Genomic DNA, 46519 nt, shown 5'->3' with positions numbered 1-46519 from the left:
GTTGAGTGCAGACATTTATCTTGCATATATTTGGGAGGAAAGAGCAGTTGCCGACGGCAACTGCTCTTTCCCCCTTCAGAATGATTATCATTTTTATGGCTTGTATATCTTATTCTCTGGAAGTCCCTTATTCTACTTTCGCACTAATATTTAGAGCGACATGCTGTATTTTTAGCTTTTTTAAACTACTTTCCTAGTTCATGGAGATGATATAGGACTAGTACTTGATTTATGAAATATACGTAGTGGCGTGTCTAGCCTTAAATATGGCAATAAATCTTTTCTTCTATCTCTGTGTTCTCCCTTCGGGTTCGCAGTCGCCTGCGGAGGGAAACCCTCCCGCAGCGCTGCCTCACTGCGCCTCTGCGGTTTATTAATGCACTATTTTAGCCTTGCCACGCCACTACATATACTATTGGCTCGCCTTGTGGGGTGTACAAAAAGAAAGTTTGGTGTTGCATAAATGCGGGATGATTTTCTTATATTTATCTCTCAAAACCTCTTCTTCTCTACGAGACGCTGCGCGAATGCGTACTTTGCGTACTTTGCGGTTCATTATTTCATCCCTAAATTCAGCAACGCCAAGAAAGTTTTTTCTTCTCCCTTCACACCCCACACCCTAGTTTTGGTCAGATAAGTAGAAAGCACCTCCAGTCGCTCTATAACTTTTACCTTTGACTCAGAGTTTCCCCCATAATTGTTTATTTACGTGTCTGATTGCGAAACTTCGCTGATTATTTGCTAGTCATCCGTTATAGTTTTGCTTGGGTTGAACAGTTATATAGCTGTCACATTTGACCCTTTTTAACCAACTATAATTCAGCACATCACAGACACAAAAATGAAACATCAAGGTTTTCATTTTTCTTCCGTAAAAAATATTTATTTTCTTTCTGGAAGAAACCTTGGACTTAATTTATCCCTAAGAGCCGGACTGACAGCTTTGTTAATTGCTGCTACTGGTTCTACATTATTGATGGGTATAGCAAATGGTGGTGGTGCTTCGCCAAGAGTTATGGCGCAAGCTCCTGCAACTGCTAAGGTGATTTATGTCAACCCAGCAACCGGTCAAGACAATGCTGGTGCTGGCGCAACAGAAGCAGCACCTTACAAAACTATTACCTTTGCGCTCAGTCAAGCTCAAGCAGGGACAATTATTCGGCTTGCTCCTGGAACTTATAACCAAGAGTCTGGAGAAACATTCCCTCTTTTAGCCAAATCAGGAGTCACAATACAAGGTGACGAATCAACTAAAGGTCAAGGCACAATAATTACAGGTGCAGGTTTTTACACTAGTAAGACTTTTGCTAGACAAGAAATTACCATCTTGGGTGATAGCAATAGCACGATCGCAGGTGTTACTGTCACAAACCCCACTCAACGCGGCACAGGTATTTGGGTAGAATCTACTAATCCCACGATCCAAAACAACACTTTTACAAACAATGGTAGAGAGGGTGTGTTTGTAACAGGTACAGGAAATCCCAAAGTTGAAGGAAACATTTTTTTCCAAAATAAAGGTAATGGGATTTCCCTTACAAGAGCAGCACAAGGCGAGGTGCGGAATAACTTATTTCAGAATACAGGTTTTGGTTTGGCGATCGGTGGAACTTCCACAACTTTAGTTGAAGGAAACCAAATCATCCAAAACGAAGATGGCTTGTTTATCTCAGACTCTGCTAAACCTGTACTTCGTAAGAATGTCATTCAAAACAATAAACGGGATGGAGTCGTAGCAATTACTACCTCTGAACCCAATCTTGGGACTAATGAAAATCCTGGCGGCAATCTTATTCGTAGTAATGGTCGTTACGATGTAAATAACGCCACTAAAACTAATACTATTGTGGCTGTTGGTAACGATATTGATCAAAAGCGCATATTTGGTCAAGTAGATTTTGTCGCAGCTACAGTTGAACCACCATCTGGGGGTTCTGTTGCCTTTAAGGATGTACCTAGTAATTTTTGGGCAAAAAGCTATATTGAAGCTTTAGCTTCGCAAAATATTATTGCTGGCTTTCCTGATGGTACATTTAAACCCAATGAACCAGTAACTCGCGCACAATTTGCTACCATTGTCACAAAAGCTCTCAATCCATCAGCTAAACGTAGCGCAATCAACTTTAAGGACGTACCAAGCAATTTTTGGGCTTTCGCAGCCATTAAATCTGCTTATCAGAGCCAATTTGTTTCAGGCTATCCCGATGGAACTTTTAAACCACAGCAGCAAATTCCGAGAGTACAAGCACTAGTTGCTTTGGCTAATGGTTTAGGTTTAACTGCCAACAACCAGAATGCTCTTGGATTTTACAACGACGCTGCTCAAATTCCTAATTATGCGGTAGCCCCAGTTGCTGCTGCTACTTTACGGCAATTAGTAATTAACTATCCCACGGTTAAACAATTAGCACCTAATCGTCAAGCAACTAGAGCCGAAGTTGCTGCTTTCGTTTACCAAGCACTAGTTAACGCTGGACGCGCTCAACCGATTCCCTCACCATATTTGGTAACAGTTCAGTAAATCTCTAGTTAAAAAATTAAAAGCGTCAAGACTAGCACTTTGTTAGCTTGACGCTTTTAATTTGACATTTTTTCTTAAATCCAAGGTCTTTATATTGGCTGACCTCGTTTCAACGATTTTTATTGTCTCAAAAATTTTAAGTTTTTCTGATTTCATAATATTTTCTTTATCTTTTCTGTCGTTATTAAGAATATGATTTCAGAGAAGCAGAATGCCAAGCACTACAAAGAAATATGGTAATAATACTTATTTCCGTATCTGTTGACGACGTTGTTCCCATCGCCATAAAAAAACCATCAGAGTCACAATACCTAATTGCAGTGCCAAATTAGGCAAGGCGTTGTCAAGTTCTCGGCCAGCCAGGACTCGAAAAAAGAAGACAAATGCGCCAATAAAACCAGAAGCACCAACACCTATGTAGATAAATTGCCGCAAGCCGCGATAAGGAGTTGCCATTTCTGATTTTAAACGGGCGTATTGTTCAGGATCAAGGCGGGTTTTAGGATTTGGTTCTACCATCGGTAAATAATGCTATAATCTTTTTTCGTGTATGCCGATGTGGCTCAGTGGTAGAGCAGCTGATTCGTAATCAGCAGGCCACGGGTTCAAATCCCGTCATCGGCTTAGGCTTTATAGAACCCATTCGACATTGTATGAAAACCACAAAATACATCAAGCGATCGCTGTGGGTCTAAATCTAGTATTGCTACCCTCTGCCTACCCTTACTAACTTTATCAGCCAAGTGTACCGATATAGTACTTTTACCAACACCACCAACGGTTGCTAAAGCTGCAATAACTACTTGTGCCATTTTAAATACCTCACCTGAATGGAAACTATTAATTTATACAAGCAGAATTAGAAGTAAATGTTAATTCTGTACAAAATTTCACTGATGTTACAGCACTAATGTCTAAGCAAAATACTCTGCTGTTAGAAAAAATAATTCAACATTTGATAAATAAATTAGTTAAATCGTGTTAAGCTGACAGTAGGAATCAAAAAAGCAAGAACGCAAAAGACTTCAAGAAAAATATTGAGGTAAACTCAATAAAGTCCTTTTGCTCTGGTAAATCCACTTCAATATTGTTAGGACTTTTACTAACGATATAAATTAGCCAGATAAATAGGATTGTCACCTTAGTACAAACTTGAAGTCAGTTATAACTTGCTTTAGGTAATAACTAGTAAGAGTTGGCTATACAAGCTAGTATTACCAGCCAGAAATAATTACTCTAGGAGCCTGGGAAGAAAGACTCTTAGTACAACCTGGCAGCCGAACAGAAATTGAAACGGTTACTGAACATAGTTTAAGCGAAATTAACGCTTTTGATTCGTCAAATATGTTCTGGCAGTTGCTTACTTTGGGAATGAAAACTTCAAGCAGAGTAGATATCGTTCCACAAGATTCATGACTTTAAGCATATTGTCAAAAGTCACCAATAAATGACTCAAATCGTAGTATTAGGAGTAGGTAATGCAGAACTATATCTTTGTAATGGAAGATTTATTTCTCTGCATTAATTACGAGCATATTGAGTGATTTTTCAGGAATAGTTGTCAGAAATACCAAATAGCGATCGCGCAGTATCTTAGGGTATCATCTGGTGCGATCGCTATGAGAAGTTTTGAGTAGTTATGATATATCCAAAAATAGGACAGTTGTAGGAACCATTCGGAGTGGAGTGCAATTTTGGTTGGTTGGGTTCAGGGAAAAACCTGGGGAAATGTAAATTGCCACTGTCACCACTCTCAAGGCTTGAGCAACCGATGGGGATTTAATTACAATAACCTGCAATGTTTATGTCAAGCTTTTCTAAACTTTGGTTGATATTAGCAGATGAAACCTCAATTCACACCCGATAGTAACCAGGCTACAAATACCAACTTCATCTGTTGAAAGTTATCTGAAGGTGTATTTGCTAACACTTGTAATATTCCTGAGATCCAAAACCTCATTTATGCAACCTCTGACCACTATTTATTCTAGAACTTTGCAGTCAAAGTAATTGCAGCATTGGTTATTAGTCAGTAGTCAATCATTAGAAAAAGTGACTCAAGACTAATAATCAACAGCAAATTACCAACATTTGAATATGTTCTGGATTTTCAATATTTTGCTTAGTGTGTTTGCCAATAAATGCTATCTGCAAACATTACCAAGCTTTAGTTCTCAGGTAAACCTTCAGTCCCATCGATAAAGTAATTGTAGGAAAACACCAACCATGAGTATTGACAAAAAAATCAGACAAATCGCTTTCTACGGTAAAGGCGGTATTGGTAAGTCTACCACTTCTCAAAACACCTTGGCAGCTATGGCAGAAATGGGTCAACGCATCCTCATTGTAGGTTGTGACCCCAAAGCTGACTCCACCCGTTTGATGCTCCACTCCAAAGCACAAACCACAGTTCTGCACTTAGCTGCTGAACGTGGTGCAGTGGAAGACTTAGAACTCGAAGAAGTAATGCTTACAGGCTTCCGCGGTGTCAAATGCGTGGAATCTGGTGGTCCAGAACCCGGTGTAGGTTGTGCTGGTCGTGGTATTATCACCGCCATCAACTTCTTAGAAGAAAATGGTGCTTACCAAGACGTTGACTTCGTATCTTATGACGTACTAGGTGACGTTGTGTGTGGTGGTTTCGCAATGCCTATCCGCGAAAACAAAGCACAAGAAATTTACATTGTGACATCAGGCGAAATGATGGCGATGTACGCTGCAAACAACATCGCTCGTGGTATTTTGAAATATGCACACACAGGCGGCGTGCGTTTGGGTGGTTTGATTTGTAACAGCCGGAACGTTGACAGAGAAATCGAACTCATCGAAACTCTGGCAAAACGCTTGAACACCCAAATGATTCACTACGTACCCCGCGACAACATTGTTCAACACGCTGAGTTGCGCCGGATGACAGTTAACGAGTATGCACCCGACAGCGCACAAGGTAACGAATATCGGACATTGGCTACAAAGATCATCAACAACAAAAATCTTCAAATTCCTACACCAATTGAAATGGAAGAATTAGAAGAGTTGTTGATTGAATTTGGTATTCTAGAAAGCGAAGAAAATGCTGCCAAAATGATTGCAACAGCTGACAGCAGCACCAAGTAATTTTGATGCTGTCACAAATCATTGGTAAGCAACCAAAACCTTAATACTTCTCGGATAAAGGTTGGGTAGTTCTAGATTTAGACTCCCACCCCCTTTTTAAGGGGGTAAACGAGAAAACAGCCCAAGCCAGTTGTCTCAAGTCAAGGCATTGGTTCCCAACACAAAATCGTTGATTTTTCATTAGTCCGCCTGTGCGGACTTTTTGTAGTAGTGAATTATATTCGTCCAAAGCTTTTCAGACACCCTTTAAACAATAAATGCTCAAAATATGTCTGAAAATATACTTAATTACAAGTATTACTTCTATAGTCATGCAGTCGCAATTCCATCATTTTTTTAATTAAAATACGTAAAAAAATTATCCAAAATTGCTTTTTAGATCATTTCCAAAGATCGGATATCTTCTGAGGATTTAGCAGCCAATAGATATCTTTAGTTCAATAGTTGTTGAAGTTGATTTAGACTTAAATTGGCTCCTTAATCACAATCAGAGTCAAATCAAGTAAATAATGATCACAGTAGTTGTCGTTATTAACATTCTCATCTCGCTGCTTTTGCTCTACGGAGTTTGGCTACTATGGAAACTTAAGCAACAAATAGCCTTCATCGCAGATAGGTTAACTGCTTATGAAAAATATAGCCATACTCTGCTGTCTCAAGCACCGCAAAATATTGACATTAGTCAAAAAAATATCCATAACCTCCGCCAACGAAATCAATCCCTACAATTAAAAATCCAGCAAGTGCGGCAGATTGTTAGTCTACTATTGTTAGGGCAGCGAGTTGGACAGCGCTATTTTCGCCAACCTAATTTTTTCTTTTTGAGAAAAAAAGTTGCCAAAGCTGGGATGAATCATCGCAACATTTCTGGTTGATAAATTGTCACGATAAATTAACTCGATAAAATCATTCTGGGTTATACAAGGGGAAACAACCAACCTAGAATAGGTGTAAGGAGAGAAACAATTCAAATGTCTAATAACCGTTCTGGAGTCTTTATTGGCGGTATGATGCTGGGAGCTACCATCGGCGCTTTAACCGGGTTGCTGATTGCTCCCCGCAGTGGGCGCGAAACGCGTAAATTTTTAAAGAAATCTGCTGATGCCATCCCGGAATTAGCAGAAGATTTATCAACAAGTGTGCAAATCCAGGCAGATCGTCTGTCTAACAATGCACTACGTAACTGGGATGAAACTTTAGATAGACTGCGGGAAGCGATCGCAGCTGGCATAGATGCTAGTCAGCGTGAAAGTCAAGTCTTGAAGCGTCAAACATCTCAAGCAGACTCAGATTCACTTCCCGAACCTTCGGAACGCTCGTAAATAGCATAACCGTGATTGACCCCCTATTTTGGTTGGGACTGTCCCTACTCCTAGTCGCTGTCAGTCTGACAGCTGTCTTAGTGGCGGCTATACCCGCTTTGCAAGAGTTAGCACGCGCCGCCCGTAGTGCAGAAAAGTTTTTTGACACCCTTTCACGAGAGTTACCGCCGACTTTAAATTCCATCCGCACAACTGGTATAGAAATTACTGACTTAACCAATGATGTCAGCGAAGGTATCAAAAGTGCTGGTCAAGTCGTCAAACAAGTTGACCAAGGCATTGATGGTGCAAAAAAACAAGCCCAAAATATTCAAGTTGGTACTCGCAGCATTGTTGTTGGCATGAAAACTGCTTGGAAGACCTTTACTCGTCAAAAATCTTCTAAGCGAGCAGTGGAACGTTTGCCTGTTACCGAAAAGCAACAGCTAACATTGCGAGAACGAGAAGCCTTAAGACAAGAAAATCGCCGTAATAAAGCAGAAACATACCGATCTAATGATGCTGCTAATTGGGATGGCGGTTCTGACGATGAAGATTATCTATCTTAAAGTTAATTGGATTCTATTTTTCTCATCTCCTGCAAAAATTTAGCCCTAGCAGTCAGAGATAACCTTTTGCTTACTGGTAGAAAACTAAGTAGTCGGACACAATAAAATTCATGGGTGGAGATAGGTGACAGGTTAAAGGCTTCCGCCGTGAGCGTCAGCCGAACGGTTACAGGTTACAGTCAAAAATTTGTGTAATTAATTCTGTCTGATTACTTATTGAATTCAGCCGAGAAGATTAGGAACGGTTGATCCGATTAAGTAGCCAAAGCGATGCTACTAACCCTGCAAAATGTGCAGAAACGGTGTTAGTGTTTGCTTGGACTACAAGCATGTCAAGACCGCTAATAATCCGAGTGGGATCAAAAAATTGCGTAGTGATGGCTTGCGGAGATATCGACCTTGCCACTAGTGTACCGACGATCGCCTGTGCGCCTAAAAGTGTGACTACTGTGCCAATTAAATTTATCCACAGACCTAAGCGTAATACTTGCACAGTTTCGCTTTTACGTGGGCGGTTGCTGGCGTTAGAAGATTGCAGTTGTTTGCCAATTCTGGTGTAACGGAAAGCTAAATAGATACCGGCACCCAAAATAATTAGTCCACAAACCGCTAAAAAGACTCCAAAGCCAGTACCAGGATTATTACTAGGACTACCTGCTCTTTGCGAAAAGATAGCAAAGAGCAGCACAATTATGCTGGAAACCACGCCCAGGACTAACTGAATCCAAAAGCTAATCCAACCTGTCAGACGAAATGTTTGGGCGATCGCCCGAAGAGTAGCAGAAGATGATGGGGCATCGGAATTTTGTGACATACTAATCACCAATTTGCTAGGCGCTTGCTAGATTTACTATCACACTTATCAGATGACCTATGAGTTTCTCAAGTAGAACTTCGCAGAAAAACGGAAAAATCAAGGACTTAAGCCGACTCTGCTAAAAAAACTTTGCTTGGCTAAAAATTCTCTGCGTCAGTCACAACCCGTCAATTTTAGATTGACAGACTAAATAGACAGCCATGACTAAATACTGAATTAATAAAGTGTTTAATAACCTTTACAGACAAAATGGCATTTTACTTGTAAAATTTCTTCGATGGCATTTTATGCTTATGCAGTTCTAATCGGCTCGGCATCATTTGACCCCAATACAGTGGTTAAGCCTCTGTCTTTATTGCTCCTCACCACACTGCCTAGAGCTTAAATAGGAGTGTAATTCTGACGCTCCTGATGTATTACTTGTATCCTACGACTTTAACTGCGTGGGGCATTATTGTTTTGCATTTTTTACGTTGACGCTTTGAACATCCTACCTAAGTAACAGTATATAAATGGCTACTTAAAGTAACACTATATACTGAATGCAATGATTATAAATCCCACCCTAAAGGCATTTTTTTAGCCATTCATTAACCATGAAACTTGAGGATATATATCAATTCTTTGAAAATCCTCCGCCAACTTACCTCTGTCAGGAACTAGCAATTTGTTACATACTGTCTGTTTTACTGCAAGGTGAATCTTACGGAACCGAGTTAATTCAACGTTTAGAAACTGAATACCCAACCTATCGGCTTTCAGATACCGTACTTTATAGTGCGATCAAATTTCTCGAAGATGAAAGGGCAATCAATGGGTATTGGAAGAAGCTCGAAGGACGGGGACGGCCTAGGCGAATGTACCAAGTTTCTCCAGAATGGCAAGTTCAAGCGCAGGATCTAACGCGTCTTTGGCAAGATTACATCAACCAGAGGACAAACTAACTAATAATTAATAATGAATAAGTCTCCTCCATTCAAACAGTAACAATCAGTTATGAATACTGCTATTCTGCCATCTACGTTGCTGCTCACCTTGTTGCTATCAGTTGGGTTGTTTTTCTTTATTCGTGCTGCAACTAAAGACCGCACACAAACCGCACAACTGGTATCTGAGCAAGATGAAGCTGTATTAATGCCTCAGTTACAGGACTATTTCCGTTCGCGGTCTTACCGAGTGGCAGCGGTAGACCAAGACAAAAATCAAGTCATTTTTGAGGGTTTTGTCCAACCTAGCTTATTTCTAGCAATTTTTTTGACGCTGCTCGCAACCGTTGGTTTGGTTTGTTTATCATTGGTTTTATCAATGCTTTTTCCTAACATCAGCACTTTTTTTCTTGGGATAGTGCTGCTATCACCTTTGAGTGGTCTGTTCTATTGGAAAAAAGCAGGAAGAACTGAGAAGGTATTGCTTGATCTGAAAAAAGTTCATCAAGGCGAACCAAACTCTCAAGGTAAAATTACTGTGACTGCTCATCGAGATGAACTGACTGAGCTACAAAAGGCACTCAACTTAAAGCTGAATGATTAAACAATTAGTTTTTGGTTATTTTTTGTACATCTCCCCTAGTGATGGGCAAGAGGAAATAAACAATAGGGAGTAGGAAAGAGGGATTGTTTTGATGTAAATTTTCTCTGTAACAGAACGCCTTAGAGAAAAAGATATCTTGTAAAGAAGCCTTCAAAAGGAAAGCGCAACTCAACTCTCGCTTTTGGATGCTCTGCATCGCTCTTTCTAACTCCCTGATGTATATCAGATGATAATCCAACTCATCTAAACCAATTTGGCTTAAGAAGAGTTGTTTCTCCAATCATCTGGACTACCTCGTACTGGCAAATCAGTCCCAAATTTAAAAAAAATTGAAAATTTTGCATAAACTGAGCAACTTTGCCAGTTAAATGAATATTCAGAACAAACTCAACACGTAAGATCACTGCTTATAGTTCAGCGAGTGGCTACAGCCAAAGGTTCTGAACCTACCGGAGCCTCTAATGTCCGCAGGCTAGGAAATAAGAAATGGTTCTCTTCTACGTATTGAGCACCAAATAGACCTTTTTCTGCCCAGAAATATCGGTCTGTGGTGTGTTCGTTGCGCTTTACGAGTAGCAAAGCTGGTGGCGCAATACCTTCAGCCTGAATGAATTTTCTTGCTGCTGTCACAGGTTTTTCTTCGCCGCTTTCGATGCTATATTGAGGCACATGTTCTAAAATCCGCCGTCCTTCCTGGCGACGACGACTCTTCCGTTTGCGTCTTCTTGCCAACCTATTGTCCTCCTCTTTCAAGCTGTTAGATTGTAGTCATAGCTACAAAATCCGTCGTAATTATAAAAGTTCTAGTTCAAAAAATCAAGAGTTTTTAAACTTTTGATACAACAAAAATATTTTTTTTGAAGGCAAATAAATCTTAAAACAAGTAAAATACATAATTTCTTCATCTAAACCATTACGCAAGAAGCTTTGGTGAAGCTTGATTAAAACAGAGGTAGAATCAATCTGACTCTTAAAAATTCCCTCAAAGCCTGTGATCCTGAGCAAGAAATGAAAAATGTTAATGTCTGCTAGTTCAGATTTTGTGGCTTTATGCCGAGAACAAATAGCATTGTTAGCCCAAGGGTTGGGAGCCTCTTTAAGTGTGGTGTACTTAACACAAGAATTGGTAGAAGCTCCCACCAGTGAGGCGAAACTGATTCCTGTGGTGGTTTATCCAGAAACAGCAGGATTACCACCAGGAGAAGAAAATACGGAAGTAAAAGCACGGAAGCAGTTGCAAATTAGTAATGTTTTATTACTGCCCAAACAACAAAAAAGGTTATTGACAGCAGCTACAGAATGCACTATTTCATCACCAGAGGTGGAAACAACAGATACTGAACAACCAGATTTTCAAGAAGAGTATTTGCTCAGTGGACACCAAATTGTTCTACCCCTCGTACATGAAGGTGTCATGATGGGATTATTGGTGACATGTAGAGAAGACAGAGCTTGGAGTCAACAAGAACAAAGTACAATTCAAAAGATAGTCCAGACTTTGGCGATCGCTTGTGTTTTAGATCAGCGTCGTGCGTGGTTGCAACAACAGCTACATCAACAACAAATTCTCCAAGAACAGCAGCGGGATTTATTAGATAATTTGTTACATCAATTTCGCAATCCCTTAACGGCATTGCGGACTTTTGGCAAACTGCTATTTAAAAGACTGCGTCCAGGAGATCCTAACCGAGAAGTAGGAGCGAATATTGTTCGAGAAAGCGATCGCCTACAAGAATTATTGCAACAATTTGATCAGGTTATTGACTGGACAGAGTTAGATTTAACACCGCTGGCATTACCAGGAAATGAAGTATTTGTAGAAGCAACTGTCCAAACAGAACCCAAACCGATTTTATTGTTACCAGGCACAGGGGAACAAGAAACTGACTGCTCTTTAGCTGATTTATTATCACCGTTATTAGTATCAGCAAAAGCGATCGCTCAGGAACGTCATATCAAATTAAGAACCGAAATACCAAAAAACCTACCTTTGGTTCGTGCCAACATCAAAGCCTTACAAGAAGTATTAAGTAATATCATTGATAATGCTTTAAAATACACACCTACAGGTGGCAAGATTTTCATCCAAGCAGGGCAAGAAAGAGCAAATTTTCAAGGAATTGCGATTACTGATACTGGGCCGGGGATTCCTCAACAAGACATAGAACATTTGGGAGAAAGACATTACCGGGGTATACAAGCACAAACAGAAATTCCAGGTACAGGATTAGGTTTAGCGATCGCTAAACAATTAATCGATCAAATGCACGGCGAAATTGAAGTTTTCAGTCCGGCAATTAATTCAGCGATCGCATCTCCCAATGCACCAGGAACTACGTTTATTATTTGGTTGCCGATTAGTCAAATGAAGGATGAAGGATGAAGTATGAAGTATGAAATTTTAGCCTTCATCCTTTGACTAATAATTATCTGAGGGAGACTAACAAATTTTGATTTACTGTCATTTGTAAATCGGTGTCGGGGTTAATAGCAATTAAATCAACACTATTGCGACCAAAGAATAAGCCAATTAAGCTACCGATGGCAGCGCCACCCAAAACTTCTTCAGTAGCGATCGCGCGATCGCCTGTAACCGCAGATACCGCAGCCGCCGCACCTGCGCCCAACACAGTATTTGTGATAATTGCACGGGTACTAGTACCCTTACTAACTGTTTCCGTTTTAGTAATCACATCAGAAGTAGCTGCGATTTGATACTCTTGACCTGTAGTTAAAACTAGCTTTTGAGCAACAAATTGAGAACCACCTTGAGCAGGTTTGAGTTGACCAACAACTTGACTACCTGCGGGAATCACTACAGTTCCATTTTGGGTAACTACATTTTGGTCAACAGTCAGTGTCAAAGGTGCAGTTTCATCTTTAGTAACCAGGATTTTTTTAGCCTGATCATATTTCACAGGGATAACAGTTCCCTGAGGAATCGTAATTGCAACAGGTGTTGGTGTGGTAGGTTGAGCCGCCACTATGTAAGGTGAGTTAATTGCTGAAGCTTGATTAGAACTAACTAACGCTTGGTAAATAAAAGCTGCTACCTGTGCGCGTGTGGCAGTTGCTGTTGGATTGAGGAACTTAACATTAGGATAGTTCACAACAATTTGCTTCTCAGTTGCCGCAGCAATGGGACTACGTGCATAACTAGCAATCCCAGAGGCATCATTGAAGTATTGCAGAGTGCTGTCGGTATTAATAGGGGCGTATTCTAGACCGTTGGCGAGGGAAACTAAAACCTGTTGACGGGGAATAGCTTGGTTAGGTTCAAAGCGATTTCCTGGATATCCTGAGAGGAAACCGATGGTATAGGCTTGCTGAATAGCGCTAGATGCCCAGTAATTGCTTGGTACATCCACAAACCTGATTGCCTGACGTTGCTGTGCTTTTTGGAAAGCCTTGTTAACCATCGCCGCAAATTGAGCGCGTGTTACTGCTTCTTCTGGGCGGAAACTGCCATCAGGAAAACCTGCAATTACACCCCGCTGTGACAATTCTTGAATAAACTGCGATGCCCAATAGTTAGATGAAACATCAGTAAAAGTAGTTTGAGCAAAAGAAGGTGTAGCTGCCATAAAGGGCGCTACAGTACCAGCCGTGATGCTCAAAGCCATGAGTACAGCAGTTTTAGATTGCCAATGATTTAAAGTAGACATTAATTTTACTCCTCTACATTTATTTGTTTTCTGTTAATTACTTAGACAAATATTTAACAATAAAGTTTCCGATATTTCCTATTTTTTGGTAAATAAATTTGCCGTAATACTACGGATATATATTTAGAAAAAAACAGGTAATACTTAATAGCCAATTAACTATTACCTATTACTTATTTCACATGAGGTATTACCTACCTCCCCTAAAATACTATGCACATTCACCCAAATATTTAATCAGATGATATGGAGATAAAATGGTTGCGGTAGAATTAGATTTTATATACATAAAAATGAAGCGATCGCTCACTATATTGACAGAGGCGATCGCTGATGGAAGTGATTAAATTCACGACTGAAATTTTAGTTAATTAGTATTGTTGCGGGATATAACTAAATTACTTGTCAGTGTGATGTCCAAATCTTCTTCGGGTCTAAGAACAAAGACATCAGCTTGTTTTTTCCGCAACAGTACACTGGCCAAAGCACCCGCAGCACCACCCGCAACAGGTTCTAATACCTCAACTCTACGGTTTCCTGTGAGGAGGGAAATTACAGTAGCCGCACCAGCACCGATCGCCGCATCTGTTAAAATACTGCCAGTATCAGCACCTTTGGTTATTCTTTCAGTTTCGGTAACTGTTCTAGAACGAGCATTAATTGGCAATCTACGGCCAGAAGGAAAAACTAATTCTGAGGCTACAAACCGCACACCTCTTCTATTGTCATTATTTCTCTCATTTCTGTCGCTAGGATAATCTCTGTCGTATAAATCAACAGGTTCTAATCTGCCGATAACTTCAGTTCTAGCAGGAATTAAAACATTTCTATTCCTATCGATAATGTCGTTAGCTATTTTCAGTTTCAGGGACATACTTTCCCCAGGAGTAACCACAACTTTGTCTTTTTCGTAAGTAACAGGCAAAGTTACATTAGCAGGAATAGTAGTTGAGCGTGATTGCCCAATATTATATTGCGCTTGAGCCGGAGCCGAAGCAATCATGGGAGCGATCGCACCTGTAGTTAGTGCGATCGCCATGAATGCAGCAGTTCCAGATTTAATTCGATAAAGGTGTGTCATAACCAGATTTACTTTGATATATGTGACGTGTGTAATGACGAGGAGTTACAAAGATTGTTTCTCACTAGCTTTAGAGCTATCTTTAAGCATATTCCCCTAGTTAGCTGATTGAATGACGAGGCGAATTTGCTGTTGTTCCACTCGATAAGATATTTCGTTACAGCATGATTCAACGTAATACTTATACACTTAACTGTGATAGTAAAGTTGTCTGTAGTCGCCTAGATTAGAGATAATATTTCCAAAGCAACAATTTGCCAAAGTTATGACTCAAGCCATACCCAAACTAGTAACCTTTGAGGAATTTGTTAATTGGCTACCTGAAAATACCGGAGTGCGCTACGAACTACATAATGGAAGTATAGTTGAAATGGCACAACCGCTAGGAGATCACGAAGAAGTTAAAGGGTTTTTAGGTATCGAAATTCCTTTTGAAATCAAACGTTTAGGACTCTCGTACATTGTCCCCAACCAAGTTATAGTCAGACCTTTAGAAAAAGATTCTGGTTATTTTCCAGATGTGTTGGTGCTAAATCAGAAAAATCTGGCAAATGAACCGTTATGGAAAAAAGAATCTACTGTCAGTTTAGGTGCATCAATACCTTTGGTAATTGAAGTTGTATCAACTAACTGGCGAGATGATTACCACTTAAAATTTGCTGATTATGAAGAGATGGGTATCGCCGAATACTGGATTATCGATTATGCGGCGTTAGGTGGACGGAATTTTATTGGTAATCCCAAACAACCGACAATTTTGGTTTGTAACTTAGTTGATGGCGAATATCAGATTAGTAAGTTTCGAGATGACACTCCCATTGTCTCCCAAACTTTTCCCGAATTGCATCTCACCCCAAACCAAATTTTTCAAGCTGGTTTAATTAGTTCATAAATTAAAATATCTGCTACTTCAAAAACAACTCAGCATCAACGTGAAAAAATTCACCCAATGCTTTCGCTTGTGCTTGACTAATTTCTTGCTTACCGTTGATAATTTCAGACACAACACTACTCGAACCAATTACACCGATTAAATCAGTTTCGTTTAAATTTCGAGCTTCCATTAGATGGCGAAGTATTGATAATGGTGTTGTTTCGCCCATTGGGTATTTTTCATCTTCATATTTTTCGATTAAAGCAATTAACAATTCATATAATGCAGATTCTTCAGAGGTTCGATTTTGTCGATGTGCGAGTTCTTCTGCTATGAGTATCGCCTGTTCATTTTCTGCGTCATTTGTAATGACTTTTGGTTGATATTTGGCTAGTAAGAGTGCGTAATTTTCTGGATTAAAAGTCAGGGTCATTTTTCCACTTCTCTTTATCGTATTCCGGGTGAGTTAAAATATATTTTACAAAATTCTTATATATCAAATCATATACCTATGTCTGACTGTTAAAGATTACTGCTGATATGGTTTAATTTCTGCGATAGGTAATAGCAATGTATTTTCTATGTACTGTCTCACGTCATAACTAACATAACAATTGCTATTTAGACACTCCATAAGTAATACATTGGCATCGTGATATTGCTGTATTAGGTTCTTATCCTCTTGGTTGAACTGCCAATGTGTATCAGGACAATCATTGTATTGATTCATTACTAAACTTAATTGTTCAATCCAATTCTGACCATTAATTATCCACCATTGTTTAAATAAATTTGTTTCAATATCTAGTGTAGGAAGTTGCTCTTTAAGTTGTAGTAGTGCTTGCTTTATTTGAGGAGCTAAAGCTAGAAAAAGGATACACTTATCATCAAAACCTACAACTTTATAATTAGGATAGATATGATGGATTAATGAAAGACTAACATCTTTGCTTGATATATTGTTTGAAATTTCTCTAAAAATTTCGTTGAATATAAAATTGCTTAGTTTTTTTGCTAAACTTGGGTTTTTAACCGGATTAAAAATAATTTTATGTAAAAAATGCAGCACTATTACTAGACGAGGATAGCCTATTTCTACTTCATTTGTAACTGCAAAAGCAAAATAGAAAGCACGTTTAATAGATTTTTTATATTGACTATCTACTGCCAGAGATTTTTCATTACTCCATCTCAATAAATTCTGTAAATTTTCATCATCAGATAAAATTGCATCAATTTTATCTTTCATCAACAGTAATAGATGGTCTGCATTTGGTGACATTCCAACGGCAAGAAGAAAGACTTCTCGCCAACGTTTCTCTGTTACGTGAACTATTAGACTTTGTAATGCTTCTTCTGATGACTGCTTGACAAAAACAATTTCTCTAGCAGTGAAATACTCGTGAAATGTCAGATGTGAAAATGAGTAAATACCTTTAGCTCTTGCTACGAGTAATCCATGATGATGTTCAATTGAACGTAAAACTTCCTCACTATCCAGTTGCAGTGCTTCTTCATCAGTATTAGCACCAGGTAAATTGCGGATATATTCTGTAATGTATTGCTCTGCTATTTTCTGTTTAAAGAAGTAGTCACCACTCTCAAAGGTAGTTAGAGCAATTTTACTGAGTAAATCTTCTTTGCGTTGAACTGATAGCTTTTTATAAACTTGATCACGCTGAATTCCTCGCTTGGCATCCCATTTTTTCAAAAGCGCATCTAATCCTTCTTTGTATAATTCAGAACGATTTGCAGGAAAATCGCCAGACTCTTCAAATGCTAAACATAACAGCGTTAGTAATAGTGGACTTGCCGCAAGTTCTTGAATTCGTCTATTTTGTTTGAGGCGTTGGATAAAAGTTTCTGGCGTTACAGGTTTCCCCTTAAACCAGTTATTTGTAAAATTAACAATTTGTTGATCATCAAAATCTGCAACTTCTACCTCTGTGAATTTCTCAAACGTGTATTCTCGTGCGGCGATACGGCACGTCATCACAAAGTTATTATCCTGGAAATGGTTGGAAAAATCACGAATTTCTCGTAAGACTCGCTTTGAATCTTCTTCTTTAATTTCATCTAAACCATCGAGTAAAAATAATGTTTTGCCATGAGCTATGACATAGTGGATAGATGTAATAAATTCTTTCTTTATAAAATTATGTGCTTTAGATACACCATTTATTGTTTGTTCAGTGATATATTCCAATAATGTAGGTTTGTTGGTAGCTTCGGCAAAGTCTTTGAGGGTTATAAAAATTGGTACACGTTCAGCCTGAAACTCACCTCTGATACATTGAATTGCTAGATACTTCAAAAATGTGGTTTTACCTGCTCCAGGCTTTCCTAAAATCATCAGCTTAGAATGTTTCTCAACGGCTTCTAATGCAGGTAATCGTTTTTCAGTAATTTTTACTAGTCCAAAGTGGTTAAAATCATCGCTCGTACACTGTTGAAGTAATTCCTCAATTCCTAAGCGCCGCCGTCCAGTGATTTTCTCTAGAATGTTGACATTGGTATAGATATCATTCAGCCCAATAGGTTGAGTCATATCTAAGACGCGCATTGTGCTATAACGCTCTTCAATGATGGATTTTATCTTTTCGCGTACCTCTTTTACAACAGTAGCGATGTCAGAAGTATTATCTCCTACCTTCATTAGCTCATCTACTGGCGGCAGATTAGCAATGTCTTGCCATTTCAAACTTAGTCTTTCGCAAATTGCAACAAAAATTTCACGATCAACAGGTTTACCTGTAAAAAATTTAGAAATAGGTTGACGACTCTGACAAACCATACCCACTAAATCCTTTTGGAACAATCTCTTACTCGTGAGAGCTTGTCTTGCTAACTGTATACCGTTTTGAGATGCTTGAAGCGATCGCTCTGCCATAGCTGAACAACAAACTTGTGACTTTTTTCGCTATGTTAATTTTCTCTCTGTTACGAAAGTCACGCAACTCATACATAAATCATACCTGAACTCATACTTGCCATAACCCTTGCTCAGACATGATTAGCGCGACATTGTAAGAGTCGTTAATCGAGCATATTTTATGGACACTATTTTAATGTTGTTACTGAGCGCATTTGTAGCCTGGGCAGTGGAAAAGTCTGCCGATGCAGTTTTCAATCTCATTATTGAGTTTTTGCGGAGCGATCGCAATTCAAACCAACAAAATGATAAAGGAGATGATGAACCAGAATTAACCCTTGACAAATAGAATTACTGGTTATACGAAAGAAACTTGTCTGTGTGGCAGGTTTCTTTTTTCTTTGAAGATAAACAAAATAATTTGCCAAGCGGGGAAAACTGGCTCATAATATTGTTAATTTTCGTAAAATTACGGACTTTAGGACTAGAATCCTGATAATCACCTAGTTAAACTATCAAGAGTGCATCTGTACTGCTCGTTCATAAAATCCTAGATGTGGCGCTATAGCCTCAATGATTCCAGTACAACTTATCCTCAAAAACTTCCTTAGTTACCGTGATGCTACTTTAGATTTTCGTGGTTTGCATACGGCTTGTATTTGTGGTTCCAACGGCGCAGGTAAATCGTCTCTGCTCGAAGCGATTACATGGGCAATTTGGGGTGAAAGTCGTGCTTCAACAGAAGATGATGTCATCCATTCTGGGGCAAAAGAAGTCCGAGTTGATTTCACTTTCCAAATTAACCAGCAAAAATATCGGGTGATTCGCACACGAATTCGAGGTGCAACTAGTGTTCTGGAATTTCAAATCGAAACACCTTCTGGGTTTCGCCCACTCACTGGTAAAGGAGTACGGGCAACACAGGATTTGATTTTAGAACACATCAAATTAGATTACGATACTTTTATTAATTCTGCTTACTTGCGTCAAGGTCGTGCTGATGAATTCATGCTCAAGCGCCCCACCGAACGCAAGGAAATTCTGGCAGAGTTGTTAAAACTCACGCAGTATGATGACTTGGAGGAACGAGCTAAAGAATCGTCCCGTCAATTCAAAGCTAGAGCAGAAGAATTAGAGCGTTCTTTAGAATCAATTAAAACGCAACTGCAACAACGGGAAACGACAGAAGTTCAAAGAGCAGAATTAGAAGTTGAACTTAATCAACTACAACAACTGCAAGCTTTTGATAATATTCAACTGCAAAGTTTGCAAGTTGTACAGCACCAGCGGCAAAGCTGGGAACAACAACTCAGCTTTGTGAGACAACAATACCAAAATTTGACGCAAGATTGCGATCGCCTCCACCAAGAACAATCAACTGTCAAAACCCAGCTTGCAGATTTGACAGCCATCTTAAATCAGGAAGCTGAGATTAAAAACGGCTACGCCCATTACCAAAACCTACAATCTCAAGAAGAAGCCTTTGCGGCTAAGTTTGAGCAACACACCCGCGCCACAACACTGCGTCAACAAAAGCAGCAGCAGCTAACTCAGCAAATTCACGAACTGGAAAGACAACTCCAACAAGTCCAAGCACAACTCGAAGCTTTGGCGCAGCAGGAGCAAGAAATTCAACAAACTCTCAGTAAATCAGGAGAAGTTGAAGCCGCTTTAGGACAACTGTCTGCCGCGCGTCGCCGTGTGGCTCAATTAGATGAACTGCAAATGCAAGTTGCGCCATTGTTGCAACAACGACAAAGTTTGCAAAGTCACCTAGATAGAATTCAAGCTGGTTTAGTAGCACGGCTAGAACAAATACAAGCTACACAAAATCAACTACAACGTTCCTCCCAACGTCAACCCCAATTGCAGCAAGCAGTCATGGCTGTGGCGATGCAGATTGAGCAAATGGAGAAAGATAGAGTTTATTTGCAACGAGTTCAAGAAAAAGGCCAGGAAAGACGACACTTTATTGAACGACTGCAAGCCCAGCAACGAGAATATGAAAGGTTATTGGGTGAATTAGACCAAAAACTGCAAATGCTCCGCAACCCCGACGCAATTTGCCCTTTGTGCGAACGGCCTTTGGATGAACATCATTGGAATCGTGTTGCTGATAAAACCAAATCCGAGTACAAAGAAACCGAGGAACAATTGTGGGTATTCCGAGAACAGATGGCTTGTTCAGATAGGGAAATTCAACTTTTAAGGCAGGAATACCGGGAAATATCGCAGAAGTTGTCTCCATATGATGCGCTGCGGGAACAGCGAGGACAATTAGCTGCACAACTGGAAACGACAAGCGATGCTGAACAACAATTAGAACAACTGGCGGCGGAAAGACAGCATTTAGAGCGATCGCTCCAAGCAGGTGATTACGCCCACGACAAACAAACAGAACTGCAACAATTAGAAGAATATCTGCAACAATTAAATTACAATGAGCAAGACCATGCCTTAGCTCGTAGTGAAGTTGAAAGATGGCGCTGGGCAGAAATTAAACAAGGGCAAATTAAAGATGCGCTCAAACGCCAAACCCAACTAGCAGCCCGCAAACCAGAATTACAAGGGACTATTACTCAATTACAAACCAGAATTCAGCAAGAACAAACTGATTCTGAACCTGCTAGACAAATTGCGGCTCTTGAGCTTCAGATTACCGAAATTGGTTACAGTCCAGAGCAACACAATAACTTACGCCAAGCTATCCGCCAAGCCCAATCTTGGCAGTTACGTTATCAACAATTGTTATCAGCCCAGCAGCAGTATCCCCAACTGCAAGGAAGATTGCAAGACTTAGAAACCTCTAAAATTGCTCGGTTAAATGAACGGCAAAAACTTGCTAATCAAATTGATGAAATAGTACAGCAACTAGCTCAGTCAGCCAACCCTATCGAGCAAATTCAAGGTTTAGAACAACAGTTAGCCATCCGCAGGCGACAACTCGATGAGCAAATAGCCAAGTTAGGACGTTTGGAACAACTCGCTCACCAACTGGAAACCTTGCAAGTTCAGTACGAACAACAACAACAACAACTGCAATCTTGCAAGCGCGAGTACCGAGTTTATCACGAATTGGCGCTGGCATTCGGTAAGAATGGCATCCAAGCTTTGATGATTGAGAATGTGTTACCGCAACTAGAAGCTGAGACAAATCAACTGCTGGCAAGACTCAGTGCTAACCAATTGCATGTCCAATTTATTACCCAAAAAGCTGGAAGAAGTGGGAAATCATCGAAGAAGAATGCCAAGCTGATAGATACCCTAGAGATTTTAATTGCTGATGCTAAGGGAACACGCGCTTACGAAACTTATTCCGGTGGCGAAGCATTTAGAATTAACTTCGCCATTCGTTTAGCAATGGCAAAATTATTAGCACAACGGGCGGGGGCGGCATTGCAATTGTTAATTATTGATGAAGGCTTCGGCACACAAGACGCTGAAGGATGCGATCGCCTGATTGCTTCCATAAATGCGATCGCCTCTGATTTTGCCTGTATTCTCACCGTTACCCATATGCCCCACCTCAAAGAAGCCTTCCAAGCCAGAATAGAGGTGAATAAAACTCAACAAGGTTCACAGGTAAGGTTGTTGGTTTAATTGACAGTATTACAAAAAAATTAGCGATCGTTACAAACACCATACAAAATAAATTTTGCAACAGTAAATAAATTGGGTTAAAAAAATCTTAAAACTTATCTATCGTCTTCCTAGGTCTGGTAATCTCTCAAACAGGTAATGTCGAAAGTTATTCATAGTTATTAAAAATTTCATACCAGCAATTAAGATTCAGGAATAGTGCATATTTTTCTATATTTACTATTGGAAAAATTTGTCATGGGTAAGATGACCGTTACTGCATAAACAACTAAACTAACTTACTGAACAAAGGCAAAATCCTGTTGTAATACGGAAATTTGGTATGACTTTAGCAATCTCTCCACACACAAAGCCTTTAACAGACGAAGAATTGCAGAAAATTAATGCCTACTGGCGGGCGGCGAATTATTTGTCAGTGGGGCAAATATATTTACTCGACAATCCACTGCTGAGAGAACCACTGAGAATAGAACACGTTAAACCCCGACTATTGGGACATTGGGGAACTACACCAGGGTTAAATTTTATATATGTTCACCTCAACCGCATCATCAAAAAATATGATCTAGATATGATCTACATTGCCGGGCCTGGTCATGGTGGCCCTGGATTAGTAGCAAATACTTATCTAGAAGGAACTTACAGCGAATATTACCCCAACATCTCCCAAGATGTTGAAGGAATGAAGCAGCTTTTTAAACAATTCTCTTTTCCTGGCGGGATTCCTAGCCATGTAGCGCCAGAAACCCCTGGTTCAATTCACGAAGGTGGTGAGTTAGGTTATGCGCTGGTTCACGCCTACGGTGCAGCTTTTGACAATCCTGATTTAATTGTGGCGGCGGTTGTCGGTGATGGCGAAGCGGAAACAGGGGCTTTAGCGGCGAGTTGGCATTCTAATAAGTTTCTTAACCCTGTAAATGATGGGGCAGTTTTGCCGATTTTACATCTCAACGGGTATAAAATTGCTAACCCAACGGTGCTATCACGGTTAAGCCATGAAGAAGTCGAAAGCTTATTTGTTGGCTATGGCTATAAACCTTACTTTGTAGAGGGTTCAGAACCTGCCGAAGTCCATCAGCAGATGGCAGCTACATTAGATACAGTGATTGCAGAAATTCAAAATACTCAAAGAGAAGCCCGTGTACATGGTTTCACAGAACGTCCGCGCTGGCCGATGATTATTTTGCGAACTCCCAAAGGCTGGACAGGGCCAAAAGATGTTGATGGTAAGAAAACCGAAGATTATTGGCGATCGCATCAAGTTCCCTTTGGGGCGATCGCTAAACAGCCAGAACATCTTAAACTTTTAGAAGACTGGATGAAGAGTTACAAACCAGAAGAACTCTTTGATCATAATGGCAAACTCTTACCAGAACTCGCCCAATTAGCCCCCACAGGTTTGCGTCGCATGGGCGACAATCCCCACGCCAACGGCGGTATTCTGTTGCGTGACTTGAAAATGCCCAACTTCCAAGACTACGCCGTAGATGTTCCCCAACCCGGTAAACTCGAAGCGGAAGCCACAAGGGTGACAGGTAAATTCCTGCGGGATGTGATGAAACTTAACCTAGAAAGCCGCAACTTCCGCATCTTTGGCCCCGATGAAACAGCTTCTAATCGCCTAGATGCTGTGTTTGAAGTCACAGATAGAACTTGGGTTTCTCAAATCCTCCCCGAAGACGAACATTTATCTCCCGACGGTCGGGTGATGGAAATTCTCAGCGAAACCTGTTGTCAAGGTTGGTTAGAAGGATATCTGCTTACAGGTCGTCACGGTTTTTTTTCCTGCTACGAAGCATTTATCCACATCATTGACTCCATGTTCAACCAGCACGCCAAATGGTTGAAAACTACCCGTCATATTTCTTGGCGAAGAGCGATCGCATCCCTCAATTATTTACTCACATCTCACGTTTGGCGACAAGACCACAACGGCTTCTCTCACCAAGACCCTGGTTTTATCGATCATGTAGTCAATAAAAAATCAGAAGTCATCCGTGTCTATCTTCCCCCCGACGCTAACACTTTGCTTTCCGTCACTGACCACTGTTTAAGAAGTTGTAACTATATCAACGTCATCATCGCCGGCAAACAACCAGCACTGCAATACCTCGATATGGATGCGGCGATTAAACACTGCACCAAAGGAATCGGGATTTGGGAATGGGCGAGTAACGACCAAGGTAGTGAACCAGATGTAATTATGGCTTGTGCGGGTGATGTTCCCACCTTAGAAACCTTGGCAGCTGTAGACATGCTGCGCCAATTCTTCCCCGACTTAAAAGTTAGAGTTGTCAACGTCGTTGATTTAATGACATTACAGCCAAAAAGTGAGCATCCCCACGGTTTAAGCACCAAAGACTTCGATACACTTTTCACAACCGACAAACCAATTATTTTTGCCTTTCATGGCTATCCTTGGTTAATTCATCGCTTAACTTATCGCCAGACTAACCATCACAACCTGCATGTGCGCGGTTACAAAGAAGAAGGAACAACCACAACACCTTTTGATATGGTGGTTCTCAACGACCTCGATCGCTATCATTTAGTCATGGACGTAATTGATCGCGTACCCAAACTAGGCTACAAAGCAGCTTACATCAAACAACACCTACAAGATAAGCTCATCGAACACAAACACTACATTTCCCAACACGGCGAAGATTTGCCCGAAGTCCGCAACTGGAAGTGGCCTTATTAAAACAGTTATCAGTGAACAGTTATCAGTAAACAGTCAACTGTTCACTGATCAAAGTCTGAAACCTTAAAACATGTCTAGCAAAATCGCTTTAGGTGTCTAAGACTGTCAGGATCAACTCAGTCAGACCAAAATTAACCCAGCTAAATCCAGCGCTGAAACTAAGAACAGACCTGGGTTATTCTCAAATTAGGAGGTTGAACTTTGACAAAGTTGAAAGTTGGTATTAATGGATTTGGTCGTATTGGTAGACTGGTGCTGCGCGCTGGCATTTATAATCCCAATGTCGAGTTTGTCGGGATTAACGATTTAGTACCACCAGATAACTTAGCTTACCTGTTGAAATACGATTCCACTCACGGTAAGTTTAATGGCAAGGTGGAAGCCAAGGAAGACGGTATTGTAATTGATGGGCATTTTATCCCCTGCTTGTCAGTTAGGAATCCAGCCGAATTACCTTGGGGTAAATTGGCTACAGATTATGTGGTAGAATCTACAGGACTCTTCACTGATTATGAAGGCGCAGCCAAGCACTTGACGGCAGGCGCAAAACGTGTAGTACTCTCTGCCCCGACAAAAGACCCAGAGAAAGTTCCGACTTTGCTGATGGGTGTAAATCATAACTTATTTAATCCCAGCAAAGATTTAGTCGTTTCCAACGCTAGTTGTACTACAAATTGTCTGGCTCCCATTGCGAAGGTCATCAATGATAACTTTGGTTTAACTGAAGGGTTGATGACTACAATTCATGCAATGACTTCTACTCAACCCACCGTAGACGGCCCTAGTAAAAAAGACTGGCGGGGTGGTCGAGGTGCATCTCAAAATATTATTCCCTCTTCCACGGGTGCAGCTAAAGCTGTGGCTTTAGTGTTGCCAGAGCTAAAGGGTAAGTTAACAGGAATGGCATTCCGCGTTCCTACCCCTGATGTTTCGGTAGTTGACCTCACCTTCAAGACTGCGAAAGCTACCAGTTACAAAGAAATCTGCGCTGCTATGAAGCAAGCTGCGGAAGGTCAATTAGCGGGTATTTTGGGATACACAGATGAAGAAGTGGTATCCACAGATTTTCAGGGTGATACTCATTCTAGTATTTTCGATGCAGGTGCAGGAATGGAGTTAAACTCCAATTTCTTCAAAGTTGTTGCTTGGTATGACAACGAATGGGGCTACTCAAATCGGGTAGTAGACTTGTTGTTGTCTATGGCAGAGAAAGAACAACTTTTGGCTGTAGCTGCTTAAAAAGTCTGAAGTATGAAGTATGAAGTCTGAAATTCATGCTTCATACTTCGGACGCATAAAAAAGTGTTTTTACATAGAAAAGGAGTGATATGAAGCACAAGTGGTAGAGATGCAGTAGGTGTCGCTCAAGGCGCTCAAGGCATCAATATCGCAATTTTTACCTGAATCCTAATCCCTATGCGTCGAACCAAAATTATTTGCACTGTTGGCCCTGCTAGTTCTGCTCCAGAAAAACTGCAAGCACTTGTCGAAGCTGGGATGAATGTAGCGCGGTTAAATTTTTCTCACGGCGCGCATGAATTCCACGGACAAACGGTTCAGTACCTACGGCAAATTAGTGCTGAACGCAAAAAGCCACTGGCAATTATGCAAGACCTCTGTGGCCCCAAGATTCGCTTGGGAACTTTACCACCAGAAGGGCTAAATGTCGAAGCTGGTGAAGAAGTTACATTTGTCTTACAGGAAAAAGGCAATAGTATCGACGAACTGCCTTTACCCTTGCCAACTTTGTTCGCAATGGTTAGACCGGGGGAACCAATTTTAATTAATGATGGACGCGTCAAATTGATTGTCACCGGCCGCGATGCCGACAAAATTCGGGCTTTGGTGAAAATTGGCGGTTTAATTTCCACCCACAAGGGAGTAAATCTGCCAGAAACACCACTACCAGTCAGTTCCATCACCGAAAAAGACTTGATGGATTTACGCTTTGGTATTCAGTTGGGTGTAGATTTTGCGGCGGTTTCCTTTGTGCGATCGCCCCAAGATTTAGAACCTGCCCAGCGGATGATTGAAGCTGCGGGAGCTAGTATACGTTTGATTGCCAAAATCGAAAGACCAGAAGCAGTTGAGCGTTTTGACTCCATCTTAAAAGTCGCTGACGGCATCATGATTGCCCGTGGCGATTTGGGTGTAGAAGTACCAATTCACGAAGTCCCCCTGATTCAAAAGGATATTATTCGCCGTTGTAATCAGGCAGGAAAACCAGTGATTACCGCTACCCAAATGCTGGAGTCGATGATTAGTTCCCCTGACCCCACCCGCGCCGAAGCTACTGACGTTGCTAACTCCATTCTTGATGGTACTGATGCTGTTATGCTATCTGGAGAAACAGCCGTCGGACAGTATCCTGTTGCTGCGGTGCAAATCATGCACAACATTGCTGTCAGAACAGAACAGGCTTTACAAGAGGGTGGTAAGCATTCGTGGTGTCATGAAGCCGGCAGTCTTAGCGTTACCGAATCGGTGGCAGAAGCAGTCTGTCGCATCGCCTATGAAACAGGCGCACGGGCAATTCTTTGTAACACTACATCTGGCAGTACAGCCAAATTAGTATCAAAATACCGTCCTTCCGCGCCGATTATTGCCCTTACTCCCGATGAAAATGCTTATCGTCAACTAGCACTTTCTTGGGGTGTCGAACCTTTACTCATTCCACCAGTTCACAATGCTGAGGAAATGTTTGTGAATGTTGTTAAAACAGTCGCAGACACGAGTTTGGTAAGTCAGGGCGATAAAGTGGTGATTACTTCTGGTGTACCAATTGGTAAATCAGGCACAACTAGTTTAATCAAAGTGCATTCGATTGGACAGCCAATTCTGGCGTGACGCACCTAGAATAGGGCTGAGGCTTTAGTTAGCAAAAAAGGCAATGATTAAGAAAAGTTGCCAAAATCAGAATTCTAGCAACCGTAGAGAGTGTAAATAATTCGGGAATTAGGTAAATCCTACACAAATCACCGTCACGGAGTATTTTATGTCTAAAAATCTACTAGAACAGTTGCGTGAAATCACCGTAGTAGTTGCTGATACTGGCGACATTAAAGCCATTGAAAAATTCAAACCCAGAGATGCTACCACTAATCCCTCGCTGATTACGGCTGCGGCACAAATGCCAGAGTATCAGGAGATTGTTGATCAGACTTTACTGCAAGCCAAAAAAGATGCTGGCGCAGGTGCTACTCAAGCTCAAATTGTTTCTCTAGCTTTTGAACGTTTGGCTGTATCTTTTGGTTTGAAGATTCTGCAAATCATTCCTGGACGTGTTTCTACAGAAGTTGATGCGCGTTTGTCCTACGATACAGAAGCTACCATCACCAAAGGTAGAGAAATCATTGCTCAGTATAAAGCGGCTGGCATTGGCCCCGAACGCATTCTGATTAAAATTGCCAGCACCTGGGAAGGAATTAAAGCAGCAGAAGTTCTGGAAAAAGAAGGCATTCACTGTAACTTAACTCTATTGTTTGGTTTGCATCAAGCGATCGCTTGTGCTGAAGCAGGTATCACCCTAATTTCTCCCTTCGTCGGCCGGATTCTTGACTGGTACAAGAAATCAACCGGACGCGATAGCTACCCCGCTGCTGAAGATCCAGGCGTAGTATCTGTCACCACAATCTATAACTACTATAAAAAGTTCGGTCATAAAACCGAAGTTATGGGTGCAAGCTTCCGCAACGTTGGCGAAATTACAGAATTGGCAGGTTGCGACTTGCTAACTATTTCTCCATCTTTGTTGGGTGAATTGCAAGCTACCATTGGCGACTTACCCCGCAAATTGGATGCTTCTAAAGCCGCCAGCATGGAAATTGCCAAAATCTCCATCGACAAAGCCACCTTCGACAAAATGCACGCCGAAGACCGCATGGCTTACGACAAATTAGACGAAGGTATCAAAGGCTTTACCAAAGCCCTAGAAGACCTAGAAAAACTATTGGCAGAAAGACTAGCTAAGTTAGAAGTAGTCGCCAGCCATTAGAATTTAGACTGCATCATAAAATCCCACATTCTGCATCTCAAACTAACACAAAAGAGAAGGCGGAATGTGGGATTGAAGCATTGTTCAAGAAACTAGATAAAATGAAACCTGTATAGACCAAGCCTGTGGTTCGGGAGACTGTTCATGACGGGGGCGCATAGTGACAAACAACTGTCGAGAATAGTTTTAAAAGGCTTCAAGTCTATCGCTGAGTGTGACCTTGAACTCTCCAGTCTGAATATTTTGATTGGGGCTAATGGTGCGGGAAAATCCAATTTTATCGGCTTCTTCCGCATGGTTCAGCAGTTGCTAGAAGAGAACCTGCAAGTTTTTGTCAGCCGGCAAGGTGGCCCTGATGCTCTCTTGCACTTTGGGCGCAAAACAACGGAAAAACTGGAGTTTCAGTTATATTTTGGCAATAATGGATACTTCGCCACTCTCGAACCAACCCAGGATAATCGCCTGATGTTCGCTGCTGAATATTTTTGGTGGAACATGAGTGGTGCGCGTGAAATAGGTAAAGGTCATTTCGAGACAAAGACCTCTAAAGGTACAAGGACTAGAATTGATGATTACATTTTGCCTACGATCCGGCAGTGGCGAGTTTATCATTTTCATGACACCAGTGATAGTGCTTATATAAAACAGGCACACGGTATTAATGACAATGCTTACCTGCGTCCTGATGCTCGTAATCTTGCCGCTTTTCTGTATTTATTGCAGAATAAGTACCCAGAATCATATCAAAAAATCGTTAAAACAATTCGGCTTGTTGCTCCCTTCTTTGGAGACTTTTATCTGCGTCCTTCGCTACAAAACGAGGAATCTATTGAACTGGAATGGTTCGAGAAAGGACAGGATGTTCCTTTCAAAGCATATTTACTTTCGGATGGGACACTACGCTTTATCTGTCTAGCAACGGTTTTTTTGCAACCGGAAGAACTTCAACCGGAAACAATTCTAGTTGATGAGCCGGAACTGGGTCTTCATCCTTATGCAATCAAGATTTTGGCATCCTTAATAAAAACTGTCCCTAGGCAAGTAATTGTTTCTACCCAGTCTGTAGAATTACTCAACGAATTTGATGCTAATGATGTGATTGTTTTTGACCGATTCCAGGGAAAATCATTACTACGCAGATTGGATGAGGAGGAGTTAGAGGAATGGCTGGAAGATTATAGTCTGGGAGAGTTGTGGAAGAAAAACCTCCTGGGTGGGAGACCTTCACGATGATTCGAGTTCATGTTTTCGTTGAGGGACAAACCGAGGAAACGTTAGTAAGGGAACTACTCTACGAGTATTTTCAGGAAAAAGACATCTACCTCAACCCAATTCTTGTGAGAACTAGTGCAACCGGAAAGGGGGGTGTAGTAAGTTACGCCAAAATCAAGCCACAATTAGACCGCAAGTGCCGTGAAGATAAAACAGCTTTTGTTACTACAATGTTTGATCTGTATGCCTTGCCTAATGACTTTCCCGGAAGTGATTCCCTGCCAAAAACTAGTGACCCGTTCCAAAAAGCTAAATATCTAGAACAGGAGATGGGTAAAGATATCGGTCACACAAATTTCATCCCTAATTTGTTGGTTCACGAATTTGAAGCATTGCTGTACAGCCAGCCACAAGTGTTTGCTACGTGGTTCAATGCCAGTGTAGTCAGTATTTTGCAAACTGATAGCAATCAATTCCCTTCACCAGAACACATTAATGATAATCCGTTAACCGCTCCCTCAAAACGAATTATTAGATGTTGTCAAGAATACGACAAACCACTACATGGTTCTTTGCTGGCTATTGAGATTGGATTGGATACAATTCTTCAGCAATGCCAGCATTTTAACCAATGGTTGCTGCGTCTTGAAAACATACTTCCTTATGATAAACAATCTGTATGAGTAATCAGGAAAAGTAGAAAGTAAATAAAAGTAAGATTAGGACTTATGCAGAAAAATTCCCAGGAAAACTTAGATGTAAAAGTTAGTAATAACTTTTCCATTCATACACTGATCGTCCATAATGATCTCGCACTCGTTTCCATCTTCCATGACGATATGGTTGTCCATAATAACGTCTATAGCGGTGGCTTCGTTTATAATAATGTCGTCGATTCCTGTTGCGGTGATAATATTTGCGAGTCCGCCTGTGTCTACGATAACGTTTGCAGATCCGTCTGTGAGCTAGTAAAATCTCTTCATTTTTATCTCCAACTAAATTTGTCTCTGCGTCAACACTCTGTTCATTGAGAACATTATTCAGAGTATTCTCTTTAGCTTCAGCCAAGGTAGGTGGATAAATGAAGGCTAATAGCAGGAACATAATTGAGGATAGCTTTTTGAAACGTTTCACGTTTTTGCTTTTCCTAGATTATTGGTAATAAGTTTATTTAATACATGAAATTGAGCAACTATACCGTTCAGAGTTCACAAAGCTGAGTGACGTAAAAGTAATGAAAGTACTCATATTAAATGCTGGCTCTAGCAGCCAAAAAAGTTGTTTGTACGAAGTTTCAGATGATGCTTTACCCCAAGAAGCACCCCAACCCCTTTGGGAAGGGAAAGTCAACTGGACTCAAGACCGGGGTGTAGCAGAAATCGAAGTGAAAACAGCTTCAGGCGCAAGCTTGCACGAATCTATTTATGGGGATTCACGACAAGCACACGTTGCTTATATGCTCTACACTCTCAGCCGTGGTTCAACTAAAGTAATTGGACAACTGTCGGAAATTGATGTGGTGGGACATCGTGTAGTTCACGGTGGGCAAAACTACCGTCATAGTGTGGTGATTACTGAAGAAGTGAAAAAGGCGATCGCCCGTCTATCTAACTTAGCACCAGCCCACAACCCCGCCGCTTTAGAAGGCATCGAAGCGATTGAAAAAAGTTTAGGGGAAGTCACTCAAGTTGCTGTATTTGATACCGGATTTCATGCCACTTTACCGGATGCAGCCGCCATTTATCCCGGCCCTTATGAATGGGTAGAACAAGGTATCCGCCGCTATGGATTTCATGGTATCAGTCATCAATATTGTGCTGGACGGGCGGCGCAAATTCTGGGAAAAGACTTAGCATCGCTGCGAATCATTAGTTGTCATTTGGGTAATGGCTGTTCCTTAGCAGCAATTAAAAATGGGCGTAGCATTGATACCACAATGGGTTTCACACCCTTGGATGGATTAATGATGGGAAGTCGTAGCGGTTCTGTTGATCCAGGAATTTTAATTTATCTCATGCGCCAATCTAATTACTCGGCTGAGAGATTAGATTATGTGTTAAATAAAGCGTCGGGATTACGAGGAATTTCGGGAGTTTCCAGCGATTTACCCCAAGTAATTGAAGCGATCGCCCAAGGTAATTACCGCGCCCAACTCGCCTGGGATATGTACGTCCATCGCTTAAAGTCTGGGATTGGGGCTATGCTTGCTAATCTAGGAGGATTAGATGTGTTGTTATTTACCGCAGGTGTAGGCGAAAAATCTGCCGGAATTCGTCAAGCCGCCTGTGAAGCTTTTGGATTTTTGGGTTTGAAAATTGACCCAGAAAAAAATCAAAATCAACCAGTTGATCAAGATATCGCCACTTCTGATTCTACAGTGCGAGTATTAGTAATTCATACTCAAGAAGATTGGGCGATCGCCCAATCTTCTTGGCAAATTATGAAAAATAATGCTTAACCCGCTTTTGTCACTCTAGGCAGAGGAAAAATGAGGAAGTGCGATGATGCAGAGTACCCAAACTACAACCGATGTAATTTCTTATACAATTAACGATTCCTGTTTGTTGCGAGGGTGAGTTTTTCTATTAGTTGATTTTTCAGGCTTTCAAAATAATTAACACTATCTTCGAGTTCAGAGGCTTTTGCATAGCGAATTAATGGTTCGAGCAACCAAGCTTCTGTGGGTGTCATTTCAGGTTCTAAGCTTAAGAGACGTATTTTGGTGTCTACCCATTGTAGGCTAGAGGGTATATGAGATTCATGAGCATGACAGGTTTCCATCAATTGATCGAGAATTACCTCTAAATTTTCATCTTTTCCGTAAACCTTAATCATTTGTCCGACCTTAAATACATGAGAAGCTAATTCGCGGATTTCGGGTTGATGAGAATTTGCTAATATTTCACCGACTGTTAAAACCTTGAACTTACCTTGAGCATCGATTGACATTAATTGCCCTAGTAAATTAGTGCTGAGGTTAGCTAGGGCTTTATCAAATTCTATCCGGGTAGGAGAACTGTTGGGAGCAAGTTCAAACCATGCTCCCTTTCCTGCTAAAATCTCACAACAACGTTCTCGTGCGGTGATGTCTCCGCCAGTGATTTGGGTTCTTCCTCTAGGGCCTGGTCGGTAAATTGTGTTATCTTCGCTACCTTCCCGTACACCAGTTTGAATTGTGACTCCTCGTAAAAATCGGGAGACGATTCGAGGCATAATATCAGGCCAAAGGTCGGCTAAACGACCGAAGAGAGTAGCTTCTTCGATTTTTTCAATGAATATTTGCCGGAAGCGTTGAAAATAAATGCCGTTAGAAGATAAAACAAGGTAGGGAAATGGTAGTTCTGGTTGTAATAGTTCTTCTTGTTCGGATATGAGGATGAGTAATTCGACAACAGTGCTAATGATGCTTAAAAGTTGGTCGGGATTAGGACAAATAAGGATTATTTCTGGCAAAAAAGCTAACTTATAGCAGCTAAGAAGGTCGGGTTTCAGGATTTTAGCAGTGGGGAAATATTTGATAGTTTCGCTAGTTGCGATCGCAATTTTTCCGCTTTTTTTCAAAACCTGGGAGCTACTGGAATTTTGTCGTTCCAAAAAATAAACTCGATCGTCTACTTGTGTAAGTTGCTGAGTGAGATGATAAAAAAAACTGACTCCTAGTGCGCCAGCCGGTAGGATTCCCACACTATCTTTGATTAGGGAAACCACTGTTAGCTCTCCTCAATTGCAGCTATGACTTGATATGCTTTATCTAGATCGGAAACTTTCAGGATGAGGTGCATTTTTTCTTCCTGACGAGTCGAACTACCATAAGTATATTCAATATTAATTCTCGCCCTAGTGAGCGATTGGGTTAATCGTGCTAGTTGACCATTAACATCGGTAATCTCCACAGCAATGATATCTGCCTCAATTACGTAAAATCCCTCTGAAATAAGTAAGTTTTTACATTTATCGGGTTCGCTAACAACTATCCGAATCAAACCTTGCTCAATATTATCAATTAGTGATATTGCTTCGATATTGATATTCTGATTTGCAATCACGGTACTCATCGCAGCTAGACGACCGGGATAATTTTCTAAAGCTATGGTTAGTTGGCGTTGAATTTGGCAGTACATAGATAATATATAGCCTCACCTTTAGAGATGTAGGCACAAAATATTAGTAAAAAAATAACTGAGTATCAATTAATTACAGATGAACCACTATTTTAAGTCAAGTTGTATCTATTTTTTCTGTAACCGCTTCTACAGTGCTTGCTGGATAAGCTGTACGGTGACAAATTAAATGGCGTTGAGACAAATATTGCAGCAGAGGTTACAAGCAGCGTTACAATCCGACTAGTTAATGAGCTTGTCGTTCACTTATTAGAGTATTCTGCATGAGCAAACAAACCGTTGGTATCACCTCTGTTGGTTATTACATTCCTACAGGAATTCTAACCAGTCAAGAAATGGCCAAACTAGCCAAGCTACCTGAGTTTGTTTTCACTGACAAGATTGGGATCAAACAGAAACCAATTGCCGGACGAGATGAACATCCCAGTGAGATGGGAATTAAAGCAGCAACAGAAGCTATAAATAAGGCTAAAATTACAGCGAATGAAATTGATTTGATTGCTTATTGTGCTGCGGGAGACTATGATTACAGATTTTGGTCTCCTGCTGCCAAAATTCAAGATGCGATTGGTGCAGAAAACGCTTTTGCATTTGAAGTAAGAAATTTTTGTAATAGTGGCAATCTAGGAATAGATATTTGTCGAAATATGTTACTGGCAGATAATGATTTAACTTATGCTCTAGTCGTCTGTAGTGATAAATTGTCTATGCTGCTAGATTATACAGATGTGAATAGTTTATCAACATTTATCATGGCTGATGGTGCAGCAGCAGCCATATTGAAAAAAGGAGAACCAAGCAATCAAATCCTCTCCTATCACGCCATCACAAATGGAAAATTGGTGGATTGTCTCAAGGTATCATCAGCTGGAACTAAGTTTCCGGCTGGAGGTACAGAAATTAATAATGAATTGAATTATTTAAAAGTCAAAGACCCTCAAGAACTAGAAACAATCTTATCAGATGTGTATTTAGAAAACTATGCCAAGGTGATTCACAAGTCCTTGGAGAAAAGTGGTTATTTAATAAAAGATGTGGATTTTTTATTAACTAACCAAGTGAAAAAAAGCTTATCTAAAGGCATTCTAAAATCTTTAAATTTAAGAGATGAACAGACATTCATTTCTTTGCCAGAATATGGTCATCTAGGTGCTGTAGATACTATATTCGGCTTGGCTAAAACTATAGAGTCAGATAAAATAAAGCCTGGAAATCTTGTGGTTTTAGCTAGTAGTGCTGCTGGTTTTTCATGGGCAGCGTTAACTGTAAAATATTAGAGACACGCCTTATGTGAGTTGGAGTCTGGAAAGACGTAAATACGTTAACATGACTAAACATCTTGGCTAAATCATAGCCTGAAAGCCTTGCTATAGCTTGGGCGTTTTTAATTCACATAAGGCGTATAATTAATTTTTGCTCTCAATTGTGCAGATTCTCATAATTAAAGCTCCCAAGTTTTAACTAACTTTGGGAGCTAAAAATTTAAGTTCACCACAACGCCGTTTTACCTAAGTTTATGACCTGGTTAAACCAGGTGGGTACCGATGTTGCTCGTTTAAAGTTTCCGGGTACATGCCCGGTATACTGCCACGAGAGTATTTGGTTCCCTTTGCATTAAAGACATAGATCAAAAAACTTGATGGCAGTCACCAACGTCGCAGTGGAACTAACTCATTATAACTTTCAAAAACAACTTGTGTGTCCAATATGAAAATTTTCTGACCAATTTAGCTGGGATACCAGATAGATTCTAAGGCGTGGGCTAGATGATTTGCTGCCTCTGGGTTATACTCATCTAATAAAACGGTGACATGTCCTAACTTCCGCCCAAGACGGGATTCAGTTTTGCCATACCAGTGAACAGTTGCTTGGGGAATTGCGGCTAATTGTTGGCGCTGGCTTTGATAGTCACTGTCAGAGTTTTCATATCCTAGGAGGTTAACCATGATAGCCATGCCACAGTTTAAAGTAGGATAGCCCAAAGGTAGACCACAGACGGCTCTGAGGTGCTGTTCAAATTGCGAAGTTTCGCAAGCATCTATAGAAAAATGTCCCGAATTATGGGTACGGGGAGCAATTTCATTGACTAAGATTTTGCCATCGACGGTGAGAAATAGCTCAATGCCAAAAACGCCCACAGCTTCTAGGCTATTTAATAGAGTATGGGCGATCGCTCTGCTTTGTCCTATTTGATTAGGTGTAATATCAGCAGGGGCGATGACTCGTCGGCATACCTGTTGTTCTTGCTGAGTTTCTACCACTGGATAGATGACAACTTCACCATTTACAGAACGTGCTGCAATAACCGCTAGTTCCCGTTCAAATGGGACAAATTCTTCAATTAAAAACTGTGATTGATTTGCGGTTTGAGATAGTTTTTGCTGCAAACTAGTTAAGTCTTGGATAATAAATGTTCCCTGACCATCATATCCATGACGGCGTGATTTTAAGACCAGGGGAAAATCTAAATGCTCTAGTTTAGATGCTAAATTTTCTGTATCGTCAATAGCAAAAAATTGGGGTACAGGTAATCCTAAATCACGTAAATAACAACGTTGATGATATTTATCTAATAAAGGAGCTAACGCTGCTAATTTTGGACGGAATATAAAACCTTTATTTGTTAACAAAGATAAAGCATCAAGGTTAACAAATTCATTTTCAAAGGTGATAACATCGCTTTTTTGAGCTAATAATTCTGTTGCTTTCGCATCATCAATTGAGGCAAAAACTGTATCTTGGGCAATAGCTACAGCAGGATCAGATTTACTAGGAGTCTGCACCACTAATTCTACTCCTAATTTCTTCGCTGCATCCCCCATCATCCAGGCTAGTTGCCCACCACCAATTACACCAACACGCTTCATCGACATCCTAGAGATTCACGAGTTTCTACGCCAGTTTTGGAATTTACCCCACTGGCTTTACCGCAGAGTTCTTTGATTTGCGCTTTGTCCAAAACTGCATCAGTGAAGTCTGCACCTTGGATATTCACATCTGTAAACAGGGCGCGGAGTAACAACGCTTCTTTGAAAACGGCATCGCTCAAATCAGCCCCTGTTAAGTCTACCTGATCGACCATCGCATTGGTTAAATCTGCTTGGTGAAGATTGGCTTTTGTCATCACCGAAGCACTCATGACTGCTCCTCGCAAGTCTGCACCTGTAAAGTTAGCCATTTCCATATTGGCGTTAGAAAATTCCGCCGCTTGCAAAGTTTGTCCAGAAAAATCGCGTCTAGCTAACTGTGCATTACTAAACGACAATGGATGAGTCCAGTCTACTGCCAAGGCTGGGGCAGGCAGGAGGGATGAAAAAACAATAGTTATAACAAAAGCCTTAATGTTATTTATAACTCCGTAATGATTTCTGCTTTGCTGGATAAGGCAAAATAATAAAATTCCTAAAGTTAACGCTAATCCTTGCTGCCAAAACATATTTGTTAGCCTATTGAGTGTCTAATTGTTGTGTTTAGGTGTTGTATTTTACTTTAGCTTAACATTTTGTAACTAAGAAAATGCGATCGCTCAAATACAAACAAAAAATTATGTCCACAGGCTGATTTGTGACTGCTTAATACACTTTAAGGTAGTCAATAAAGCAGAACGGCACTTTTAGATTTACAATTCTTGATTTTATAAATTGCATTTTGCGATATAAGTATTCTTATGATTATTCATTCTATTAATAGAATTAGTTACATTTCTTTATGCTAGATTTTCTAAGTAAAGTTTATTAACTTTTGCTTTTAACAGATATTATCGCCTGTTAGTCTTCTTATTAAGGTGATTATTCAGCGGTACTTGAGTAGATTGATTATCCGTCTCAAATGCTGAACCAGCTGAACAAGAGGAGAAATAACTGTCGTTTCATCTATCTATAGTTGCTTGGCTAGTACAAGAAGGCAGGAGGAAGGCAAAAGTGCAGCAATTTCAAAATAGGCTTTTTAGCCTTCTCTAACGGTCGGTTTATTTCTATTGCCACTTGCTAGTTAGAAAGCTCTCAGTTTATATTCAGCAACTACACAAAATTCACAAACAGAATTACACGAATGATGACACATTATTCTCTGGAATGGATCGAGGCATGGTGCCAAGAAAATGGCTGGACAGAATTATTTGTCGAGCGGCGTAACAATTATTGGGCATTTCCTCCAGGAGGAGTAATGCCGGAACCAATTCCTTCTCATGTGCTGAGAGGAATTAAGTCTGAAAAGGGACTCACCTTTGAAGAAAGAATTTGGTCGATGTCAGCCGTAATTGGAACGGTTGTAGCTGTCGTTAGCACCCTTATACTCAGATGTCCAATGCCTTTGGTGTTGGCCTTTGCCTTTAACGCTGTGACGGTGGCTCAATTTGAGTTAGAAGATGTTTAATTGGAGTCAATGGTCGATAGTTATTTGTCAACTTTAATAACTATTGACCAGATGCTTTTTTAATTTGTTGTGCGAAGTAAGATTCTTCGTGTTTGAGTTGTTGCGCTAGTTGTAATCCTTGTTGAAAAGCCGAAAGTGCTTGAGGATAATCTTTTTGCTGTAGATAAATTTGTCCAATTTGGTCATAGGCTTGCATTAAGCCATAGTAGTTATAAGCTTTTGCTTGTGTCTCTACAAGAATTTGGCTAGTTTGTAACGCTGCATCAATTTGTCCTTGAGAACGATATAAAACAATTAACTTTTGTAAAGCTTCCGCGGCTAAGACAAATTGCTGTGATTCCCAAGCAGTTGTATAAGCTTGTTGATAGTTATTAAAAGCTTCTTGAAGAAGATTAGGATTTTCTCGCGCTAAGGATTCATAATTATTTGCGATCGCTAATTTTAGTTCTGGTAATTTGGTAAGATTTTCTGCATCAGTATACATCCCAGCTAACTGATTCAATGCATTGATAGCTTGTTGCAGTTGTTTGCCTTGCTGGTAAATATAAGCTAACTGTCTTAGATATGTTAGCTCACTTATGCGATCGCCCTGAGCCGACGCTAAATTGAATAATTCTTGATATGTGTCTGCGGCTTTGGGATAGTCGAACCAACTTAGATGCAGTTCTGCAATTATCTTGAGATTAGCTAACTCTGCGGCTGGATCTTTTTGCTGTCGCGCCACAGTCAAAATTTGATTGTAAACTTCTAAAGCATCTTCAGGCGATCGCACATTTTGATAAGCTTCACCTAGAGTTTGCAACGATTCTAAGTTTACACCTTGTTTAGCAATGATTTTGGGTGCTAATATCTGCGTCTGAATTGCTTGCAATCGTTGAGTAATATAGTATAACTGTTGGCGGTCATTTTGATTCCAAGCGATCGCACCTACTCTGGATAATGCTTGGATTTCGGGTAAAGTACCCAAATAGCGCCGCAAGCTTAATTCGCGGTTCCAAATTTCAAAAGCCGTTACCTTATCACCCGCTTGGAGTTTCGTCGCAGCTTCTTGATTCAATTCATCCAATGCTGATGCTAACGTTTGCTGTTCTTCCTCAGTTAACGGTTCTTTGTTAGCAGAAGGGCGCAGCAGTGGGTCGGGTGTGGTAATTTCTAGAGGACTAGGCGGATATTTATCTGGCTGTTGAGGCTTTTTGGGTGCAGCCAGCGTTAAAGAACTATTTAATAGAATAGCGAAAATAGCGATCGCACATAAGCGCCTGAGCATAGAAATTTTACTTTTGCCTTGTTGTACTAGCTAAATAATGACGATATTTTCACAAAAATTCTCCAGGCGCTAGGAGATTCTTGAAAAAATATTTCTCTGTTCCAACGGTACTAAATTTTTCTTCATAAAATTTCATACTTCAGACTTTAGACTTCATACTTCATTAAAATACTCAAAGAGATTTTTAAGCAACCAATAGATAATTTGTAATGACAAGTTCTACAGATATTACTACCTTAGCTCGTTGGATGGCAGCTGACTTTAGTAATCAAGCGCAAGCTTTTGAAAATCCGCCATTTTATGCACATATTCGCGTGTGTATGCGTCCTTTACCTTTGGAAGTGTTATCAGGGGTAAGTTTTTTTGTGGAACAAGCCTATGACTATATGTTGAATGACCCTTATCGCTTGCGAGTGTTAAAGTTGGTGAATGTAGGCGATCGCATCCAAATTGAAAACTACACTGTTAAACAAGAAGAAAAATTCTACGGTGCATCCCGTAACTTGGAACATCTCAAAACTGTAACAGTCGATGACTTAGAAAAATTACCAGGCTGTAACATGATTGTTCAGTGGACTGGTAATAGCTTTAAAGGTCATGTAGAACCTGGAAAAGGCTGTATTGTATTTCGCAAAGGTCAAAAGACTTATCTAGATAGTGAATTTGAAATTGACGCAGAGAAATTTATCAGCCTAGACAGAGGACGCGACTTAGAAACCAATGAGCATATCTGGGGTTCTGTTGCTGGGCCATTTTACTTTGTGCGGTGGGCAAATTTCGCCGATGAAGTTAAGTTTTGAGTGCTGAGTGAGAATTGATAAAATTTTCCCTTGTTCCCTGTCACCTTTTACCTGTCTCCTGCTATTCAGTATCCCATTGCGGCTAACTCCAGTGGATGAAAATAGGGAACTCTTTCCACCGATGTTTCCCAAATCCCACTGGGGTATAGTTTCAGTAGGCGAAAACCAGGTGTTTTTTGGTCAATGCTAAAAGTTGGACTATTGGAACGAAACTGAATACAGGTTGAAGGAGTCCCTAAATAGCCAACATTACCACGCTGGCGTTGAAACTGTTGATGAATATGACCGAATAAAACTAATTTAACTTGTGGGTGGCGATCAAGCACCGCAAGAAATTCTTTAGAATTTTCAAGACTGCTGCTATCAAGCCATGCAGAATTCACTGAAACAGGTGGATGATGAAGCGCTATTAATGTGGGGTTATTACCTAGCTTTGCTAATTCCGAATCCAGCCAATTTAGGGTGTTAGGTGCAAGATGACCATGTACGCATCCAGTTACAGTCGAGTTCAGCAAGATAAAATTCCAGTTACCACGCTGGAAAGACTTTCGCCGGGAAATCATTCCTATATTAAGAATTTCATTCATTGCGATCGCACAGTCATGATTTCCTGCTAACCAGTAAGTAGGTATTTGCAGTTGATTTACCAAGCTTTGCAGATTGTCATAAGATTGGGACGTACCATCGCCAGATAAATCTCCTGTTAGCAATAATAAATCAATTTCCGATTTTAGCTCCTTTAATCGCTCCATCACTACCTTAAAAGACTCAGTGGTAGGTATTCCCAGCAATTGATGATTTTCTGCGGCAAACAGATGTATGTCTGTTACCTGAGCAATTAATACGGGAGATATTGGATTCATCTTCACTGTTCACAATTATGCTTGTCCTTCTACCCTGATTTTTACTACACTCAAAGCTGTACATAAAAATACGATTATTAAACAAAAACTTTTGCATCTATCCTAAGATAGAAATTAGATTTTTTTGTATTTTATGACACTGATTTGAAAAAAAGTAAATATTGCCAAATCATCGGACGCTTTCTTGCGTTAGGAGTAACAAAATGGAATTAGAATAAATTTAGGTAAACTCAGGGAGATGAACATAATTATGTCAGTCAAACTTTTACCAGACCTTGGAGATTTAGTCGAAGGACTTGGAGTTACAGGTATTGTCGGAGTCGTCCTTGTGCCGATATTCTTGCCAGTAGTAGCTGGTGTTGGCAAACCAGTAGCTAAAGCAGTTGTTAAACGTGGAATTATGCTCTATGAAAAGAGCAAAGAAGCGATCGCAGAAGCTAGTGAAACCTGGGAAGATATTATTGCTGAAGCTAGGGCTGAAGTTGGTGAAGAACGTATGAAATCAGCTGAACCTAGAGAAACTTAGTACAACAATAGTAAAAACTTCAATAGAGACTCAGCGTACCTTTGCTTTAAAAAAATTATCCTAAGACTCCCGCAATACATATCCCACGCCCCGCACCGTTTGAATTAGACGCTTTTGACCTTCATCTTCAATTTTGAGGCGTAGATAGCGAATATACACTTCAATCACATTTGACTCACCCATAAAATCGTAACCCCAGACATTTTCTAGGATTTGTTCGCGGGTTAACACCTCACGGGGATGTTCCATCAAAAATTTTAGTAACTCAAACTCCTTCATTGTCAAATCAATTACCCGTCCATTGTGTATAGCACGGCGGGTGGATATATCTAAAATTAGATCACCAAAGCGCAACTGCTCTGTAGTATCAATATCAGGTTTTAAATAAAGGCGAATTAGCTTTAAAAATTCTTCTGGGCGGTAAGGTTTGAGAATGTAGTCATCGGCTCCAGCTTCTAGACAAGCTACACGGTCATCAACTGTATCTCTGGCCATTAATATCAGCACAGGGGAACGCATACCAGCACTTCTCAAATTTTTGCACAACGAAAGTCCTGATTCACCTGCCAGCATTCTGTCTAGAACAATTAAAGCAGGTTGACAATCACGGCTGTATTGCAAACCACTGGCTGCATCATGAGCCACAATTGCATCATAACCAGCTTCTTGCAAATCAGAAGATAGCTGATTTGCAAGGCTTTCATCAGTTTCAATCACCAAAACACAGGGACTGTGAGCAACTGTCATAAATAAGCCAAAAATTAAAAGTCAAAAGTCAAAACAATAGAACTGTTGTGTATGGTAACTTTGTTTTTCAATTCTATTTATAAACCAGCAATTCAGGAAGAAAGCTAAAGAAACAATTTTGACAATTGACTATTGACCCTTGACTCAAATTAAGGTAACTCCACTGAGGTAGGTTTGGCTATATGAGGTAGACCCCATCCGAGTTTTTCTCGCAAGATGCGGAAAAATTCTGGTGGTTGTAGACGAATAAACCGGACACTATATTGCGATCGCTCTAAATATACCCGATCTTCTGGGAACACATAACATCCGCCATTCCCATCTACCACCATCACCAAGCGCGGAATATTGACCGGATAAATACTAACTGTTTCCGTATCTGGGAACACCAAAGCCCTAGAAGCTAGGGAGTGTGGACAAATGGGAACTAACTGTAAAGCCGGTATACCAGGGGTAACTACCGGGCCACCTGCACTGAGGGAATAAGCCGTAGAACCAGTAGGTGTTGAAACAATCACCCCATCTGCGGCAATATCCACCGGCGCGTGCCGACCGATAGCAATTTCAAAATGGCACATACAGGTCAACGGTTCCCGATGCAACACCATTTCGTTTAAGCAGAGGGCTTCCCACAATACAGAATCCCCTCGTAATACTTTCACAGTCAGCATTGCCCGTTCTTCTATTTCATACTGACCAGCCATCGCTTGTTCAATAGCTTGGGGCAGTTGATTTAGATAAGTTTCCGTCAAAAATCCCATGTGACCGGTATTCACTGTTAACAGCGGAATACCAAGGGAGGCAACCTGACGAGATGCGGCTAAAACAGTGCCATCTCCCCCCAATACAACAGCAAACTCCATATCTGAGTCAAAACCAGGGGGTGTCAAACCTTCAATGGGAGTATGGCATACAGGACTTTCCGGGTTAGAGTAGCCCAGTATGCCACCAATGCTAGTTGTGACACATACATCCCAACCAGCAGCGGTGAGTTTCTCTTCTAGTTCGATAGCGATGCGACCCGCTATCGGTTTTAAATCATTGTAGATAATGCCTGCTTTCGGCACATTCAAATATCCAACTTTTGGCAATGCTTTGTACTATGTAATCCTTACATATTTTGGCTAACCGAGTCATTAGTCTGTAGTCAAAAAGATGCAGAAGTGTATTTATTTATCACTCAGTACGGGCTGAACGCCCCGCTACCGCTAACAGCATTCAGCACTAATGACTATTGACTATTGACATTTTTAAACGGAGACTTTTTGTTTTTCTGCTTTTTGGTCTTGGTTTTCTCGTAGTTTAGCTCCTTGAGCTTTTTCATAATTCTGTTGAAGTACTCTTGCAAGTAGCTTTCGAGTGTAGTTGTTTCTTGGGAATCTAAGCCAAAAACTTTGTAGACTTCATCCATTGGGGCATTTAATGGTCTACCACTGGCCAAAACTTCTGTAAAAGCCAGTCTGTCTGCTACATTCCATCCCCACTGAAAGAAACGAACAAAACGGCGCACAGCACGCAATAGATTTAACGGCATCCGTGTGACTTTGGCATCTTTCCCAGACAAGCGTTCACACAAGCTAATAATTTCTTCCGCACTCCAACCACGAGTCCCCACTACAGGGAAAGCTTGTTTTTCAGTTTCTGGCACACTCAGCGCCCGCACAGCAAATTTAGCAATGTCTTGAGTGTCCATATAGGCAATGGGTGATGACGCGCCAGTTACCCAAACTGGTTGTCCTTCTAAAATAGGTATGCCATATTGACCGATTAGCCCTTGCATGAAACCAGCTAAACGTAAAATTGTGTAATTTAGTCCAGATTCAGCGAGAAATAGTTCTGTACATCGCTTAATTTCCATCAGCGGTACTTCTGGGTACTTATCGGCATCAATTATAGAAAAGAATATAAAACGCTCTATACCCGCAGCTTGAGCTGCCTGAATTAAAGCTACTTGGCCTTCCCAATCTACCTGTTTGATACTTAAAGAATCAGTGGCACGAGATGTTGCTGCATCAATAATTGTGGTGACTCCTTCTAATGCACCTGTGAGTGTTTGGGGATAACACAAATCTCCGACGACAAGTTCTGCACCCCACTCTTTGAGAAACGCAGCTTTTTTGCTACTCCGCACCAGACAACGTACTTTATACCCCTCATCGATAGCACGACGAGCCACTTGTCTTCCTAAGGTGCCAGTGGCACCGACGATTAGTAATGTCATGAGGGTTGTATTAAATCTTAAAGTTTTATGAAAAGAATCTTAACAGAATTATATCCGTAAACAAAAGTTTACACTTTTCTTAGAAGTTAATTAATAAAACAATTGGAGAAAAAGCGTTGTCCGGGTAACGGACACGCTATTTTTTCAGACTCCAGGAAGATTATTCCTCTGCACCCTGAATTTTCAGTAATAAAGCGCCTATTGCCCAACCAACGAAGATTAAACTAAAAGACAGAATAGCTGCATTCAAAATTTCGCCACCCATTGTTGTATTTCTCCTATGCTCAACAACTACTGTTGAATTAGACCTGTGTTAATAATTCTAAACTAGTTTTGATGGTCAATACCTAGTATTTGGGGATCAAGCGCAGTCCATAATAAAGCCGTATAAAGTAGTTATATGTATCAAAATAAGCAAAACATAATAGTAAAATTACAGAAAGAAAATTGTCCTCGTTTAGCGCTGACATTGGGAGATCCCGCAGGAATTGGAATAGAGGTAATTTTAAAAGCTTTAGCAGACCCAGAAGTTAGTCAAAACTGTGATGTAACAGTGGTAGGAAATCGAGATTTGCTTGTGCAGACTTATGACCAATTAAATCTAGCTGAAAATTTAGCAGCTTTGGCAAATCCAGACAGCTTAAAAGTTGTGGATGTGGAATTAAATAAGAGTATTGCAGATGAGATTGTCACGGGGATTGGTAATGGGGCGAGTGGTGCGGCGAGTTTTGCTTACATGGAATATGCGATCGCCCAAACATTGGCTGGTGAATTTGATGGTATAGTGACAGCACCAATCGCTAAATCTGCTTGGAAGGCCGCAGGATATGACTATCCAGGACAAACAGAACTTTTGGCAGAAAAATCTGGTGTGGAGCGATATGGGATGTTATTTGTGGCGCGATCGCCTTACACTGGTTGGACACTCCGCACACTGTTAGCCACAACACATATTCCTCTACGTCAAGTAGCAGATACACTCACACCCCAGCTACTAACCAAAAAGCTGGATTTATTGGTAGAGTGTTTGCAGCAAGACTTTGGTATAAGTAAACCAAGAATTGCGATCGCAGGTTTAAATCCCCACAGTGGCGAACAAGGACAACTAGGAAGAGAAGAACTAGATTGGCTAATTCCGTGGATTCACCAAGAACAGCAAAAGCGCCCTTACTTGCAGTTAAATGGGCCAATCCCGCCAGATACAATGTGGGTGAAACCCGGTCAAGCGTGGTATGGCGGCTCTTCCACTCATCATCCAGCCGATGCTTACCTGGCACTTTACCACGACCAAGGCTTAATTCCTGTAAAACTCATGGCCTTTGACAGAGCGGTTAATACTTCCATTGGCCTGCCATTTGTGCGTACTTCCCCTGATCATGGTACAGCATTTGATATTGCAGGTAAAGGAGTTGCTAACTCTACCAGCATGAAAGCCGCAATCCAATTAGCTGCTGAGTTAGCTAGTGTCAGAAGAGCAAGAAATTAAAAGCATAAAGGCTTTGTCTAAATTCCAGTTTTATAGCAGGTGACAGGGAACAGGTGACAGGGTTAAAAGTCTTTTAGTGCATGAGTTTTATCATTGACCGATGTCCTAACTGCCTTGGCTACTGCTATAACCCTCTTCTGTCACTTTCCGAGTATTCTGAATAAAAGGATGAAAAGAAAAAACTCTGGAAGGAAAGTAGGGCAATGGATGTAGAATTACAAATTCTTAAACATTTGGCAAGAGATCCTCATCCAACA

The 46519-nt window shown here is 40.7% G+C and carries 42 protein-coding genes, 1 tRNA gene and 1 other RNA gene; 24 read left to right on the top strand and 20 right to left on the bottom strand.

The features are described 5' to 3' along the window. The first annotated feature begins 841 nt into the window (after positions 1-841). Complete coding sequence (locus IQ259_RS17695) at positions 842-2521, top strand: DUF1565 domain-containing protein (protein WP_193887106.1); 1680 nt, start codon at positions 842-844, stop codon at positions 2519-2521. Between the two features lie 246 nt (positions 2522-2767). Here IQ259_RS17695 and IQ259_RS17690 read toward each other — a convergent pair whose 3' ends face one another. Further along, positions 2768-3040: a DUF3493 domain-containing protein gene (locus tag IQ259_RS17690; RefSeq protein ID WP_193887104.1), complete on the bottom strand. Its 273-nt coding sequence runs from the start codon at positions 3038-3040 to the stop codon at positions 2768-2770. A 33-nt stretch (positions 3041-3073) separates the two neighbouring features. Here IQ259_RS17690 and IQ259_RS17685 point away from each other — a divergent pair. After that, positions 3074-3145: transfer RNA gene (locus tag IQ259_RS17685), tRNA-Thr, on the top strand. On the opposite strand, the gene IQ259_RS17680 is transcribed toward IQ259_RS17685, so the two are convergent. Then, a complete protein-coding gene (locus IQ259_RS17680) occupies positions 3145-3333 on the bottom strand; it encodes a ParA family protein (RefSeq protein WP_193887102.1) in 189 nt (62 codons plus the stop codon). The genes IQ259_RS17685 and IQ259_RS17680 overlap by 1 nt on opposite strands. 1414 nt (positions 3334-4747) lie before the next feature. Between IQ259_RS17680 and nifH the strand changes: the two genes are divergently transcribed. The 4 genes from nifH (at position 4748) to IQ259_RS17660 (ending at position 7508) form a co-directional block, all read left to right on the top strand. Then, a complete protein-coding gene (nifH, locus tag IQ259_RS17675) occupies positions 4748-5638 on the top strand; it encodes a nitrogenase iron protein (RefSeq protein WP_193887100.1) in 891 nt (296 codons plus the stop codon). Between the two features lie 509 nt (positions 5639-6147). Beyond that, positions 6148-6513, top strand: a complete 366-nt coding sequence (locus IQ259_RS17670; protein ID WP_193887098.1) for a hypothetical protein — start codon at positions 6148-6150, stop codon at positions 6511-6513. A 96-nt stretch (positions 6514-6609) separates the two neighbouring features. Further along, positions 6610-6960, top strand: coding sequence for a YtxH domain-containing protein (locus IQ259_RS17665; RefSeq protein ID WP_193887096.1), 351 nt, complete (start codon positions 6610-6612; stop codon positions 6958-6960). An 11-nt stretch (positions 6961-6971) separates the two neighbouring features. Then, a complete protein-coding gene (locus tag IQ259_RS17660; RefSeq protein WP_193887094.1) occupies positions 6972-7508 on the top strand; it encodes a hypothetical protein in 537 nt (178 codons plus the stop codon). 235 nt (positions 7509-7743) lie between these two features. On the opposite strand, the gene IQ259_RS17655 is transcribed toward IQ259_RS17660, so the two are convergent. Then, a complete protein-coding gene (locus IQ259_RS17655) occupies positions 7744-8322 on the bottom strand; it encodes a DUF3611 family protein (protein ID WP_193887092.1) in 579 nt (192 codons plus the stop codon). A 599-nt stretch (positions 8323-8921) separates the two neighbouring features. Between IQ259_RS17655 and IQ259_RS17650 the strand changes: the two genes are divergently transcribed. Both IQ259_RS17650 and IQ259_RS17645 read left to right on the top strand, forming a co-directional pair. After that, positions 8922-9269: a PadR family transcriptional regulator gene (locus tag IQ259_RS17650; RefSeq protein WP_193887090.1), complete on the top strand. Its 348-nt coding sequence runs from the start codon at positions 8922-8924 to the stop codon at positions 9267-9269. A gap of 52 nt (positions 9270-9321) precedes the next feature. Next, complete coding sequence (locus IQ259_RS17645) at positions 9322-9855, top strand: cofactor assembly of complex C subunit B (protein ID WP_193887088.1); 534 nt, start codon at positions 9322-9324, stop codon at positions 9853-9855. Between the two features lie 414 nt (positions 9856-10269). On the opposite strand, the gene IQ259_RS17640 is transcribed toward IQ259_RS17645, so the two are convergent. Continuing rightward, the gene (locus IQ259_RS17640) at positions 10270-10587 is read right to left on the bottom strand and encodes a DUF3155 domain-containing protein (protein ID WP_193887086.1); all 318 of its coding nucleotides are present in this window, start codon (positions 10585-10587) and stop codon (positions 10270-10272) included. A gap of 283 nt (positions 10588-10870) precedes the next feature. On the opposite strand from IQ259_RS17640, the gene IQ259_RS17635 reads away from it, so the two are divergent. After that, on the top strand, positions 10871-12238 hold the full coding sequence (locus tag IQ259_RS17635) for a GAF domain-containing sensor histidine kinase (RefSeq protein ID WP_193887084.1): 1368 nt from the start codon (positions 10871-10873) through the stop codon (positions 12236-12238). A gap of 43 nt (positions 12239-12281) precedes the next feature. Here the strand turns inward: IQ259_RS17635 and IQ259_RS17630 are convergent, their stop codons facing one another. Both IQ259_RS17630 and IQ259_RS17625 read right to left on the bottom strand, forming a co-directional pair. After that, positions 12282-13520 (bottom strand): S-layer homology domain-containing protein, encoded by a 1239-nt coding sequence (locus IQ259_RS17630; RefSeq protein WP_193887082.1) that lies wholly within the window; start codon positions 13518-13520, stop codon positions 12282-12284. A 367-nt stretch (positions 13521-13887) separates the two neighbouring features. Further along, positions 13888-14601: a conjugal transfer protein TrbI gene (locus tag IQ259_RS17625; RefSeq protein ID WP_193887080.1), complete on the bottom strand. Its 714-nt coding sequence runs from the start codon at positions 14599-14601 to the stop codon at positions 13888-13890. Between the two features lie 265 nt (positions 14602-14866). Here IQ259_RS17625 and IQ259_RS17620 point away from each other — a divergent pair, with 265 nt between their 5' ends. Further along, positions 14867-15493, top strand: a complete 627-nt coding sequence (locus IQ259_RS17620) for a Uma2 family endonuclease (protein ID WP_193887078.1) — start codon at positions 14867-14869, stop codon at positions 15491-15493. Positions 15494-15506: 13 nt separating this feature from the next. Here IQ259_RS17620 and IQ259_RS17615 read toward each other — a convergent pair whose 3' ends face one another. Beyond that, positions 15507-15908 carry a type II toxin-antitoxin system HigA family antitoxin gene (locus IQ259_RS17615; protein WP_193887076.1) on the bottom strand — a complete coding sequence of 134 codons (402 nt, stop codon included), beginning with the start codon at positions 15906-15908 and terminating at the stop codon, positions 15507-15509. A 96-nt stretch (positions 15909-16004) separates the two neighbouring features. Next, a complete protein-coding gene (locus IQ259_RS17610; RefSeq protein ID WP_193887074.1) occupies positions 16005-18365 on the bottom strand; it encodes an NACHT domain-containing NTPase in 2361 nt (786 codons plus the stop codon). 163 nt (positions 18366-18528) lie between these two features. On the opposite strand from IQ259_RS17610, the gene IQ259_RS17605 reads away from it, so the two are divergent. The 8 genes from IQ259_RS17605 (at position 18529) to IQ259_RS17570 (ending at position 30540) form a co-directional block, all read left to right on the top strand. After that, positions 18529-18696 carry a hypothetical protein gene (locus IQ259_RS17605; protein ID WP_193887072.1) on the top strand — a complete coding sequence of 56 codons (168 nt, stop codon included), beginning with the start codon at positions 18529-18531 and terminating at the stop codon, positions 18694-18696. A 224-nt stretch (positions 18697-18920) separates the two neighbouring features. After that, on the top strand, positions 18921-21947 hold the full coding sequence (gene sbcC, locus IQ259_RS17600; RefSeq protein WP_193887070.1) for an exonuclease subunit SbcC: 3027 nt from the start codon (positions 18921-18923) through the stop codon (positions 21945-21947). 322 nt (positions 21948-22269) lie between these two features. Further along, the gene (locus tag IQ259_RS17595; RefSeq protein ID WP_193887068.1) at positions 22270-24651 is read left to right on the top strand and encodes a phosphoketolase; all 2382 of its coding nucleotides are present in this window, start codon (positions 22270-22272) and stop codon (positions 24649-24651) included. A 201-nt stretch (positions 24652-24852) separates the two neighbouring features. Then, positions 24853-25890, top strand: a complete 1038-nt coding sequence (gap, locus tag IQ259_RS17590; protein WP_193887066.1) for a type I glyceraldehyde-3-phosphate dehydrogenase — start codon at positions 24853-24855, stop codon at positions 25888-25890. Positions 25891-26067: 177 nt separating this feature from the next. After that, positions 26068-27498: a pyruvate kinase gene (gene pyk, locus IQ259_RS17585; RefSeq protein WP_193887057.1), complete on the top strand. Its 1431-nt coding sequence runs from the start codon at positions 26068-26070 to the stop codon at positions 27496-27498. 148 nt (positions 27499-27646) lie between these two features. After that, entirely contained in the window at positions 27647-28645 is a 999-nt protein-coding gene (locus tag IQ259_RS17580) for a transaldolase (RefSeq protein WP_193887055.1), read from the top strand. Positions 28646-28789: 144 nt separating this feature from the next. After that, complete coding sequence (locus IQ259_RS17575; protein WP_193887053.1) at positions 28790-29878, top strand: AAA family ATPase; 1089 nt, start codon at positions 28790-28792, stop codon at positions 29876-29878. Continuing rightward, complete coding sequence (locus tag IQ259_RS17570; RefSeq protein ID WP_193887051.1) at positions 29875-30540, top strand: DUF4276 family protein; 666 nt, start codon at positions 29875-29877, stop codon at positions 30538-30540. The genes IQ259_RS17575 and IQ259_RS17570 overlap by 4 nt, the downstream gene beginning before the upstream one ends. An 82-nt stretch (positions 30541-30622) precedes the next feature. Here IQ259_RS17570 and IQ259_RS17565 read toward each other — a convergent pair whose 3' ends face one another. Further along, positions 30623-30961 (bottom strand): hypothetical protein, encoded by a 339-nt coding sequence (locus IQ259_RS17565; RefSeq protein WP_228014607.1) that lies wholly within the window; start codon positions 30959-30961, stop codon positions 30623-30625. Positions 30962-31091: 130 nt separating this feature from the next. On the opposite strand from IQ259_RS17565, the gene IQ259_RS17560 reads away from it, so the two are divergent. After that, positions 31092-32315, top strand: a complete 1224-nt coding sequence (locus IQ259_RS17560; RefSeq protein WP_193887047.1) for an acetate kinase — start codon at positions 31092-31094, stop codon at positions 32313-32315. Positions 32316-32404: 89 nt separating this feature from the next. Here IQ259_RS17560 and IQ259_RS17555 read toward each other — a convergent pair whose 3' ends face one another. Then, the gene (locus tag IQ259_RS17555; protein WP_193887045.1) at positions 32405-33565 is read right to left on the bottom strand and encodes a hypothetical protein; all 1161 of its coding nucleotides are present in this window, start codon (positions 33563-33565) and stop codon (positions 32405-32407) included. A gap of 2 nt (positions 33566-33567) precedes the next feature. Beyond that, positions 33568-33978, bottom strand: coding sequence for an amino acid-binding protein (locus IQ259_RS17550; protein WP_193887043.1), 411 nt, complete (start codon positions 33976-33978; stop codon positions 33568-33570). A 263-nt stretch (positions 33979-34241) separates the two neighbouring features. On the opposite strand from IQ259_RS17550, the gene IQ259_RS17545 reads away from it, so the two are divergent. Beyond that, positions 34242-35255: a 3-oxoacyl-[acyl-carrier-protein] synthase III C-terminal domain-containing protein gene (locus IQ259_RS17545; RefSeq protein ID WP_193887041.1), complete on the top strand. Its 1014-nt coding sequence runs from the start codon at positions 34242-34244 to the stop codon at positions 35253-35255. Positions 35256-35462: 207 nt separating this feature from the next. On the opposite strand, the gene ssrS is transcribed toward IQ259_RS17545, so the two are convergent. From ssrS to IQ259_RS17530, 3 genes are all read right to left on the bottom strand, one after another. Next, positions 35463-35645, bottom strand: a non-coding RNA gene (gene ssrS / locus IQ259_RS17540) — 6S RNA. A 60-nt stretch (positions 35646-35705) separates the two neighbouring features. Further along, positions 35706-36845, bottom strand: a complete 1140-nt coding sequence (locus tag IQ259_RS17535; RefSeq protein ID WP_193887039.1) for a 5-(carboxyamino)imidazole ribonucleotide synthase — start codon at positions 36843-36845, stop codon at positions 35706-35708. After that, a complete protein-coding gene (locus tag IQ259_RS17530; RefSeq protein WP_193887037.1) occupies positions 36842-37414 on the bottom strand; it encodes a pentapeptide repeat-containing protein in 573 nt (190 codons plus the stop codon). Before IQ259_RS17530 ends, IQ259_RS17535 begins: the two co-directional genes overlap by 4 nt. 614 nt (positions 37415-38028) lie before the next feature. Here IQ259_RS17530 and IQ259_RS17525 point away from each other — a divergent pair. After that, on the top strand, positions 38029-38352 hold the full coding sequence (locus IQ259_RS17525) for a hypothetical protein (protein ID WP_193887036.1): 324 nt from the start codon (positions 38029-38031) through the stop codon (positions 38350-38352). Positions 38353-38392: 40 nt separating this feature from the next. Here the strand turns inward: IQ259_RS17525 and IQ259_RS17520 are convergent, their stop codons facing one another. Further along, positions 38393-39619, bottom strand: a complete 1227-nt coding sequence (locus IQ259_RS17520; protein ID WP_193887034.1) for a lipopolysaccharide assembly protein LapB — start codon at positions 39617-39619, stop codon at positions 38393-38395. 209 nt (positions 39620-39828) lie between these two features. Between IQ259_RS17520 and IQ259_RS17515 the strand changes: the two genes are divergently transcribed. Next, positions 39829-40419 (top strand): chromophore lyase CpcT/CpeT, encoded by a 591-nt coding sequence (locus IQ259_RS17515; protein ID WP_193887031.1) that lies wholly within the window; start codon positions 39829-39831, stop codon positions 40417-40419. A 65-nt stretch (positions 40420-40484) separates the two neighbouring features. Here the strand turns inward: IQ259_RS17515 and cpdA are convergent, their stop codons facing one another. Further along, positions 40485-41282 (bottom strand): 3',5'-cyclic-AMP phosphodiesterase, encoded by a 798-nt coding sequence (cpdA, locus tag IQ259_RS17510; protein ID WP_193887029.1) that lies wholly within the window; start codon positions 41280-41282, stop codon positions 40485-40487. A 250-nt stretch (positions 41283-41532) separates the two neighbouring features. On the opposite strand from cpdA, the gene IQ259_RS17505 reads away from it, so the two are divergent. Continuing rightward, a complete protein-coding gene (locus IQ259_RS17505) occupies positions 41533-41808 on the top strand; it encodes a DUF5132 domain-containing protein (protein WP_193887027.1) in 276 nt (91 codons plus the stop codon). 60 nt (positions 41809-41868) lie between these two features. On the opposite strand, the gene nblR is transcribed toward IQ259_RS17505, so the two are convergent. The 4 genes from nblR to IQ259_RS17485 all read right to left on the bottom strand — a co-directional run bounded on the left by nblR (position 41869) and on the right by IQ259_RS17485 (position 45041). Continuing rightward, on the bottom strand, positions 41869-42555 hold the full coding sequence (gene nblR / locus IQ259_RS17500; RefSeq protein WP_193887025.1) for a response regulator transcription factor NblR: 687 nt from the start codon (positions 42553-42555) through the stop codon (positions 41869-41871). A 149-nt stretch (positions 42556-42704) separates the two neighbouring features. Further along, the gene (locus tag IQ259_RS17495; protein ID WP_193887023.1) at positions 42705-43622 is read right to left on the bottom strand and encodes an NAD(+) kinase; all 918 of its coding nucleotides are present in this window, start codon (positions 43620-43622) and stop codon (positions 42705-42707) included. Between the two features lie 164 nt (positions 43623-43786). Beyond that, positions 43787-44776 carry an SDR family oxidoreductase gene (locus tag IQ259_RS17490; protein ID WP_193887021.1) on the bottom strand — a complete coding sequence of 330 codons (990 nt, stop codon included), beginning with the start codon at positions 44774-44776 and terminating at the stop codon, positions 43787-43789. Positions 44777-44936: 160 nt separating this feature from the next. Beyond that, positions 44937-45041, bottom strand: a complete 105-nt coding sequence (locus IQ259_RS17485; protein ID WP_193887019.1) for a PetM family cytochrome b6-f complex subunit 7 — start codon at positions 45039-45041, stop codon at positions 44937-44939. 135 nt (positions 45042-45176) lie between these two features. Between IQ259_RS17485 and pdxA the strand changes: the two genes are divergently transcribed. Continuing rightward, positions 45177-46262: a 4-hydroxythreonine-4-phosphate dehydrogenase PdxA gene (gene pdxA, locus IQ259_RS17480; protein ID WP_193887017.1), complete on the top strand. Its 1086-nt coding sequence runs from the start codon at positions 45177-45179 to the stop codon at positions 46260-46262. Positions 46263-46519 lie beyond the last annotated feature (257 nt).

The organism is Fortiea sp. LEGE XX443, from assembly GCF_015206815.1.
Classification (GTDB): domain Bacteria; phylum Cyanobacteriota; class Cyanobacteriia; order Cyanobacteriales; family Nostocaceae; genus Nostoc_B.
This window is presented reverse-complemented; position numbering and strand designations above follow the sequence as displayed.

Excerpts from the sequence above, each read along its gene's own strand:
- sbcC (WP_193887070.1), top strand. The coding sequence starts at position 18,921 with ATGATTCCAGTACAACTTATCCTCAAAAACTTCCTTAGTTACCGTGAT.
- IQ259_RS17580 (WP_193887055.1), top strand. The coding sequence starts at position 27,647 with ATGTCTAAAAATCTACTAGAACAGTTGCGTGAAATCACCGTAGTAGTT.
- IQ259_RS17630 (WP_193887082.1), bottom strand. The coding sequence starts at position 13,520 with ATGTCTACTTTAAATCATTGGCAATCTAAAACTGCTGTACTCATGGCT.
- nblR (WP_193887025.1), bottom strand. The coding sequence starts at position 42,555 with ATGACAGTTGCTCACAGTCCCTGTGTTTTGGTGATTGAAACTGATGAA.
- IQ259_RS17535 (WP_193887039.1), bottom strand. The coding sequence starts at position 36,845 with ATGAAGCGTGTTGGTGTAATTGGTGGTGGGCAACTAGCCTGGATGATG.
- IQ259_RS17545 (WP_193887041.1), top strand. The coding sequence starts at position 34,242 with ATGAGCAAACAAACCGTTGGTATCACCTCTGTTGGTTATTACATTCCT.
- IQ259_RS17550 (WP_193887043.1), bottom strand. The coding sequence starts at position 33,978 with ATGTACTGCCAAATTCAACGCCAACTAACCATAGCTTTAGAAAATTAT.
- IQ259_RS17485 (WP_193887019.1), bottom strand. The coding sequence starts at position 45,041 with ATGGGTGGCGAAATTTTGAATGCAGCTATTCTGTCTTTTAGTTTAATC.
- IQ259_RS17560 (WP_193887047.1), top strand. The coding sequence starts at position 31,092 with ATGAAAGTACTCATATTAAATGCTGGCTCTAGCAGCCAAAAAAGTTGT.
- IQ259_RS17530 (WP_193887037.1), bottom strand. The coding sequence starts at position 37,414 with ATGTTTTGGCAGCAAGGATTAGCGTTAACTTTAGGAATTTTATTATTT.
- IQ259_RS17570 (WP_193887051.1), top strand. The coding sequence starts at position 29,875 with ATGATTCGAGTTCATGTTTTCGTTGAGGGACAAACCGAGGAAACGTTA.
- IQ259_RS17680 (WP_193887102.1), bottom strand. The coding sequence starts at position 3,333 with ATGGCACAAGTAGTTATTGCAGCTTTAGCAACCGTTGGTGGTGTTGGT.
- IQ259_RS17615 (WP_193887076.1), bottom strand. The coding sequence starts at position 15,908 with ATGACCCTGACTTTTAATCCAGAAAATTACGCACTCTTACTAGCCAAA.
- IQ259_RS17650 (WP_193887090.1), top strand. The coding sequence starts at position 8,922 with ATGAAACTTGAGGATATATATCAATTCTTTGAAAATCCTCCGCCAACT.
- IQ259_RS17670 (WP_193887098.1), top strand. The coding sequence starts at position 6,148 with ATGATCACAGTAGTTGTCGTTATTAACATTCTCATCTCGCTGCTTTTG.
- IQ259_RS17620 (WP_193887078.1), top strand. The coding sequence starts at position 14,867 with ATGACTCAAGCCATACCCAAACTAGTAACCTTTGAGGAATTTGTTAAT.
- IQ259_RS17490 (WP_193887021.1), bottom strand. The coding sequence starts at position 44,776 with ATGACATTACTAATCGTCGGTGCCACTGGCACCTTAGGAAGACAAGTG.
- pyk (WP_193887057.1), top strand. The coding sequence starts at position 26,068 with ATGCGTCGAACCAAAATTATTTGCACTGTTGGCCCTGCTAGTTCTGCT.
- IQ259_RS17520 (WP_193887034.1), bottom strand. The coding sequence starts at position 39,619 with ATGCTCAGGCGCTTATGTGCGATCGCTATTTTCGCTATTCTATTAAAT.
- IQ259_RS17515 (WP_193887031.1), top strand. The coding sequence starts at position 39,829 with ATGACAAGTTCTACAGATATTACTACCTTAGCTCGTTGGATGGCAGCT.
- IQ259_RS17565 (WP_228014607.1), bottom strand. The coding sequence starts at position 30,961 with ATGTTCCTGCTATTAGCCTTCATTTATCCACCTACCTTGGCTGAAGCT.
- IQ259_RS17610 (WP_193887074.1), bottom strand. The coding sequence starts at position 18,365 with ATGGCAGAGCGATCGCTTCAAGCATCTCAAAACGGTATACAGTTAGCA.
- IQ259_RS17595 (WP_193887068.1), top strand. The coding sequence starts at position 22,270 with ATGACTTTAGCAATCTCTCCACACACAAAGCCTTTAACAGACGAAGAA.
- IQ259_RS17505 (WP_193887027.1), top strand. The coding sequence starts at position 41,533 with ATGTCAGTCAAACTTTTACCAGACCTTGGAGATTTAGTCGAAGGACTT.
- pdxA (WP_193887017.1), top strand. The coding sequence starts at position 45,177 with ATGTATCAAAATAAGCAAAACATAATAGTAAAATTACAGAAAGAAAAT.
- IQ259_RS17645 (WP_193887088.1), top strand. The coding sequence starts at position 9,322 with ATGAATACTGCTATTCTGCCATCTACGTTGCTGCTCACCTTGTTGCTA.
- IQ259_RS17575 (WP_193887053.1), top strand. The coding sequence starts at position 28,790 with ATGACGGGGGCGCATAGTGACAAACAACTGTCGAGAATAGTTTTAAAA.
- nifH (WP_193887100.1), top strand. The coding sequence starts at position 4,748 with ATGAGTATTGACAAAAAAATCAGACAAATCGCTTTCTACGGTAAAGGC.
- IQ259_RS17625 (WP_193887080.1), bottom strand. The coding sequence starts at position 14,601 with ATGACACACCTTTATCGAATTAAATCTGGAACTGCTGCATTCATGGCG.
- cpdA (WP_193887029.1), bottom strand. The coding sequence starts at position 41,282 with ATGAATCCAATATCTCCCGTATTAATTGCTCAGGTAACAGACATACAT.
- IQ259_RS17655 (WP_193887092.1), bottom strand. The coding sequence starts at position 8,322 with ATGTCACAAAATTCCGATGCCCCATCATCTTCTGCTACTCTTCGGGCG.
- IQ259_RS17690 (WP_193887104.1), bottom strand. The coding sequence starts at position 3,040 with ATGGTAGAACCAAATCCTAAAACCCGCCTTGATCCTGAACAATACGCC.
- IQ259_RS17605 (WP_193887072.1), top strand. The coding sequence starts at position 18,529 with ATGGACACTATTTTAATGTTGTTACTGAGCGCATTTGTAGCCTGGGCA.
- IQ259_RS17525 (WP_193887036.1), top strand. The coding sequence starts at position 38,029 with ATGATGACACATTATTCTCTGGAATGGATCGAGGCATGGTGCCAAGAA.
- IQ259_RS17695 (WP_193887106.1), top strand. The coding sequence starts at position 842 with ATGAAACATCAAGGTTTTCATTTTTCTTCCGTAAAAAATATTTATTTT.
- IQ259_RS17635 (WP_193887084.1), top strand. The coding sequence starts at position 10,871 with ATGTTAATGTCTGCTAGTTCAGATTTTGTGGCTTTATGCCGAGAACAA.
- IQ259_RS17665 (WP_193887096.1), top strand. The coding sequence starts at position 6,610 with ATGTCTAATAACCGTTCTGGAGTCTTTATTGGCGGTATGATGCTGGGA.